60 protein-coding genes (1 of these 60 running past the window's edge) are annotated in these 54479 nt (G+C 63.8%); 34 read left to right on the top strand and 26 right to left on the bottom strand.

The window, feature by feature from the left end; translation table 11 throughout:
* A protein-coding gene (locus AC2FMM_RS07040; RefSeq protein ID WP_496796166.1) for a flagellar hook-length control protein FliK crosses the window boundary here: on the bottom strand, positions 1–529 show its 5' portion. 590 nt of this gene lie to the left of the window's left edge; only the first 529 of its 1119 coding nucleotides appear in the window; its start codon is at positions 527–529; its stop codon lies off the left edge, out of view.
* Positions 530–744: 215 nt separating this feature from the next.
* On the opposite strand from AC2FMM_RS07040, the gene AC2FMM_RS07035 reads away from it, so the two are divergent.
* The 6 genes from AC2FMM_RS07035 to AC2FMM_RS07010 all read left to right on the top strand — a co-directional run bounded on the left by AC2FMM_RS07035 (position 745) and on the right by AC2FMM_RS07010 (position 4470).
* Positions 745–1017, top strand: a complete 273-nt coding sequence (locus AC2FMM_RS07035; RefSeq protein WP_496680761.1) for a rod-binding protein — start codon at positions 745–747, stop codon at positions 1015–1017.
* Positions 1007–1366: a flagellar biosynthesis protein FlgN gene (locus AC2FMM_RS07030; RefSeq protein WP_496688624.1), complete on the top strand. Its 360-nt coding sequence runs from the start codon at positions 1007–1009 to the stop codon at positions 1364–1366. Before AC2FMM_RS07035 ends, AC2FMM_RS07030 begins: the two co-directional genes overlap by 11 nt.
* Positions 1367–1572: 206 nt before the next feature.
* Positions 1573–2820, top strand: coding sequence for a flagellin N-terminal helical domain-containing protein (locus tag AC2FMM_RS07025; RefSeq protein WP_496680766.1), 1248 nt, complete (start codon positions 1573–1575; stop codon positions 2818–2820).
* 80 nt (positions 2821–2900) lie between these two features.
* Positions 2901–3275, top strand: a complete 375-nt coding sequence (gene flaF / locus AC2FMM_RS07020; protein WP_496680768.1) for a flagellar biosynthesis regulator FlaF — start codon at positions 2901–2903, stop codon at positions 3273–3275.
* Positions 3275–3676 carry a flagellar biosynthesis repressor FlbT gene (flbT, locus tag AC2FMM_RS07015; RefSeq protein WP_496680771.1) on the top strand — a complete coding sequence of 134 codons (402 nt, stop codon included), beginning with the start codon at positions 3275–3277 and terminating at the stop codon, positions 3674–3676. Before flaF ends, flbT begins: the two co-directional genes overlap by 1 nt.
* Positions 3673–4470: a DUF1217 domain-containing protein gene (locus AC2FMM_RS07010; RefSeq protein ID WP_496710774.1), complete on the top strand. Its 798-nt coding sequence runs from the start codon at positions 3673–3675 to the stop codon at positions 4468–4470. Before flbT ends, AC2FMM_RS07010 begins: the two co-directional genes overlap by 4 nt.
* An 88-nt stretch (positions 4471–4558) precedes the next feature.
* Here the strand turns inward: AC2FMM_RS07010 and AC2FMM_RS07005 are convergent, their stop codons facing one another.
* The 3 genes from AC2FMM_RS07005 to AC2FMM_RS06995 form a co-directional block, all read right to left on the bottom strand.
* A complete protein-coding gene (locus AC2FMM_RS07005; RefSeq protein ID WP_496796165.1) occupies positions 4559–6130 on the bottom strand; it encodes a DUF427 domain-containing protein in 1572 nt (523 codons plus the stop codon).
* 96 nt (positions 6131–6226) lie between these two features.
* Positions 6227–6928 carry a winged helix-turn-helix domain-containing protein gene (locus AC2FMM_RS07000; protein ID WP_496683970.1) on the bottom strand — a complete coding sequence of 234 codons (702 nt, stop codon included), beginning with the start codon at positions 6926–6928 and terminating at the stop codon, positions 6227–6229.
* A complete protein-coding gene (locus AC2FMM_RS06995) occupies positions 6900–7187 on the bottom strand; it encodes a hypothetical protein (RefSeq protein WP_496683969.1) in 288 nt (95 codons plus the stop codon). The genes AC2FMM_RS07000 and AC2FMM_RS06995 overlap by 29 nt, the downstream gene beginning before the upstream one ends.
* Positions 7188–7364: 177 nt before the next feature.
* Between AC2FMM_RS06995 and AC2FMM_RS06990 the strand changes: the two genes are divergently transcribed.
* The 4 genes from AC2FMM_RS06990 to AC2FMM_RS06975 all read left to right on the top strand — a co-directional run bounded on the left by AC2FMM_RS06990 (position 7365) and on the right by AC2FMM_RS06975 (position 11313).
* Positions 7365–7841, top strand: a complete 477-nt coding sequence (locus AC2FMM_RS06990; protein WP_496710771.1) for a hypothetical protein — start codon at positions 7365–7367, stop codon at positions 7839–7841.
* A gap of 115 nt (positions 7842–7956) precedes the next feature.
* A complete protein-coding gene (gene rnhB, locus AC2FMM_RS06985; RefSeq protein WP_496796164.1) occupies positions 7957–8574 on the top strand; it encodes a ribonuclease HII in 618 nt (205 codons plus the stop codon).
* A gap of 106 nt (positions 8575–8680) precedes the next feature.
* Positions 8681–9784 carry a site-specific DNA-methyltransferase gene (locus AC2FMM_RS06980; protein WP_496796163.1) on the top strand — a complete coding sequence of 368 codons (1104 nt, stop codon included), beginning with the start codon at positions 8681–8683 and terminating at the stop codon, positions 9782–9784.
* A 146-nt stretch (positions 9785–9930) separates the two neighbouring features.
* Entirely contained in the window at positions 9931–11313 is a 1383-nt protein-coding gene (locus AC2FMM_RS06975) for an adenylate/guanylate cyclase domain-containing protein (RefSeq protein WP_496796162.1), read from the top strand.
* Here AC2FMM_RS06975 and AC2FMM_RS06970 read toward each other — a convergent pair.
* Both AC2FMM_RS06970 and mutY read right to left on the bottom strand, forming a co-directional pair.
* The gene (locus AC2FMM_RS06970; protein WP_496742434.1) at positions 11310–12446 is read right to left on the bottom strand and encodes an alkane 1-monooxygenase; all 1137 of its coding nucleotides are present in this window, start codon (positions 12444–12446) and stop codon (positions 11310–11312) included. The two genes, AC2FMM_RS06975 and AC2FMM_RS06970, sit on opposite strands and share 4 nt — an antisense overlap.
* 24 nt (positions 12447–12470) lie before the next feature.
* Entirely contained in the window at positions 12471–13562 is a 1092-nt protein-coding gene (gene mutY, locus AC2FMM_RS06965; RefSeq protein ID WP_496796161.1) for an A/G-specific adenine glycosylase, read from the bottom strand.
* An 81-nt stretch (positions 13563–13643) separates the two neighbouring features.
* On the opposite strand from mutY, the gene AC2FMM_RS06960 reads away from it, so the two are divergent.
* From AC2FMM_RS06960 to AC2FMM_RS06950, 3 genes are read left to right on the top strand one after another with little or no spacing between them, the layout of a single operon-like run.
* A complete protein-coding gene (locus AC2FMM_RS06960) occupies positions 13644–14162 on the top strand; it encodes a DUF721 domain-containing protein (RefSeq protein WP_496683957.1) in 519 nt (172 codons plus the stop codon).
* A gap of 2 nt (positions 14163–14164) precedes the next feature.
* Positions 14165–14830: a DsbA family protein gene (locus AC2FMM_RS06955; protein WP_496683955.1), complete on the top strand. Its 666-nt coding sequence runs from the start codon at positions 14165–14167 to the stop codon at positions 14828–14830.
* Complete coding sequence (locus AC2FMM_RS06950; RefSeq protein WP_496710765.1) at positions 14830–15942, top strand: CaiB/BaiF CoA transferase family protein; 1113 nt, start codon at positions 14830–14832, stop codon at positions 15940–15942. The genes AC2FMM_RS06955 and AC2FMM_RS06950 overlap by 1 nt, the downstream gene beginning before the upstream one ends.
* Here AC2FMM_RS06950 and lpxK read toward each other — a convergent pair.
* The 5 genes from lpxK to AC2FMM_RS06925 form a co-directional block, all read right to left on the bottom strand.
* A complete protein-coding gene (gene lpxK, locus AC2FMM_RS06945; RefSeq protein WP_496796160.1) occupies positions 15939–16937 on the bottom strand; it encodes a tetraacyldisaccharide 4'-kinase in 999 nt (332 codons plus the stop codon). The two genes, AC2FMM_RS06950 and lpxK, sit on opposite strands and share 4 nt — an antisense overlap.
* Positions 16924–18159 carry a 3-deoxy-D-manno-octulosonic acid transferase gene (locus tag AC2FMM_RS06940; RefSeq protein ID WP_496796159.1) on the bottom strand — a complete coding sequence of 412 codons (1236 nt, stop codon included), beginning with the start codon at positions 18157–18159 and terminating at the stop codon, positions 16924–16926. The genes lpxK and AC2FMM_RS06940 overlap by 14 nt, the downstream gene beginning before the upstream one ends.
* Entirely contained in the window at positions 18156–18959 is an 804-nt protein-coding gene (locus tag AC2FMM_RS06935; protein WP_496796158.1) for an inositol monophosphatase family protein, read from the bottom strand. The genes AC2FMM_RS06940 and AC2FMM_RS06935 overlap by 4 nt, the downstream gene beginning before the upstream one ends.
* Positions 18946–20292 carry a TldD/PmbA family protein gene (locus tag AC2FMM_RS06930; RefSeq protein ID WP_496742439.1) on the bottom strand — a complete coding sequence of 449 codons (1347 nt, stop codon included), beginning with the start codon at positions 20290–20292 and terminating at the stop codon, positions 18946–18948. The genes AC2FMM_RS06935 and AC2FMM_RS06930 overlap by 14 nt, the downstream gene beginning before the upstream one ends.
* A gap of 216 nt (positions 20293–20508) precedes the next feature.
* On the bottom strand, positions 20509–22032 hold the full coding sequence (locus tag AC2FMM_RS06925; RefSeq protein WP_496796157.1) for a DUF2125 domain-containing protein: 1524 nt from the start codon (positions 22030–22032) through the stop codon (positions 20509–20511).
* A 134-nt stretch (positions 22033–22166) separates the two neighbouring features.
* On the opposite strand from AC2FMM_RS06925, the gene AC2FMM_RS06920 reads away from it, so the two are divergent.
* Genes AC2FMM_RS06920 through AC2FMM_RS06910 form a run of 3 tightly spaced genes read left to right on the top strand, consistent with a single transcriptional unit; the run spans position 22167 to position 24252 of the window.
* Entirely contained in the window at positions 22167–22916 is a 750-nt protein-coding gene (locus tag AC2FMM_RS06920; RefSeq protein ID WP_496796156.1) for an SDR family oxidoreductase, read from the top strand.
* Positions 22913–23521, top strand: a complete 609-nt coding sequence (locus AC2FMM_RS06915) for an enoyl-CoA hydratase/isomerase family protein (protein ID WP_496680327.1) — start codon at positions 22913–22915, stop codon at positions 23519–23521. The genes AC2FMM_RS06920 and AC2FMM_RS06915 overlap by 4 nt, the downstream gene beginning before the upstream one ends.
* On the top strand, positions 23518–24252 hold the full coding sequence (locus AC2FMM_RS06910) for a VOC family protein (protein WP_496796155.1): 735 nt from the start codon (positions 23518–23520) through the stop codon (positions 24250–24252). Before AC2FMM_RS06915 ends, AC2FMM_RS06910 begins: the two co-directional genes overlap by 4 nt.
* Here AC2FMM_RS06910 and AC2FMM_RS06905 read toward each other — a convergent pair whose 3' ends face one another.
* Positions 24253–24549: an HNH endonuclease gene (locus tag AC2FMM_RS06905; RefSeq protein ID WP_496796154.1), complete on the bottom strand. Its 297-nt coding sequence runs from the start codon at positions 24547–24549 to the stop codon at positions 24253–24255. It lies immediately after the preceding gene.
* 48 nt (positions 24550–24597) lie between these two features.
* Between AC2FMM_RS06905 and AC2FMM_RS06900 the strand changes: the two genes are divergently transcribed.
* On the top strand, positions 24598–25806 hold the full coding sequence (locus AC2FMM_RS06900; protein ID WP_496796153.1) for a TIGR03862 family flavoprotein: 1209 nt from the start codon (positions 24598–24600) through the stop codon (positions 25804–25806).
* Here AC2FMM_RS06900 and AC2FMM_RS06895 read toward each other — a convergent pair.
* From AC2FMM_RS06895 to AC2FMM_RS06875, 5 genes are all read right to left on the bottom strand, one after another.
* Positions 25773–26369, bottom strand: a complete 597-nt coding sequence (locus AC2FMM_RS06895; RefSeq protein WP_496796152.1) for a glutathione S-transferase family protein — start codon at positions 26367–26369, stop codon at positions 25773–25775. The two genes, AC2FMM_RS06900 and AC2FMM_RS06895, sit on opposite strands and share 34 nt — an antisense overlap.
* Before the next feature lie 73 nt (positions 26370–26442).
* On the bottom strand, positions 26443–27471 hold the full coding sequence (gene holA / locus AC2FMM_RS06890) for a DNA polymerase III subunit delta (RefSeq protein ID WP_496680336.1): 1029 nt from the start codon (positions 27469–27471) through the stop codon (positions 26443–26445).
* On the bottom strand, positions 27468–27968 hold the full coding sequence (lptE, locus tag AC2FMM_RS06885) for an LPS assembly lipoprotein LptE (RefSeq protein ID WP_496796151.1): 501 nt from the start codon (positions 27966–27968) through the stop codon (positions 27468–27470). Before lptE ends, holA begins: the two co-directional genes overlap by 4 nt.
* Entirely contained in the window at positions 27955–30492 is a 2538-nt protein-coding gene (gene leuS / locus AC2FMM_RS06880; RefSeq protein ID WP_496796150.1) for a leucine--tRNA ligase, read from the bottom strand. The genes lptE and leuS overlap by 14 nt, the downstream gene beginning before the upstream one ends.
* 72 nt (positions 30493–30564) lie before the next feature.
* On the bottom strand, positions 30565–31053 hold the full coding sequence (locus AC2FMM_RS06875; RefSeq protein WP_496680340.1) for a DUF3576 domain-containing protein: 489 nt from the start codon (positions 31051–31053) through the stop codon (positions 30565–30567).
* A gap of 279 nt (positions 31054–31332) precedes the next feature.
* Between AC2FMM_RS06875 and AC2FMM_RS06870 the strand changes: the two genes are divergently transcribed.
* Both AC2FMM_RS06870 and AC2FMM_RS06865 read left to right on the top strand, forming a co-directional pair.
* A complete protein-coding gene (locus AC2FMM_RS06870) occupies positions 31333–32355 on the top strand; it encodes a porin (protein WP_496796149.1) in 1023 nt (340 codons plus the stop codon).
* Between the two features lie 102 nt (positions 32356–32457).
* Positions 32458–33117 carry a YggS family pyridoxal phosphate-dependent enzyme gene (locus AC2FMM_RS06865; protein ID WP_496796148.1) on the top strand — a complete coding sequence of 220 codons (660 nt, stop codon included), beginning with the start codon at positions 32458–32460 and terminating at the stop codon, positions 33115–33117.
* Here the strand turns inward: AC2FMM_RS06865 and AC2FMM_RS06860 are convergent.
* Both AC2FMM_RS06860 and ribA read right to left on the bottom strand, forming a co-directional pair.
* A complete protein-coding gene (locus tag AC2FMM_RS06860; protein ID WP_496710753.1) occupies positions 33101–33601 on the bottom strand; it encodes a L,D-transpeptidase family protein in 501 nt (166 codons plus the stop codon). The genes AC2FMM_RS06865 and AC2FMM_RS06860 overlap by 17 nt on opposite strands.
* Positions 33598–34692, bottom strand: coding sequence for a GTP cyclohydrolase II (ribA, locus tag AC2FMM_RS06855; protein WP_496680347.1), 1095 nt, complete (start codon positions 34690–34692; stop codon positions 33598–33600). Before ribA ends, AC2FMM_RS06860 begins: the two co-directional genes overlap by 4 nt.
* A gap of 160 nt (positions 34693–34852) precedes the next feature.
* Between ribA and AC2FMM_RS06850 the strand changes: the two genes are divergently transcribed.
* The 5 genes from AC2FMM_RS06850 to AC2FMM_RS06830 all read left to right on the top strand — a co-directional run bounded on the left by AC2FMM_RS06850 (position 34853) and on the right by AC2FMM_RS06830 (position 38377).
* Positions 34853–35539 carry a response regulator transcription factor gene (locus AC2FMM_RS06850; RefSeq protein ID WP_149775464.1) on the top strand — a complete coding sequence of 229 codons (687 nt, stop codon included), beginning with the start codon at positions 34853–34855 and terminating at the stop codon, positions 35537–35539.
* Between the two features lie 192 nt (positions 35540–35731).
* Complete coding sequence (locus AC2FMM_RS06845) at positions 35732–36520, top strand: exodeoxyribonuclease III (protein ID WP_496688667.1); 789 nt, start codon at positions 35732–35734, stop codon at positions 36518–36520.
* Between the two features lie 88 nt (positions 36521–36608).
* On the top strand, positions 36609–37526 hold the full coding sequence (gene trxA / locus AC2FMM_RS06840) for a thioredoxin (RefSeq protein ID WP_496796147.1): 918 nt from the start codon (positions 36609–36611) through the stop codon (positions 37524–37526).
* A gap of 27 nt (positions 37527–37553) precedes the next feature.
* A complete protein-coding gene (locus AC2FMM_RS06835) occupies positions 37554–38195 on the top strand; it encodes an LON peptidase substrate-binding domain-containing protein (protein ID WP_496680351.1) in 642 nt (213 codons plus the stop codon).
* Complete coding sequence (locus tag AC2FMM_RS06830) at positions 38192–38377, top strand: Trm112 family protein (protein WP_496680352.1); 186 nt, start codon at positions 38192–38194, stop codon at positions 38375–38377. The genes AC2FMM_RS06835 and AC2FMM_RS06830 overlap by 4 nt, the downstream gene beginning before the upstream one ends.
* On the opposite strand, the gene AC2FMM_RS06825 is transcribed toward AC2FMM_RS06830, so the two are convergent.
* The gene (locus AC2FMM_RS06825) at positions 38374–39600 is read right to left on the bottom strand and encodes an FAD-dependent monooxygenase (RefSeq protein WP_496796146.1); all 1227 of its coding nucleotides are present in this window, start codon (positions 39598–39600) and stop codon (positions 38374–38376) included. The two genes, AC2FMM_RS06830 and AC2FMM_RS06825, sit on opposite strands and share 4 nt — an antisense overlap.
* A gap of 93 nt (positions 39601–39693) precedes the next feature.
* Between AC2FMM_RS06825 and AC2FMM_RS06820 the strand changes: the two genes are divergently transcribed.
* The 4 genes from AC2FMM_RS06820 to AC2FMM_RS06805 all read left to right on the top strand — a co-directional run bounded on the left by AC2FMM_RS06820 (position 39694) and on the right by AC2FMM_RS06805 (position 45866).
* Entirely contained in the window at positions 39694–41022 is a 1329-nt protein-coding gene (locus AC2FMM_RS06820) for an amidase (protein WP_496796145.1), read from the top strand.
* Between the two features lie 109 nt (positions 41023–41131).
* Positions 41132–42313 carry an aminotransferase class I/II-fold pyridoxal phosphate-dependent enzyme gene (locus AC2FMM_RS06815; protein WP_496796144.1) on the top strand — a complete coding sequence of 394 codons (1182 nt, stop codon included), beginning with the start codon at positions 41132–41134 and terminating at the stop codon, positions 42311–42313.
* Between the two features lie 13 nt (positions 42314–42326).
* The gene (locus AC2FMM_RS06810; protein WP_496796143.1) at positions 42327–45230 is read left to right on the top strand and encodes a DNA translocase FtsK; all 2904 of its coding nucleotides are present in this window, start codon (positions 42327–42329) and stop codon (positions 45228–45230) included.
* Between the two features lie 39 nt (positions 45231–45269).
* Complete coding sequence (locus AC2FMM_RS06805; RefSeq protein WP_496796142.1) at positions 45270–45866, top strand: LolA family protein; 597 nt, start codon at positions 45270–45272, stop codon at positions 45864–45866.
* A gap of 13 nt (positions 45867–45879) precedes the next feature.
* On the opposite strand, the gene AC2FMM_RS06800 is transcribed toward AC2FMM_RS06805, so the two are convergent.
* Positions 45880–46458, bottom strand: coding sequence for a transglycosylase SLT domain-containing protein (locus AC2FMM_RS06800; RefSeq protein WP_496680359.1), 579 nt, complete (start codon positions 46456–46458; stop codon positions 45880–45882).
* A gap of 232 nt (positions 46459–46690) precedes the next feature.
* Here AC2FMM_RS06800 and hspQ point away from each other — a divergent pair, with 232 nt between their 5' ends.
* Positions 46691–47017 (top strand): heat shock protein HspQ, encoded by a 327-nt coding sequence (hspQ, locus tag AC2FMM_RS06795; protein WP_496796141.1) that lies wholly within the window; start codon positions 46691–46693, stop codon positions 47015–47017.
* A gap of 35 nt (positions 47018–47052) precedes the next feature.
* Here hspQ and AC2FMM_RS06790 read toward each other — a convergent pair whose 3' ends face one another.
* From AC2FMM_RS06790 to AC2FMM_RS06780, 3 genes are all read right to left on the bottom strand, one after another.
* The gene (locus AC2FMM_RS06790) at positions 47053–48630 is read right to left on the bottom strand and encodes a gamma-glutamyltransferase family protein (RefSeq protein WP_496796140.1); all 1578 of its coding nucleotides are present in this window, start codon (positions 48628–48630) and stop codon (positions 47053–47055) included.
* A 188-nt stretch (positions 48631–48818) separates the two neighbouring features.
* The gene (locus tag AC2FMM_RS06785; RefSeq protein WP_496796139.1) at positions 48819–49253 is read right to left on the bottom strand and encodes an ATP-binding protein; all 435 of its coding nucleotides are present in this window, start codon (positions 49251–49253) and stop codon (positions 48819–48821) included.
* A 50-nt stretch (positions 49254–49303) separates the two neighbouring features.
* The gene (locus AC2FMM_RS06780) at positions 49304–49642 is read right to left on the bottom strand and encodes an STAS domain-containing protein (RefSeq protein ID WP_496680363.1); all 339 of its coding nucleotides are present in this window, start codon (positions 49640–49642) and stop codon (positions 49304–49306) included.
* 96 nt (positions 49643–49738) lie between these two features.
* On the opposite strand from AC2FMM_RS06780, the gene AC2FMM_RS06775 reads away from it, so the two are divergent.
* Both AC2FMM_RS06775 and AC2FMM_RS06770 read left to right on the top strand, forming a co-directional pair.
* A complete protein-coding gene (locus tag AC2FMM_RS06775; RefSeq protein ID WP_496796138.1) occupies positions 49739–50911 on the top strand; it encodes a thiolase family protein in 1173 nt (390 codons plus the stop codon).
* 95 nt (positions 50912–51006) lie between these two features.
* Positions 51007–51462, top strand: coding sequence for a GAF domain-containing protein (locus tag AC2FMM_RS06770; RefSeq protein WP_496710743.1), 456 nt, complete (start codon positions 51007–51009; stop codon positions 51460–51462).
* Between the two features lie 3 nt (positions 51463–51465).
* On the opposite strand, the gene AC2FMM_RS06765 is transcribed toward AC2FMM_RS06770, so the two are convergent.
* Entirely contained in the window at positions 51466–52362 is an 897-nt protein-coding gene (locus AC2FMM_RS06765) for a cation diffusion facilitator family transporter (RefSeq protein WP_496688682.1), read from the bottom strand.
* A gap of 37 nt (positions 52363–52399) precedes the next feature.
* The gene (locus AC2FMM_RS06760) at positions 52400–52672 is read right to left on the bottom strand and encodes a DUF1294 domain-containing protein (RefSeq protein WP_496680369.1); all 273 of its coding nucleotides are present in this window, start codon (positions 52670–52672) and stop codon (positions 52400–52402) included.
* Between the two features lie 108 nt (positions 52673–52780).
* Here AC2FMM_RS06760 and AC2FMM_RS06755 point away from each other — a divergent pair, with 108 nt between their 5' ends.
* The 3 genes from AC2FMM_RS06755 to AC2FMM_RS06745 form a co-directional block, all read left to right on the top strand.
* Positions 52781–53350, top strand: coding sequence for a helix-turn-helix domain-containing protein (locus AC2FMM_RS06755; RefSeq protein ID WP_496710742.1), 570 nt, complete (start codon positions 52781–52783; stop codon positions 53348–53350).
* Positions 53350–53973: a LysE family translocator gene (locus AC2FMM_RS06750; RefSeq protein WP_496796137.1), complete on the top strand. Its 624-nt coding sequence runs from the start codon at positions 53350–53352 to the stop codon at positions 53971–53973. The genes AC2FMM_RS06755 and AC2FMM_RS06750 overlap by 1 nt, the downstream gene beginning before the upstream one ends.
* A gap of 36 nt (positions 53974–54009) precedes the next feature.
* On the top strand, positions 54010–54479 hold a 470-nt coding region (locus AC2FMM_RS06745; RefSeq protein WP_496796136.1), incomplete at its 3' end, for an NAD(P)/FAD-dependent oxidoreductase.

The raw sequence follows: 54479 nt of genomic DNA, 5'->3' as shown, positions 1-54479 counted from the left end.
CTACGATGGGGCGCTGATCGGAAACCGGCTTGGGTTGGGTCGAATCGGTCCAAGGCGTTTCCGAAGCGGCGCGCATGTCGTGTTGCCGATCAAGCGATTCGGGGCGAAGCAGCAAGGCTTGGACGGCCGTCTCGCCCCGCGTGGTCGAGGAAAGCGAACCGGCGGATTGTGATGACCGCTCGGCAGTTGTGGCGGACGAGTCTTCTTGCAGAGACCCCGTCCGAGGCGCCACCGCCGACACCCCTTGGCCGTCTGTCATGGTGGACTTGATAGTCTTGGACGCCGCGCCGATGGCCGGAGCGCCCGGTGCGGTGGCCGTATCGTGCGGAACCGGCTTCGACCCCTGTTGGCCCCGAGGTAAGGGCGGCGGCATCGCCGCCGCGTCGTCCGGAATCGCCGGAAGAACTTCCGAATTGACCGACTCGCCCTGGGCGATTTCCAGATCCCCGTCCTGCGCCGCCAAATCGTCAGGGACGACGATCGGGTCCGCCTCCGGTTTTTTCCGGTCTGATGGCTGCAATTCGGCCACGAAGTCCGCAAAAGCCTTCTCAGGCTCGGCCTTTCTTGTGTTGCACGCCGACAAAGCAGCGCTTTTCGCCGTTTGGTCGGGACTCACTGTCAGTGGGTTGGGCATTTTGCTCCGGCTCCGTCTGCATGATCCGAACCTGCCCGCAGGAAGTTACGTTTATTTTAACCGCTCTTCGCTTTCATCGGGAAAGTTTCTGACAATTTTCGGAGTTGCTCATGATGATTTCAGCACTCACCCAAACAGCCCGCCCGGACGTGGGGACCAAGCTCAAGGCCGCCGCGGTCGAGCTGGAGGCGACATTTCTTGCAGAGATGTTGAAGGCCGCCGGCATGGGGCAGGCGCGACAATCCTTTGGTGGCGGCGCGGGCGAAGACCAGTTCTCGTCCTTTCTGGTTCAGCAGCAAGCACTGCAGATGGCCCGGGCCGGCGGGATCGGGCTTTCGGAAATCCTGTGCACTGCAATGATGGAGAAAACCGATGCAAAGTGATAACCGGCGCGTTCAAGCCCAGGCGCTTGAGGAGATTCTGGATCAGGAACGGTCGGCCTTGCTCGAGGGTGACCTGGAGCGGCTGAGCCAGATGCTGCCGCGAAAGGAGCAGTTGATCGAGGACCTGAACGCGCTGGAGGTGTCGGACAGTGACGATCTGATCAGGCTTCAGGCGAAGGTCAATAGAAACCAGAGCCTGTTGAGCAGCGCGGCCGAAGGGATCCGGACCGTAGCCGACCGCATGGCGGAACTGCGGAAGGTGCGTCAGGAGTTCACCACATATGACGCCAACGGTCAGCGGACCGGTCACGCGGTGCGGCATGCGGCCAAGCTTGAAAAACGGGCGTGATGACATTTGATTCAAATGCGTTTTTTTCCACGGGCGCGCCTTAGCACTCCGTTAGGAGATCAAACCCGATAGTGGTCCGGCACCTGCAAGACGGGTGGCGCGAAGGCCGCAAGGTTCCTCGCACAGGTCAGAACGACATTTGGCCCGCCGATCCCGGCGGGGTGTCAATGGGCGAAGAAGGCCCGAACGAACAAAGGATGAAAAGCATGTCCAGCATTCTGACAAACAACGGCGCAATGGTTGCGCTGCAAACCCTGAAATCGGTCAACAAGAACCTGGCCGCTACCCAGAACGCGATCTCGACCGGCAAGGACGTGGCAACGGCCAAGGACAATTCGGCGGTTTGGGCAATCTCCAAGGTGATGGAGTCCGACGTCAACGGTTTCAATGCCATCAAGGACAGTCTGGCGCTGGGCGAATCGACCGTGGCCGTGGCCCGGAACGCGTCGGAAACCGTAACCGATCTGCTGACCCAGATGAAAAACAAGATCGTGGCGGCTCAGGAGGACAACGTCGATCGCAGCAAGATCAACGATGACGTAAGCGCCCTGCGCGATCAGATCGCATCGGTTGTCGGCGCGGCCCAGTTCAACGGGCTGAACCTGGTGGATGGATCGGCCGGCACGGCATCGATTCTAGCGTCGCTGGACCGCGACAGCACCGGGGCGGTGACTGCGTCGTCGATTACCGTGAACGGTCAGAACCTGTCGACCGGAGGCTATTCGAGCAAAGGCGTTCTGGCCGGGTCGGACAACGCCACGACCGACAACGATGCTGCGGGCTTTACCATGGACAAGGCTGGCGGCACCGGTGATATCGTGATCGACAGTTCGACCGACAACTTCGCCGCCGGCGACAAGGTGACGATCACCATCGGTGACAAGGTCGCGTCCTACACCGTCCAGGCCGGCGATCTCGATCCGTCGGGTACTTACGACTCGGCCTATACTGACGCGATTGTCGCAGTCGGCTTGAAGAACCAGATTGACGCGCTGGGCATCACCGGCGTGGCCATCGACTATGACTCCAGCGCGCCCGGCACCCTGACCTTCGTGACCGGCACCGCCGCGGCAGGGGCTGACGCAGATCGCGACGTCACCGTTTCGGCCCAGTTCACCAATGCCGGGTCCGGCGGGCTTGGCGCGCTGTCCTCGATCGATGTCTCGACGAGCGCGGGCGCCGCTGCGGCCCTGGGCACCATCGAGACCCTGATCGACACCGCGATCGACGCGTCGGCGGCATTCGGCTCGGCGCAGGGTCGGATCGAAACCCAGAAGGAGTTCATCTCGAACCTGACGGACTCGTTCAAATCGGGCATCGGCTCGCTGGTGGACGCCGACATGGAAGAAACTTCGGCCCGTCTGCAGGCCCTGCAGGTGCAGCAGCAGCTGGCGACGCAGTCGCTGTCGATTGCGAACCAGGCGCCGCAGTCGATCCTGTCATTGTTCCGCTGATCCCAAAGCAATCCCGGGGCGCGATCCACGCGCCCCGGTTCTGACCGCCAGACCCAGTCGGCCAATTGGAAGGATTTCAAGTGACACTGCAAACGCTTGCTCAACGCGCCTACGCGCAGTCTGCCGCTCCGACCCGCACCCCGCGTGATACCGAGTACGAGGCAATTTCGAAAATCACCCATCGTCTGAAAGCGGCCGCGGCGCGAAAGGCATCGGATTTTTCGGGTTTTGTTCAGGCCCTGCACGACAATCGCAGGCTTTGGTCGGTTCTGGCAAACGGTGTCGCGGACTCAGACAATGCCCTGCCGAATGACCTGCGGGCGCGTATATTCTATCTGGCCGAATTCACCGAACAGCACACCGGTCAGGTTCTTGCGAGGAAGGCCGGGATTGAGCCGCTGCTGGAGATCAATCTTGCGGTGCTGCGCGGCCTGCGTCAGATGGGTGCTTCGTAATGGCGGGCCTTGTTCTGAAGCTGGCGCCAAAAGAGCGCGTTCTGGTGAACGGCGTGGTGATCGAAAACGGAGACCGGCGCAGTCGGTTTTCCATCCTGACGCCGGATGCAAACGTTCTGCGACTGAGGGACGCCATCCATCCCAATGAGGCCACGACGCCCGTCCGCCGGGTGTGCTATGCGGCGCAACTGGTCCTATCGGGAGATCTGGATGCCGCTCAGGCACGCCAACAGCTCCTGCGACGCATCGAGGAACTGAGCCAGGTCTTCACCGACCCTGACAGCCGCCGCGTACTGGGGCAGGCAACCGAAGCCCTGGTGGCCGAGCAATATTACAAGTGCCTGAAGGCGTTGCGGTCGCTTTTGCCGCGTGAAGAACGCTTGTTGGCCTACCGCCAATGACCTTTCAGCCGGTCATACCAACTGGCGGGCTGGTCGGCTGGCGCTTTTTGCAACGCACCTATGATGCCCAGTTGCAGGCATTTTCGTCTTCGGCCGTGAACGAGCGGGACACGCAGTATTTTTTAGAGAATATCCGCAACGTGCAGTCCGCCGAAGACCTGGTTTCGGATCGTCGGCTTTTGAGCGTTGCTCTGGGTGCCTTCGGGTTGGAGGACGACCTGGACAACCGGTATTTCATCCAGAAGGTTCTGTCCGACGGAACCAGCGCCGATGACGCTCTTGCCAACCGCCTTGCCGACAGCCGGTACCGCGAGTTTTCAGAGGCGTTCGGACTGGGGCCAGGTGAGGTGAAAAAAACGGTCCTGATCACGGATATGGAGCAGATCGCCCAGAGAAGCATCGTGTCCCGGTTCGAAACCTCGGTGGGTGAAACGGACGATTCCATGCGGATCGCGCTTTTCGCACAGCATGCCTTGCAGGACCTCGCGTCGCAGTCGGGGAGCGAAACAAAGAAATGGTACGACTTGATGAGTTTGCCGCCGTTGCGCAGCATGATGGAAACCGCGCTGGGGTTGCCATCAAGTTTCGGGCAGCTGGATATCGACAAGCAAATGGAGATTTTCCGGGACAAACTGTCGGGTTTGACCGGGTCCGGTGACCTGTCGCAGTTCTCCTCGGACGCGGCGGTGGAAACCCTGACCGACACCTATCTGGCGCGCCGTCAGATCGCCGATCTGCAAAGCACGATTTCGCCGGCGCAAACGGCTTTGATCTTGCTGGGCGGATCGGCGTGACCCGGTTTCGGGGTCGCTGTTGGCCAGCCGGAGGCGGGTCAGTTGCGTCCCTTGCGGATGCTTCTGACGCCGCGCTGTACAAGCCGGCTCAACCGCCAAGGAGACCTTCGGCCGGAGTATGCAGGGCAAAGCAGGTGACGGGGCGCGAGACATTGTGGAGCTTGAGCGGCCCCAGCGGCACGACGTCGGCGCATTCGGGTGCGATGTCCTCTGACACGAGGATGCGGTGGCCATTGGTTTTGCCCAATTCTCCCAGCCGAGCGGCGATGTTCGCGGCCCGGCCGATCACGGTGAAATCCAGCCGCTCGCGCGAGCCGACATTGCCGTAGGTGACCCGACCATAGGCGATGCCAATCGAGCAGTCGCAATGATGGTCAGCATCGGATGCCTTCAGTTCGGCCAATTGCTCGACGATCTTGATGGCGCTGCGTTGTGCGTTTGACCGCGCCCGTGCGGGTTCGTCTCCGGCGGGAAAGACCGCAAGCACGGCGTCGCCGATGAATTTCAGAACCTCGCCGCCATTTGTATGCACGATCCCCGAGACGGTTTCGAAGAACGCGTTAAGCAAGGTGATGTAGGCCGACCGTCCCAGTTTTTCCTCGAGACTGGTTGAATTGCGCAGGTCGCAGAACATGATCGCGGCATCGATGTCATCGCCGTCACCGCGCCGGATGTCGCCGCCCAGAACACGGGCGCCCGTGCGCTTGCCCACATAGGTCTCGAGCAGGGCCTGCGCGTTTTCGCGCTGGGTGAAGACCTCGTAGAAACGGGCGATGACGGAGGCGCATTCAAAGACCAGTCCGAGGTTCTCGGTCGTGAACCCATCCGGGTGGTCGCAGGTCAGGGTCAGGACATTTATGCGACCATCCGAGAACGGCAGGGGCATGGCGACATAATCCGTGCCGCCCTTGGCGCGCAGGTCTTCCATGATCGGGAAGCTGTGGCGCGGGTTGGCATCGGTCAACCGCTGCCGGACGCCACCCAGGCCGTTTGACACATGCCGCAGCGGGCTGTTGATGAAGGCCGGGTGGTCATGGATTTCATAGGTGGGAACATTGGTCGAAATCTCTTCGGCGCCCTTCTCCCAGATATAGTGTTTGCCGGCGATCAGCGGGTGCAGCGACCAGACCAGGACGCTGAGCCTTTGGATTGCGATTCCATGCTGCTGCATGTTCTCGGCCAGCGCCTTGGTGAAGGCTTCGGGTGTTCGAATCGTGCCGGCGCCCCGCATCAGCCAATCGATCAGGGGGCCGCTGATGTTGCCGTCCTGTACGCTGCGCAGCTGGTTTTCGCCAAGGTCGATGTGGGTATAGGTCTCGGGCATGAAACCGATATGGCCTTGGATGGCCTCGCTTTCGGGCAGCGAATCCTCGTAGGCCCAGACCGAATTGGACAGCCGTTCGTCGCCCAGGATCACGTCATGATAGGTGGCGGTGCCTTTGAACGGGCAGAAGGTCTGCAGATCGGTCTCGGGGCCGAGGTCGACGCAAACGTCTTCGCGCGGCACATAGATGACCGGTGCCAGCCGCGTTTCATACATGATCTTTGCATTGGTGCTTTCGGCCAGAACAAGATCGTCGCGGTAGATCGCGACGCGGCCTGTCAGCCGCTCGATCGCGATTTCATAGCCTTTGGTTTCGGGCGGGGCGTGGACGTTCATCAGCAACCTCCCGTGCCGGGTGTCTAAAGGATGGGCCTTGCAAGGCGGTTTTCCAAGGGGGGCAACGCAGATTTTACCGGTCGGGACCCGAGCCCGTCAGACCATCTTGATGACGTCCTTGTCGATCGACAGCATATAGCCTTTTTTGGCGATGTTCTTCACCAGCAACTCGCTGACCATCTGGTTGCCCAGCGCGTCGCGCAGCCGCTTGATGCGGGTCGCACCAGCGGCTTCGTCACAATCGCTGGCGTCTCGGCCCGAGATCATCGCTTCGATCTGGGCACCTGACAGAACTTCGTCGTCCAGCCGCGATTCGGCCAGCACCGACAGGGTCTCCATGGCGGCGGGCGTGAGTTTGAAATCCATGTTGTTCAGGTACACCGTGTTTTCCTCGCGGCTGATGAGCAGCGAGGTCACCTGGATGCCGGTGCGCTCGATCTGGGCCATGCGGCGGTTCAGTGCGGTCAGCATCACAAGAAAGACCAGCGCGGCCACAAGCATGGCGGTTGCGAATACCAGCAGCACGAAGATCACCATCCGGTAGCTGGCCAGCGTGTCGGCAAAGGCGGTCCCCGATTGGGCGAGGATTTCCAGCAGGCGGATCTCGGCTTGGGTGGTCAGATCGCTTTCGACGAACAGCCGCTCGACCCGCGCGTTGAAGGCGTTGGCGTCCGGAAGCGTCCAGAACAGGAAGGCTGCCGCCGTGATCAGGATGAGGACGATCGCCGCGATGCCGAAGCCGACGAGCCGGGCCCCAGAACGCCGCGCCTCAGAAACGGAGAAAGAATTTTCCGGCATTTTCCTTCCTTTGATCCAGACCCTCGGGGCCAAAGACCGAGATGACGTTCAGCAGCGTCCAGCCCGACTTTTTCAGCCGCTTTGCAATCTCTTGCCTGGCTGGCCCCGGCTGGCAGACCGGGACCTCCATCACGCCATAGTGCAGGCGCAGCGGGTTGTCCTGTTTGGCCTTGTAGTCGGCATAGCACTCTGCCGCCGCAGTGGTGGCGAGAAGCGATAGCAGCGTGGAAACCGCCAGGAAAGAGAGGATCTGTCTCATGGGCCGTATCCTGCGCATGGCTTGGCGCGATATTCAATATCTCAGGGGGGTTACACCAATGATATCGGATATCACTGGGCCGATATTGCCTGTCTTGCAGGGCCGGCAGCAAGGATGGTGCATCACTTCTGACGGTCGCAGACGCGGCCACGCAGTTCATCCGAAAGGACGTGTCCGATGCACAAGAAATTCATCGCCCTGGTCGTGTCGACCGCCATTGCCATCACCGGGATTTCGGCCTCGAAGGCGCGGGCTGCCGATGCCCATGACATCCTGGGCGGTCTTGCCGCCATTGCCCTGCTTGGCGCGGCCATCAATCATTTCGACAAACAGACACGGCCCAAGACGGTCACCCGTACCTACAATCACATCTACACCCCGCCAAAAGTGCAACCACCTGTCCGGCGTCCACACCATGTGCGCCCTCTGCCGCCCCGGGTTGCGCGCTATGACTTGCCGCAGCAGTGCCTGCGGGTCTTCAAGCACTATTCCACAGAGCGTCCGCTCTTGGCGACGAAATGCCTGGATAAGCACTACGACTATTCGGCCAGCCTGCCGCAACAGTGCAAGGTCGGATTCTGGAACGGCAAGAAGGTCGAGCGTGCGTACGAGCCGGCCTGTCTGCGCCAGAAGGGATACCGCGTGGTTTACTAGTAATACGTTTCGAGCAGGAGCGGCGCCGTCAGACGCGCCGTGCGGGAAGGGGGCGGCGCCGATCGCCCCCTTCTTTTGTCTTGCAGACCGGGGCGAAACACGGTTTGCCAATGGCATGACGACTCCGAATTTCGAACTGGAACAGGCGCTGATCGCGCAAGGCTACCCCAGGATCGCCGGCGTGGACGAGGTGGGGCGCGGCCCGCTGGCCGGGCCTGTTGTGGCCGCGGCGGTCATTCTGAACCCGCAGGACGTCCCCGAGGGTCTGAACGATTCCAAGAAATTGACCGCCCGCCGGCGGCTTGCGCTGGATGCGGATCTGCGCGCCCGGTCCGAATACGCCATTGCCGAGGCCAGCGTGGCCGAGATTGACGACCTCAACATCTTGTATGCTTCGCACCTGGCGATGGAGCGCGCCGTGGCGGCGCTGAAGCCGGCGCCGGACTATGTGTTGATCGACGGCAATCTGATCCCCAAGGGTCTGACCGTGCCGGCGCAGGCTGTGGTCAAAGGCGATGCGAAGTCAGTCTCGATTGCGGCGGCGTCGATCCTTGCAAAGAAATGGCGCGATCAGGTGATGGTGGATTTGGCGCAACAGCACCCGGGCTATGGCTGGGAAACCAATGCGGGCTATCCGTCCAAACAGCACCGCGAGGCGCTGCAAAATCTTGGGGTAACCCCACATCATAGACGTTCGTTCAAGCCCGTCCACAATATCTTGTATCAAGAGTAAATCGTAACCCCATGATTCAAAAAAGAAATTGACGGCGAATCCGGTTTGACTCATCCTTGTCTCAACCAAATGAGCGCAAAAGCGCCGTGGATATTGAGGCAGAGAAATGACGAAAACCCAGACACAGGGCGCGGCCGCGCTCCCATTAAACACGATTCTTTCCGGCGACTGCATCGAGGTGATGAACAGTCTGCCCGAGGCGTCGGTGGATCTGATTTTTGCCGATCCGCCGTATAACCTGCAGCTGAAGGGTCAGTTACACCGCCCCGACAACAGCCAGGTCGATGCGGTGGATGACCACTGGGACCAGTTTTCCAGCTTTGCCGCCTATGACAAGTTCACCCGGGCCTGGCTGAAGGCCGCGCATCGGCTGCTCAAGCCCAACGGGGCGATCTGGGTGATCGGCTCGTATCATAACATCTTCCGTGTGGGCTCGGCCCTGCAGGATGCGGGCTATTGGATCCTGAATGACGTGATCTGGCGCAAGTCGAACCCGATGCCGAATTTCCGCGGCAAGCGGTTCACCAACGCGCATGAAACGATGATCTGGGCCAGCAAGCGGGAAGGGGCCAAATACACCTTCAACTACGAGGCGCTGAAGGCGTTGAACGAAGGCGTACAGATGCGCAGCGACTGGGTGCTGCCGATCTGCACGGGCCACGAACGTCTGAAGGATGACAACGGCGACAAGGCGCACCCGACGCAAAAGCCCGAGTCGCTGCTGCACCGGGTTCTGATCGGTTCGACCAACCCGGGCGACGTGGTGCTTGACCCGTTCTTCGGTACCGGAACCACCGGCGCAGTGGCCAAGATGCTGGGACGCGAGTTCATCGGGATCGAGCGCGAGGAAAGCTATCGCAAAGTGGCCGAAAAGCGCATCGCCAAGGTGCGAAAGTTCGACCGTGACGCGCTCGAGGTCAGCGCCAGCAAGCGCGCCGAGCCGCGCGTGCCCTTCGGTCAGTTGGTCGAACGCGGCATGCTGCGCCCGGGCGAGGAGCTGTATTCGATGAACCGGCGTCACAAGGCCAAGGTGCGGGCCGACGGCACGCTGGTGGGCGACAACATCAAGGGTTCGATCCATCAGGTGGGCGCGCATCTGGAAAACGCGCCGTCCTGCAATGGTTGGACGTACTGGTGCTTCAAACGCGACGGAAAAACGGTTCCGATCGACGTGCTGCGCCAGCAGATCCGGGCCGAACTGCACAACTGATCACACCCATACCGCCGGTGCCTGTGGCCTGACACATGGTACCACGCCTTGCCCCGCCGAACCCGGCGGGGTCTTTTGTTTTTGGCCCGGTGATGTTTGGATGGTCGGACCTCATATCCCGCTACAATGCGAGGGAGCATCAGCCAATGACCGACACCGCCGCCACCCCGTCCCGGTTCGGGCGGTTTTTCGTGACCACGCCGGACAGGTTCGATCTGGACAACAAATACACCGAGGCCGCGCTGGAACGGCACAAGCGCGAAGGGCTGGAACTGGCCGTCCGCGCCCGCTGGATCGCCATGGCGCTGACCGGTGTCCTGCTGGTGTTTCTGAACCCGAACTGGGATGTGATGTGGTACCATTTCATCCTGCTGCTGCTCTGCGGCAACGGCTGGTTGATCCGTCGCGCCGGCCGGGTGGGCCAATCCCGGATCGAGCTGTTGTTGATTTTCGCCGATCTGCTGATCATGACGCTGGGCATGATCGTCCCCAACCCGTTCAGCGACGATGTGCGCCCACTGGCGATGCAGTACCGGTTCGACAATTTTCAGTATTTCTTCGTCATCTTGGCCGCGGGTACGCTGGCCTATTCCTGGCGGACGGTGATCGCCATGGGCAGCTGGACGGCCCTGATGTGGACGGTGGGCTGGATCGTCGCCTGGTGGGTGGCCACGCCCATCCCCGGGCTCAGCGAGGCGGTCGCCGCCGCGTTGCAGGGCTATCCTGCCGTGGCTGAATTGTTGGACCCAAACAGCTTCATGGTTCCGATGCGCGTGCAAGAGGTGATCGTGTTCATGATGGTCGCGGTCACGCTGGGCGTGTCGATGCGGCGGCTCAATCGTCTGTTGATCTCAAACGCCGGGCTGGAACGAGAACGCGCCAACCTGTCGCGATACTTCTCGCCCAACGTGGTTGAGCAACTGAGCCAGAACGACGAGCCGCTCAAGCAGGTGCGCAAGGAAAACATCGCGGTTCTGTTCATCGACATCATCGGCTTCACCAAATTTTCGGCCGGGCGTGACCCCTATGAAGTGATCGAGGTGCTGCGGGGCTTTCACGCGCGAATGGAGGCCGAGGTGTTTCACCATCACGGCACGCTGGACAAATATCTGGGCGACGGTCTGATGGCCACGTTCGGCACTCCGGTTCCGACCCCGTTGGACGCGGTCAACGCCCTGTCCTGCGCGCGGTCGATGGTGGACATCATCGACCGGTGGAACCTCGAACGGCGCCGGGCCGGGGAAGAAGAGATCCAGGTGGGCATCGGAGTGCATTTCGGCCCGGTGGTTCTGGGCGATATAGGCGCCAATCGGCTGGAATTCGCGGTGATTGGAGACGCGGTGAACGTGGCCGCCAAGCTTGAGGCGATGACCCGCGAGATGGGGGCCCGTGTCGTGGTCTCGGACGAGCTGCATGAACAGGCGCTACGGCAAGCGGATTCTGCCGTCGACCTGATAGCTGGGTTCGTGCGGCATGACCGGCAGGTGATCCGCGGGGTCGACCAGCCGATGACCATCTGGACGCTCTAGGCGCGCGGCATCGGCAGCTCTGCTCTGTTGTAGGGCCGCCAGTTGGTGATCTCGGGATAGTACTGTTGCCGCCAGGCCCGCACCCGCGGGTTCATCATGCGCCGCCACAGCGGCGGGATCATTGCCGCGACCGTCATCACCGGATAGCCATAGGGCAGTTGCGGGGCCGCCTCGGCTGGGTGGTTCTGCAGCAGCGGAAACCGCCGGTTGGGCTTGTAATGATGGTCCGAGTGGCGTTGCAGATTGATCAGCAGCCAGTTCGAGGCCTTGTGCGCGGCGTTCCACGAATGGCGCGGCCGGACATGTTCGTATTTGCCGTCGCCCAGGTATTTGCGCGTCAGTCCATAATGCTCGACATAGTTGACCAGCTCCAGCTGCCAGATCGCGGTGCCCGCCTGAACCAGGAACAGCCCCAGCCCCGCCCATCCGCCGAGCAGCAGCGCCAGCGCCAGCATCAGCCCCTGCAGCCCCCAGTACCGCCAGAACGGGTTCGACCGGTTCGTCCAGCTCAGACCCTTGCGCGCCAGCTTGGCCTTCTCGGCCTGAAACGCGGACACCAGGCACTGGCGCAGGACGCGCGGATAAAAGCGGTGGAACCCTTCGTTGTAGCGCGCGGTCACCGGGTCGCGCGGCGTGCCCACATAGCGGTGATGCACCAGCAGGTGTTCGGACCGAAAATGCGAATACAGCACCATCGCCAGTAGGATGTCGCCCAGCCACCGTTCCAGCCGGCCCTTCTGGTGCATCAGCTCGTGGCTGTAGTTGATGCCGATCGTACCCGAGATCACGCCCATCCCGAAGAAAAGTCCGATCTTTTCCAGCGATGACAGGTGTTCGGCGCGGGTGGCGTACCAGATCAGGCCATAGAGCGTGAAAAACTGGACCGGCACCCAGGCCTTGGTCAGCAGGACGTACCAGCGCAGCGCGTCCTCGGGCGTTTCGGGGTCGGCGTTTTCAAGGTTCAGCCCGGTCAGGCCGTCCAGCGCCGCAAACAGCCACCAGGTAGACAGCGGCACCAGCAGCACCCACCAGCCGCCGGCAAAAGCGGTGAACCACAGAATCGGGATCAAAAGGAAGGAAACCCAGAAGGGCAGGGCCGATTGCCAGCGCGACAGGGTGTCAGTCGGGATCATGGTTCAGGCTCCGAAACTCTGCCGTCAGGGTAATCCCGCCCGCTGCGTTTTCCCAGAGGTCGAACTGCCGCGCCATAGATCATGCGCCTTGCGCATCACGGTCGGAAGGTCGCTGGGGCGAAAGGAATGTTTGGGCGTCACCAGCAACCCCTCGGGGTTCACCTCCGCGGGCACGGCGGCGGTCCAGACGCGCAGGATAAGGTGGAAATGGGTAAAGGTATGGCGCACCTCGGCGGGCAGCAGGGTCCAATCGGCCGGAAAGGGCGGCGCCTCGGCTGTGTCCTCGGCCCAGTCCGAGCCTGGAAAGCCCAGCATCCCGCCCAAAAGCCCGGTCTCGGGGCGGCGTTCCAGCAGGATTGCGCCATCGGCGCGCTGCGCGATGTAGACATGACCGATCCGGGTGGGTTTCGGCGCCTTGGGCGCCTTGCGCGGCAGGTCGGCCTGGGTTCCGGCAGCGCGGGCCTGGCACGGGTTTCGCAGGGGGCAGATGCCACAGGCCGGAGACTTCGGCGTACAGATCGTGGCACCCAGATCCATCACCGCCTGAGCATAGTCGCCGGGGCGTTCGTCCGGGGTCAGCTCGGCGGCCTTCGCCTTCAGCAGAGGCTTCGATTTCGGCAACGGGTCGTGGATGTCATGCAGCCGGGCCATGACCCGCTCGACATTTCCGTCGAGCACGGTTTCGGGGCGGTCAAAGGCGATGGCCGCGATGGCAGCGGCGGTGTAGGGGCCGATGCCAGGCAGCATCAGCAGCGCATCATGGCTGTCGGGAAAGCGCCCGTCATGCTGGTCCACCACCGTGCGGGCGCATTTCAGCAGGTTGCGGGCGCGGGCGTAATAGCCCAGCCCGGCCCATTCCGCCATCACCTCGTCGTCGGGTGCGGCGGCCAGCGCCCGGACATCCGGCCAGCGCGAGGTGAAGCGCAGGAAATAATCCCGCACGGCGGCCACGGTGGTCTGCTGCAACATCACCTCGGACAGCCACACGCGATAGGGGTCGGGCTGCACGCCCGAGGCCCTGTCGGCGGGGCTGACCCGCCACGGCAGGTCGCGGGCATGTCGGTCGTACCAGGCAAGCAGGCTGCGGCTCAGGTCGAAGGTGGCGGTGTCACGCAAGTTTTATCCATTTCTCTGTCGGGTTTCGCTGGCGCCCGGATGCACGCCCATTACAATAGCGGCGCAGGAGTTGGAAACCAGATGCAACCAAGACGGTCCACCACCCGCGGGTTCAAACGCACCGCGTCCTTGCTGAGCGATCGGATCCGGAAAGCCGGTGAAAGCCGCGGCTTTGCCGTGTCGCGGCTGTTGACCCATTGGGCCGATATCGTGGGCCCCGACATCGCCGCCATCGCACGGCCGGTCAAGGTGGGCTATGGCAAGGGTGGGCTCGGCGCCACGCTGACCGTGCTGACTACCGGACCGCAGGCTCCGATGCTGGAGATGCAGAAGGACCGTCTGCGCGACAAGGTGAATGCCGTCTATGGCTACAACGCCATCAGTCGCATCCGCATCACCCAGACGGCTCCCACAGGATTTGCCGAGGGGCAGGCCAGTTTCGAACACCGTCCGAAACAGGCGAAACCCACCATCGCACCGGAAGTCGTTGCCGAGGCAGACAAAGTCACGCGCGAAGTTCACGACCAAGACTTGCGCGCTGCCCTTGAACGACTGGGCCGGAACGTTCTATCCAAACAAAAATCGCTGAGAAAGGGCTGAGAATGAGCCGTATCGCAACCGCAATCTGTGCGGTCATCGCCGTGGCCGCTGGCGGCTATTGGCTGACCCAATCGCCAAGCACCGTGCCTGTGCCACAACTGGTCGGCAGCGCTGAAGCGCAAAGCGCCGATCTGGACACCTCGAGCATCGTCGAGATGGTTCAGGGGGCCGAGGATGCACCGGTCGAGATCATCGAATATGCGTCCTATACCTGTCCGCATTGCGCGAATTTCCATCAAGGGCCGTACAAGCAGCTCAAGAAGGAGTACATCGACACCGGAAAGGTCAAGTTCATCTACCGCGAGGTCTATTTCGACCGCTACGGCATCTGGGCGTCGATGGTGGCGCGCTGCGGTGGCCCCGAGAAGTTCTTTGGCATCACCGACCTGATCTATCAGGGCCAGTCCGATTGGACTCGCGCCGGCGGCCCGGCCGAGATCGTGGAAGAACTGCGCAAGATCGGCCGTCTGGCCGGGCTGAGCAACGATCAGCTTGAAGCCTGCCTGCAGGACGGCACCAAGGCGCAAACCCTCGTCGCCTGGTACCAGAAAAACGCCGAGAAAGACGGTATCCAGTCCACCCCGTCCTTCGTCGTCAACGGAAAGAAGGTCGACAACCAGTCCTATGACGAGTTTAAGGCTCTGATCGAAAAGGAACTGGGCAACTGATGACCGGGCCACTGGCCGGTCTCAAGGTTGTCGAGCTGGCGCGCATTCTGGCTGGCCCCTGGGCCGGCCAGACTTTTGCCGATCTGGGCGCCGAGGTCATCAAGGTGGAATCCCCGGCCGGTGACGACACCCGCGCCTGGGGTCCGCCCTTCGTGACCCGCGATCAGGATGTCTCGGCGGCTTATTACCACTCGACCAATCGCGGCAAGGCGTCGGTGATCGCCGATTTCTCGACCCCCGAAGGGCAGGAGAAGGTGCGCGCGCTGGTCGCTGACGCCGATGTGGTGATCGAGAATTTCAAGGTCGGTGGGCTGCAGAAATACGGGCTCGACTATGACAGCCTCAGCCAGTTGAACCCGCGCCTCGTCTATTGCTCGATCACCGGGTTCGGGCAGACCGGACCTTATGCGCATCGGGCTGGCTATGATTTCATCATCCAGGGCATGTCGGGGCTGATGTCCGTGACCGGAGAACCCGATGGCCAGCCGCAGAAGGCAGGTGTGGCGATCACCGATGTGTTCACCGGCATCTATGCGGTGGCCGGGGTTCTGGCGGCGCTGCACCAACGCCAGCGTACCGGGCGCGGGCAGCATGTGGACATGGCCCTGCTGGACGTGGCCGTGGCAGTCACGGCAAACCAGGCGCTGAACTATCTGACCACGGGCCAGGTGCCGCAGCGCATGGGCAATGCACATGTGAACTTGGCGCCTTATCAGGTGTTCGACTGTGCCGACGGACACATCATTATCGCCACCGGCAATGACCGGCAGTACCGGCGCCTGTGTCAGGTGTTGAACCTGCCCGACATGGCCGAGGCGCCCGAATATCTGCACAACAAGGACCGGCTGGCCAATCGCCGCACCCTGATCGCACGGCTGAACGGCGCCACGGCGACCTGGGCCAAGGCCGACCTGCTGGCCGCCTGCGAGGCGCAAGGCATCCCCGCCGGGCCGATCAACACGCTGGACGAAGTCATGGCCGATCCGCAGGTGATCGCGCGCGGCATGCAGATCGAACTGGACGGGGTGCCTGGAATCCGCGCGCCGTTCGTCTTTTCGGATGCCGATCTGAACCTGTCGCGCCCCGCCCCGAAACTGGGCGAAGACGACTAGGGCGGCGGCGCGGCCGTCAGCAACCGCTGACGCACGTCGTCGGCCTGATCCACCTGCAGGCGCACCGGCAGGGTGATGACCTTGCTGCGGAAGGCGGGCGGCAGGCGAACGGCGTCTTTTTCGGTGGTGACCATCTGCGCACCCAGCAACCGCGCCTCGTTTTCCAGCCGGGTCATCAGGGCCGGCGTCAGCGGCTGGTGATCGTCCAGCGCCTCGGCCCGCAGCAGCCGCGCGCCCTGTTGGCGCAATGTCTGAAAGAACTTCTCGGGGTGGCCGATACCGGCAAAGGCCAGAACCGGAGTTTCGCTCCAGTCCATCCCGGTTTGCAGCGCCGTGACCTGACCGGTTGCGTGCGGAACGCCCAGCTTGTTGCCCCATAGCTGCGCGAACCGCTCCTGCGCGGCCGGATCGCCCAGCGACAGCACCAGATCGGCCCGTTGCAGCCCGACATCGACCGGCTCGCGCAGCGGTCCGGCGGGCAGGCACAGGCCGTTGCCAAAGCCGCGGGCCGCATCCACCACGACGATCGAGAATGTCTTGGCCACCGAAGGGTTCTGGAACCCGTCGTCCAGCACGATCGCGCTGGCGCCGGTCTCGGCTGCGGCGCGGGCGCCGGCGGCACGGTCCTTGGCGACCCAGACCTCGGCGAAGGCCGCCAGCAGCAGGGGCTCGTCCCCGACCTGGGCGGCCGTGTGCCGCAATGGGTCCACCCGAACCGGACCTTCGAGCGATCCGCCATGGCCGCGGGTGACTACATGCGGGGTGTGATACGCATCGCGCAATTGCTCCAGAACCCAGATTGCCGTCGGTGTCTTGCCGGTGCCGCCGGCATTCAGGTTGCCGACGCAAATCACCGGCACACCCGGATCGATCCCGGGCCCAGCCGCCACCCGCCGGGCCGTGGCCCGCGCGTATATCCGCCCCAGCGGCGCCAGAAGGCGCGCGCGCAGACCGGGCCGGTCCGGAGGGGTATCCCAGAATTCAGGTGCTCGCATCGTCCATCCGGCCTTTGTCCAACTGGTCCTGAACCATGTCGATCAGCGTGTCCACCTGCGGGGCCCCCTCGGTCACCAGATCCCAACCGGCCAAGGCCATGTCGGCCGCCCGGTCGGGGGCCAGCAGATCGACCAACGTATCGCCCAGCTCGGTTGCGCTTCTGATCACGCAGGCTGCCGAGGCGTTGTCCAGTTGGTCGTAGATGTCCTGATGATGGCCCACGAAAGGGCCGTGAATGACGGCCGACCCCAGCGCGGTCGCGATGATCGGGTCGCAACCGACGCTGCCCTGCTCGAGCGATCGCCCTAGGAAGGTGACCGGGCACAACCGGTACCACAAGCCCAGCGTTTCGGGGTCGTCGCACAGGATCACCTGGGTCACGTCCTCGATCGGGTCGCCGTTTTCCCAGTTGGCGCATCTGAGATCCATGTCTTCGAGCCGGCGCCGAAGCGGGGCGACCTCGCCCCGGTCGGAGACATGCAGGACCATCGCCAGCCGCGGAAGCATCCGCATGGCTTGCCGATGCGCGCTCAGCACCGAGATGACCTCGCGCGGTTCCACCCAGGCTGCCAGCCAGACCGGGCGCCCCGACACCGCATGTGTTGTTTCGATCAATTCGTCCTCGGGCCAAGATTGCAGCGTCGGATTGATGCGCAGAGGCGGGGAAACCGACACTTTGTTCGTCGCCACGCCGAGTCTGCGGATCTGTCGTGCGGTTTCCTCGGACGTTACGTGGATGGCCTGAAAACAGTCGAAGGTGTGGCGGGCGATGTCGGGTACCCATTTCGCCGCCGGCGCTGCGCGGATATCCGGTTCGGCCTCGAGCAGGATCAGAGGTATTCCGGCGTCATGTGCGCGGATGACGAGGTTGGGCATGAGCCCACCGCCAACCCACAACCCGAGATCGGGTTGCCAGTGGTCCAGAAAGCTGCGTGCCGCGCCGGTCCTCTCGGCCGGAAGGCAGACGACAGGGGCGTCGTCCGAGGTCCAGCCGGTCAGGTCTGTCTCGGGCGGAGCGGTTCTGAGGATCGATAGTCCGGGCCGGGTCTGCTGCAACCGACGGCAAAAGTCGTTCGCCGCGCGCAGGCGGTGCCGGTCGGCGATATGAAACCACAACAGTTCGCCCGCGGGGCGCGGGGGGGTGCCGTGATCCTGCGGTCTGGGTACACCCCAGGACAGCACCCGGTAGGCCGCGAGGCTGAGAGAGCGCTGTCTGCTCATGCCGGCAGGCCTTGGTCTGCAGGCGGTGCCAGCCGTCGGATCAGCAGCTCGTGCAGCCGGGGGCCGGCGGCCACGACGCCGTTCAGTCGCGGGTTCGGATTGTTGAACCGCAACCGGTCGCCGGCACGGTCCGAGCACTGCCCGCCGGCTTCGTGCAGAATCAGTTCGCCGGCGGCGATGTCCCATTCCCAGCTTGGGCGCAGGGTCAGCATCCCATCAAACCGCCCCTGCGCGACCAGGGCCATGCGGTAGGCCAGCGAAGGCCGGTAGGCCCAACGAAACGAGGGCGGTCTGGCGTCTTTCCAATGTCGCGGGTCGAGGCTGGGTTTGGCGGCCAGCACTTCGGCCTCGGATTCCGACCGGACCTGGGTCGCCTGAATCGGCTGGCCGTTCAACGTGGCGCCCCCGCCACGCTCCGCTGCGAACAGCAGGTCGCGCAGGGGCAGATAAATGACAGCCGCGATCACCTGCCCGTGCTCGGCCACCGCCAGCGAATGCGCCCAGGTGCTCGAACCTTCGGCAAAGCTGCGGGTGCCGTCGATCGGGTCGATGATGAAGACACGGTCGCGGGTCAGCCGGTCGGGGTTGTCTTCGGTTTCTTCGCTTAGCCAGCCATAGCCGGGCCGGGCGGCGGGCAGGCGCTGTTCCAGCATCGCGTTCACGGCCAGATCGGCCTCGGTGACGGGGCCCGCGCCTTGCGGTTTGTCCCAGCGCCGGGCGTCGCGACCCGAATACCGCGTGGCGATCTTGCCGGCCTCGCGCGCCGCGTCGATCAGCAGGAGCAGGTCAGTTTCCGGCAAGCGTCATCCCTTCGATCAGCAGCGAGGGCACTACCCGCGAAAGATAGGGGCGCGCGTCGTTGGCCGGAATGATCCGCATCAGCATCTCGCGCAGGTTTCCGGCGATGGTGCATTCGTTCACCGGATAGGCGATTTCGCCGTTCTCAACCCAGAACCCCGCCGCCCCGCGCGAATAGTCACCGGTGTTGGGGTTGATCGTCGATCCGATCATCGAGGTCACCAGCAGCCCGGTGCCCATGTCGCGCAACAGATCCTCGCGCGTCGCTGTGCCTTGGGTCAGACTCAGGTTCCAGTTGCTGGGCGAGGGCGGGCCGGACACGCCACGGGCGGCGTTGCCGGTGGGCGCCATGCCCAGCTTGCGCGCGCTGGACAGGTCCAGCGTCCAGCCGGTCAGAACGCCGTCTTCGACGATCGCCCGATGGGCGGTCGGCAGCCCCTCGGCGTCAAAGGGTCGCGATCCCGAAATGCGCGGGCGGTGCGGATCCTCGACCAGAGACAGGTGTGCGGGCAGAACCTGCTGGCCCAGGCTGTCCTTCAGCCACGATGCGCCGCGCGCAACCGCCGCGCCATTGCTGGCCGCCAGAAGATGCCCGATCAGCGAGGATGAAATCCGTTCATCGAACAGTACCGGGAACTGGCCGGTCTGCGGCTTGCGCGCACCGACCCGCTGCACCGCGCGTTCACCGGCGGTCCGGCCGATCTCGTCCGGGCTGCGCAGGTCGGTCTGAAAGGTGCGGCTGTCCCCGTCATAGTCGCGCTCCATCCCGGTGCCTTCGCCCGAGATCGCCACGCAGGACACCGACCGGGTGCTACGGGCATAGCCGCCCGAGAATCCGTTGGTGGCCGACAGATGCACCCGATGCGTCCCATAGGCGGCAGCTGCATCCGACACCTGCGTCACGCCCGGAACGGCCAGGGCGGCGGCCTCAGCGGCCAGCGCGTCCTGCATCAGCGCGTCGGCGGAAGGTGCGGGCGACGGATCAAACAGTTCCAGCGCGTCGCCGTCCCAGTTCCGCGCCAGTTGGTCGGGATCGGCCAGCCCAGAAAAAGGGTCTGCGGGGGCCTCGCGGGCCATGGCCACGGCGCGCTCGGCCATGGCTTGCAGTGCTTCGGGGCGGCTGTCCGACCCGGACACGATGGCCTGACGCTGGCCCAGAAAGACCCGCAACCCGACATCGATGCTTTCGGCGCGCTCGGCATGCTCCAGCTTGCCGCCGCGCACCTCGACCGAAACCGAGGCCCCGTCGATCACGATCGTGTCCGCCGCCTCGGCCCCGGCTTTGGCGGCCAGTTCGATCATCCGGGCGCTGATTGCTTCGAGTGTGTTGGTCATGTGGCCTCCGACTGCTTGCATTGGACCTAGCCTTCGACAGGCGGCCCCGCAAGCCCCAAGGCGGGCCGGGTCCGGGCGCGGCGGGTGCCAGAAAAACGCATCTGTCGGTGCAGGCCGCGCTGCACGAACCGGGCCTGTTCGACTGATCGCGAGGAGCGGTGCCAAAAAAAGGGCGCGGGTTCCCGCGCCCCTGTCTTTTGCTCTTTCAGGCCGGATTCACTTGATCCGCTGGCCATTGGCCAGGATCTGCCCGTCTTCCTTGAATTCGATGGTCGAATTCAGCGTGTCCGGCGCCTCGCCCGGAACCGCCATCATGCCCATCATCATGCGGGCGCCCATGGCATCGTTGTCCGACACCAGCCCCATTTCGATCAACTTGTCGATCAGGGCGTTTGCGCCCACCAGTTGCAGGTTGACCACCCCGGTCGGGATCGGCATGCCGCCGGTCTGTTCGGCGTTGGAATTGTCGAAGGTGAAATCGCCGTTGCCAGTCAGCTTGGCGCCCACCAGCGAAACCAGCAGCTCGTTGATCTTCAACGAGTGCAACTCGGCCGGAACGGCGTCGGCCTTCTCCATCGCTTCGGCGGCGGCCGGATCGAAGATGTTCAGCAGGACCTTGGCCGTACCGGTGGTGTCCAGCGCGATGGTCGCCGGATCTCGTGGCAGGGCGCCGGCCGGGTCGAACATGCTCCACAGAATGTCCGACATGGTGAAATCGGTCAGGTTCAGGGCCAGGGCAAACGGTTCGACCTCGCCGCTGTCCTGAATTGGAGCCTCAAGTTTCAGGCCCGCCTTGGCCATCGCAAGTTCGATGGGAAACGGTACATCGGCAGAGGTGACCGACAGCTTGGCGTTCTTCTGTTCGACGTCATAGGCCAGACGCTGCGCATCGATGCTGGCCGCGAAACGGCCGCCGTCCGAGCTGCTGGCCATCGAAAACGCTTCGCCTTCGCTGGTGCCCTCGATGCTGGTCTGGCCCGCCACATAGGTGAAGGCGCCGTCAAAGGCGAATCCGGCCTCATAGGCGGCCTGGACATCCGCCAGGCTGAACCCGGCCGGGATCACGTTCCGGCCCTCGAAGGCCAGTTGCTCGAGCTTGCCGTTGATCCGGCCTTGTTCGCCGGTTTCCGGTTCGTTGAAATCCACCTCATAGGTCAGATCGGCGGCGGTGAAGGTCTGATCGACCGTTCGCCCCTCGCCGATCACCATGCGCGACGTGCCGGCCAGATCCGCCAGGCGCAGGCTCAGATCAAGGCTGTCTTCGGGCATGGTCTCGCCGTCGACGGTGACGTCGCCCAGCGCCAGGCCCAGGCTCTGGGCCGCGTAGTCATAGGTCATGTCCTCGGGGGCGCCGGACACGACCATGTTCAGAGCGTCATGAGTGTACAGAAGTGCGGCAGAAAATGCCTCGCCCTCGGCCTGACCCGAGATGGTCATGGGAAAGCTCTCCGGCAAGCCGATGGTGACGGTGCCGTCGCCATTCTCGGTCAGGGTCATTTCCGGGATGACCATGTCGAACGCGCCATCCTCGTCCGGCAGCTCCATCTTCAGCGTCATGTTCCTGATGCTGGTGACGTTGCCCGAGGTACTCTGATCGCCGGTGACGGCATAGCCCATGCTGCCCATGTAGGACTGCCAGTCGGACCAGACATCGTTGGCGGTCAGGTCTGCCAGCGCGCCTTGCGTCGCGATAACATAGGCCAGGACGGCGCCGCCCGTGCGGCGAAGGAAAACGGACATAAGGGAACCCTTCGTGTTGAAATTCGCGCGCATCGTCGGGCCTGTGGCGCACGCCGTCAAGGGGGCAAGGGGTGGACGCTTTCCCCGTTTGCGCGATAGGACTTGAAAGGATTGCAAGCCGAAAGGATTACGGGATGTCCATGCAAGGAAAAACAGTGCTGATCACCGGGGCCAGCCGCGGCATCGGGGCCGAGGCGGGGCGCGTTTTTGCCGCAGCCGGGGCCAATGTCGCGCTGGTGGCCCGCAGCCGCGCGCAGATCGACGCGCTGGCCGCCGAGTTGGGGGGGCAGGCACTCGCGATTGCCTGCGATGTCAGCGACTTCGCGCAGGTCGATCAGGCGGTGGCCGCCTGCGTCGATCGCTTTGGCGGGGTGGACGTGCTGATCGGCAATGCCGGGGTGATCGACCCGATTTCGCATCTGGCCAAGGCTGATCCGGCGGATTGGGGTCTGGCCATCGACATCAATCTCAAGGGCGTGTTCCACGGCATGCGCGCGGTGCTGCCGGTGATGCGGGCCGCAGGCGGCGGAACTGTGCTGACGGTCTCGTCGGGCGCTGCGTCCAACCCGGTGGAGGCTTGGAGCCATTATTGCGCCTCGAAGGCGGGTGCGAAGATGCTGACCGAGTGTCTGCATCTGGAAGAGTCCCATCACGGCATCCGCGCGATGGGCCTGTCGCCGGGCACGGTGGCCACCGACATGCAGCGGACGATCAAGGCCAGCGGCATCAACCCGGTCAGCCAGCTTGAATGGGAAGATCATATCCCCGCCGATTGGCCGGCCCGCGCGCTGTTGTGGATGTGCTCGGCCGACGCCGACGAATTTCTGGGCACCGAGATTTCTCTGCGCCGCGACGACATCCGCAAGAGGGTCGGCCTGACGTGATCGAACTGACTAAGGAAAACGGCCTGTGGACCGTGGTGCTGAACAATCCCGGCAAGGCCAATGCGCTGACCGGGGCGATGCTGGCCGAACTGGTCGATATCGCCCAGGCGGCGACCGAGGCGCGGGCCTTGATCCTGACGGGTGCCGGCAAGGTCTTCAGCGCCGGTGCCGATCTGGACGAGGCGCGGGCGGGTCTGGCCACCTCGGACCTATGGGAACGTCTGTCGGGCGCCATCGCAGCGCTGCCCTGCCTGACCGTTGCCGCGCTGAACGGCACGATGGCGGGCGGGGCCAACGGCATGGCGTTGGCCTGCGACCTGCGCATCGCGGTGCCGGAGGCCAAGATCTTCTATCCGGTGATGCGGCTGGGGTTTCTGCCGCAGCCGTCGGACGTGCTGCGCATGAAGGCGCTGATCGGGCCGGCACGGACCAAGCTGATCCTGATGGCGGGGCAGAAGATCACGGCCGACGAGGCCCTGGCCTTTGGTCTGGTCGACCGGGTGGTGGCCCGCGACATGCTGTTGCAGACCGCGCGTGAGCTGGTTTCCGACAGCCTGGCGGCAGATCCTGATGTCGCCTGCGGAATCGCCGGGATGTGCGCATGAGGCTGGCTGCCCTGCATCTGCGCGTGGCGGACCCGGCCGGGCTGGCGGAGTTCTACCGCCACGCGCTGGGCATGGTGTCGCGCCGTGACGGGGCGGACTGGCGGGTCGGCTACCCTGGCCGGGGTGCGGAAATCGTGTTGCAGCCCGGCGGGGGCGGGTATGTCGCGGATCGTGGGCAGCGGTACTGGAAGATCGGCATCACCTTGCCTGACGTGGACCGGGCGGCGGACTGGCTGCGGCGAAGGGGGGTCAAGGTCAGCCTACCGGCGCAGTTTCTGGACATCGGCTATTTGAACCATCTCACCGATCCCGAGGGGTTTGCGATCGAACTGCTGCAACATGATTTCGAATGCAACCGCCCGAAGGCCGACCCCGTGCAGGCGCCGTTCGACCAGGCCTGCGTGGGCCAGATCACCCTACGCACCGGCGACATCCAGGCCGAGGATGCGATCTGTCGCAGCCTTGGGATGCGGCTTCTGGCGATACAGGATGTAACCCCGCACGGGTTCGACCTGCACTTCTATGCCTTCACACAGGAGCGACCGCCCAGCCCTGACCTCTGGGCCGTCGGCAATCGCGAATGGCTGTGGCGACGGCCCTATACCACGCTGGAGTTTCAGCACATTCCCGGTGCCGTCATCGTACCCACGCCCGACCTGCGCGGGATCGGCATCGAAGGGCTGACCGAACCCGTCCGTGCCGCGCATGGCACGGTGTTCGTGCCCGCCTGATCAGCGGCTGCGGCGCTTTCCGGACACTTTCGACTGGAACCCGGGCGGGCGTTTGCGCACCCAGTCCAGAAACCGCGACAGCCGGGGGTGGCCGCGCAACGCCGCGACCGAGTTGTAGCTGCGGGCCAGCTCGGCTTCGGTCAGGGTGGCGTGAATTTCCTTGTGGCAGATTCCGTGCAGCAGAACCGTGGGACCGCCCTTGCCCCCTTTGAGTTTTGGGATCAGATGGTGCAGGCTGCCGGTCCCGTCGGGGATCGGGCGGTCGCAGAGCGGGCAGATGGGGCAGTCCTCGGTCATGGCGAGGCTAGATTTATCCCGGGCCCGGCCCGGGACAAGAGGAAAGATATGGCGCAGGCATTGGTGATCGGGGCGGGTCCGGCCGGATTGATGGCAGCCGAGGAACTGGCGCGGGCCGGGCATGCTGTTCTGGTGGCCGAGGCCAAGCCATCGGTCGCGCGCAAGTTCCTGATGGCGGGCAAATCGGGCCTGAACCTGACGAAGGATGAACCGTTCGAGACTCTGCTGCCGGCCTATGGACAGGCGGCGGACTGGCTGCGTCCGATGCTTGCCGATTTCGATGCCGGAATAGTGCAGGACTGGGCGCGCGGTCTGGGGCAAGAGCTGTTTACTGGCTCGACCGGGCGGGTGTTTCCCCGCGCCAAGAAGGCCTCGCCGCTGTTGCGGGCCTGGCTGGAGCGGCTGGACGGGATGGGGGTTGTGATCCGCACCCGCTGGCGCTGGCTTGGCTGGGACGGCGCGACGGCGGTGTTCGACACGCCCGACGGCGGGCAACGGGTCGCGGCCGGGGCGACGGTGCTGGCGCTTGGCGGCGCTAGTTGGGCGCGGCTGGGCTCGGACGGGGCTTGGGCGCCGGTTCTGGCGGAAAAGGGGGTGCCGTTGGCGCCTTTCGCGCCGTCGAATGCCGCGCTGGCGATGGGTTGGAGCCCGCACATGACGCCGCATTTCGGCCGGGCACTCAAATCGGTGCGGTGGATGGCGGGCGATCGCATCAGCCGGGGCGAGGCGGTGATCTCGGAGAAAGGGCTTGAAGGGGGTGGGCTGTACCCGCTGACCCCGGCCCTGCGCGCGGGCTTGCCGTTACGTGTGGATCTGGTGCCGGACCTGCCGCAGGAAGAACTGCGCCGCCGCCTCGCTGCGACCAGCGCGAAAACCACGCTCAGCCGGTGGCTAAAAAACGGCTTGCGCCTGCCAGCGCAGAAAGTGGCGCTGTTTCACGAAATGACCAAAGGCGAGGTCGTGACCCGGGCCGACTGGGTCGGGCTGCTGAAAGCGCTTCCCGTGCGCCACGCGGGACTGCGCCCGATGGACGAGGCGATCTCGACCGCGGGCGGCGTCATGCGCAGCGGGCTGACCGATGGCCTGATGCTGAAGGCGCTGCCGGGCGTGTTCTGTGCCGGCGAGATGCTGGATTGGGAAGCACCGACCGGCGGCTACCTTCTGACCGGTTGTTTCGCCACCGGGCGATGGGCCGGGCGATCGGCCGCCGACTGGCTGAGCGCTCAGGCGGTTTTGGCCAGCTCGCCCAGTTTCTGATAGGCCGGCCGCGCGCGGAGGTCCTTGCCATAGGCTTTCAGCACATCCGAATTCATCGGAAAATCGGCGGTTTTGGCCCAGCTCATGCAATGGACGCACAGGATGTCGGCAATCGTCATCTTGTCACCTTGCAGGTACGGTCCCTTGAAGCGGCGGCCCATGCGCTGGAAGCTGCGGTCAAATTCCCATTTCGCGACCTCGACCACCTGCGGAACACGTTTGTCCTGCGGCAGGATGAATGCGTGCCGGGTGGCCAGCCACAGCGGCGCATCGAATTCCTCGAGCATGGCGTTGACCAGCGAATCCTGCTCGGCCCGGTCCAGGGTTCCGGCCGGATAGGTGAAGGCCCCGTGCTTGTCGGCCAGATAGGTCATGATCGCCACGCTGTCCGAGAGCACGGCATCGCCGACCTGAAGAACCGGCACCTTGCCGGATTCATGCAGGGCCAGAACCTGCGGATCATGCGGCCCTGCCGGGATCAAATCATAGGGCTGGCCCAATTCCTCGAGCAGCCAGATCACCCGCGAAGCGCGGCTGTGGACGCGTCCATAAAGTTTGTACATGCCGTGCTCCTGTCTTGGCTGACCTACAGGTTGGTGGCGCAGGGCGGTGCGTCAAGCCCGACGCCCCGTCACGTCAGCGTGACCGAGCCAGCATGGCGATGCGGATCATCGCCCGTTCGACCAGCGCCATGGCCGGCGCGGTCTGCCCGGCCGACCGCAGGGACAGGTCGGTATCGGTCAGCACGGTCAGGGCGGTCTGCAGTTTCTGCGCCCCCCAGGCCTGCGCCTGCCGCAGGATGCGGTCGCGCCGCTTGCCATAGATCGGCGGACGCAGCTTGCCGATGCCCTGGGCCGCGCCACCCGGGTCCGAAGCGCAGGCATAGAGAGTACGGAAATGCCGCGTGGCGCCGATGCACAGCGTCACCGGGTTGGTGCCCTGCGCCTGCAGGCGTCGGATCAGCGGGCCGATCTCGGGCGCGCGGCCTTCGGCCACCACGTTCAGAACATCGTCCAGCGCGGCCTCGTTGGATTGCGGGGCGCAGGCCTCGATGTCCTCGACCGTCAGCGCGGTGCCGTCCCCGCGTTTGTACAGGGCCAGCTTTTCCAGCGTCTGCGCGAAATCGCCGGGGCTGAGCTCGGCTGCCAGATCCCCTAGCATCGCCATCGAATCGCGCGGGATATCGGTCAGGCCAGCCTGTGCCAATGACCGCTCGATCTCGGCGCGGCTGGGCGGGTCGTCATAGATGCCCACCGCATAGGCGTTGCGATGGGCCTCGAAGGCCTTGCGCAGCTTGGAACTGGCCTTGAGCTGGCCCGCGGTCACGATGATCTGCGCGTCGCCCGGGGCCCAGTCCTCGAGCGCGGTCAGAATCGCAGGGGCGGCGGAGTCGGTTGCCTCCTCGACAAACACGGCACGCGGGCCGGGAAAAAACCCGACCGCCTTGACCGCGTCCAGCAGCATGGCCGGGTCGCCGCGCAGATCGGCGCCGGGCATCCGGGTCAGGCGCATCTCTTCCTCGGCGGTAGGGCCAAGCAGCGCGGCCAGAACCTGCTGGCGTTTCAGCGCCACGCGCATCGCGTCGGCGCCGTAGATCAGCAAGCCCGTCTTGTCGGGGTCCGGTTTGGAAAAATACCCGTCAGCCTCGCGTGGCGAAAGCTTCATGAAGCCAGTTCCGGTGTGGAATACAAGCGCGTCACGATCTGATCGGCCAGGATGACCATCAGGCGATCCTTTGCGTCGCGCTCGTCGGCCAGGGTCGAGACCGTCGAACCCGATGCTGAGTAACCCACGAAATCGGTCACGGTGCCCGACGCGACGACCTGCCCGGTTTCAGCCGAGGTCAGGGTGAAATTCGCGCGCCCATCTATTGTGTAGCGGTTGGTCTCGTTGGTCGTGGTGATCGCTGCCCCGCGGGTTGCGGTGGTGACCTTCACGTTCAACCTATAATCCTTGGCCGAACCGGCGCCGCGCCCCAGCCGCTGTTCCAGATTCTGCACCAGCAGATAGCTTTCGACCGTGTCCGGGGCTGAAACCGCGACTCTGCCATAGAGAGCGGACCCCGCCGCCCCCGGCGCGTAGACGGGTTGAAACCCGCAGGCTGCCGCCAACGCACAGGCGGCCAGCGGCAGCATCAGTTTTCTGCGGTCAAACAACGACATTCACGATCCGGCCCGGAACAACGATCACCTTCTTCGGAGCAGCGCCATTCAGCGCCTTCTGCACAGCTTCGGTGCTGAGCGCGATTTTTTCAACCTGCGTCTTGTCCAGATCTTTGGCCACGCTGATTTCGGCGCGGCGTTTGCCGTTGATCTGGATAGGCAGGGTGACGGTGTCATCGACCAGCATCGACTCGTCCGCCACCGGCCAGGGCGCCAGCGCCACCAGCCCTTCGCCGCCCAGCATCTGCCACAGCTCTTCGGACAGGTGCGGGGTCATCGGCGACATCAGCTGCGCCAGCGTCTTGGCCGCCTGCCGCTTGGCCTGCGCGCCCGCCTTGGATTTGGCCAGCGTGTTGGTAAAGGCATAGAGCTTGGCGATCGAGGCGTTGAAGCCGAAGGATTCGACCCCGCCGGTCACGTCATGGATGGTCTTGTGCATCTCGCGCAGCAGCGCTTCGTCCTCGGCATTGGCCGGGGCGTCGGATGCGGCGATCTCGGACACGATGCGATGCACGCGGCTGAGGTGCTTGTGCGCGGCCTCGGCGCCGGCGGCGGTCCATTCCACGTCACGCTCGGGCGGCGAATCGGACAGCACGAACCAGCGCGCCGTATCCGCCCCAAAGGCTGAGATGATGCTGACCGGGTCCACCACGTTCTTCTTCGATTTCGACATCTTGGCCGAGGGGATGATCTCGACCGGCTCGCCCGTCGCCTTCAGCTTGCCGTCCTCGACTTCCTCGGGAAGGTGATAGACCGGGCGGCCCTTGTCGTCGCGGGTCTGATAGATTTCATGGGTGACCATGCCCTGGGTGAACAGCGCGTCGAACGGCTCGATCGCCTTTTTCGGCAGATGCCCCGTCAGATGCATGGCCCGGGCGAAGAACCGCGAATACAGCAGGTGCAGGATCGCGTGTTCGATGCCGCCGATATACTGGTCCACGTTCATCCAGTATTCGGCTTCGGCCAGATCGGTGGGCGTTTCCGCGCGTGGGGCGGTGAAACGGGCGAAATACCACGACGAATCGACGAACGTGTCCATCGTGTCGGTTTCGCGCTTGGCCGGCTTGCCGCAAGACGGGCAGGCACAGTCGCGCCAGGTCGGGTGACGGTCCAGCGGGTTGCCCGGTTTGTCGAAAGTGACATCGTCGGGCAGGCGAATCGGCAGGTTTTCCTTCTTTTCGGGCACCACGCCGCAATCGTCGCAATGCACCACCGGGATCGGACAGCCCCAGTAGCGCTGGCGCGACAGGCCCCAATCGCGCAGGCGGTACTTGGTCACGCCCTTGCCCCAGCCGGCTTTCTCGGCAAACTCGATGGTCGCGTCGATGGCTTCCTGTCCGGTGGCCTCGGTCAGACCGGCGAAATGGTTGACCCAGCGCACTTTCTGCTCTTTCGGCGGGACGAAAGCGATCTTGTCCACCGGCGTGTCGTCATCCAGAGCAAAGAAGGTGTCGATCACCGGCAGGTCATATTTGCGGCAGAAATCCAGGTCGCGCTGGTCATGCGCGGGGCAGGCGAAGATCGCGCCGGTGCCGTAATCCATCAGGATGAAATTCGCGATCCAGACCGGCAGTTCCCAGTTCGGGTCCAGCGGGTGCTTGACGCGGATGCCGGTGTCGAAACCCAGCTTCTCGCCGGTTTCGATGGCCTCTTCCGTGGTGCCGCCCTTGCGGCATTCCGCAACGAATTCAGCGACTTCGGAGTTCTCGGCCTCAAGCTGCTTGGCGATCGTGTGATCGGGCGAGATGCCCACGAACGAGGCCCCCAGCAGCGTGTCGGGCCGCGTGGTATAGACGGTGATGGGCGCGCCGCCGTCGGTGCGCTCGAATGCAAATTCCAGCCCGCGCGACTTGCCGATCCAGTTCTCCTGCATCAGGCGCACCTTGGCGGGCCAGTTCTCGAGCGTATCCAGCGCCTCAAGCAGCTCTTCGGCGAATGCCGAGATCTTGAAGAACCACTGGGTCAGCTCGCGTCGCTCCACCAACGCGCCCGAGCGCCAGCCGCGCCCGTTTTCAACCTGTTCGTTGGCCAGCACGGTCATGTCCACCGGGTCCCAGTTGACCACGGCGTTCTTGCGATAGACCAGCCCCGCATCCAGCATATCCAGGAACAGCGCCTGCTGCTGGCCGTAATATTCCGGGTCGCAGGTTGCGAACTCGCGCGACCAGTCGATCGACAGGCCCAGCGGCTTCATCTGCGCGCGCATGTCGGCGATGTTGCCATAGGTCCAGTCCTTGGGGTGGCCACCGATGGCCATGGCCGCATTCTCCGCAGGCATTCCAAAGGCATCCCAGCCCATCGGGTGCAGCACGTTGTGCCCGGTGCTAAGCTTGTAGCGGGCGATCACGTCACCCATGGTATAGTTGCGCACATGCCCCATGTGGATGCGCCCCGACGGATAGGGGAACATTTCCAGCACATAGTATTTCGGCTTGTCCGCCGTGCGTTTGGCGGTGAAGATCCCGGCCGTGTCCCAGGCTTCTTGCCATTTGGCTTCGATTTCGTTGGCGGAGTAGCGCGACATCATGCGGTCCTTCGTGAATGAAAACGCCGGGCAGGGGCCCGGCGTGGTAATATTGTGATTTTCTGCGGGTTGCTAGAGCTTGTTGTCCGCGATCCGCAGCTGGCGCGCCCGCGACAGGATCGCATCTTCGACCGCACGCGTGGTGGCGGCGCTGACCGGCGCGCCTCCGCTGGTCTGCAGCGCCACCGAAAGGGACCGCGCCGCCAGGGCCGGATCCTTGATGTGCACCGTTGCCCGATAGGACCGCCCGCCGCCCGGCGGTCTGCCGTAACCCGTTACGATCACGCCGGTAAACGGATCCACCTCTTCGATCGGCAGGAAATTCAGCACATCCAGCGAGGCCGCCCACAGGTACCGATTGACCTGTGTCACTTGTTCCGAGTTGTTGGGGCCGAACACATCCCAGATGGTCGAACGATTCGGATCGTTGAGTTCACGAGCCTCTGACGAACTGCCGTCGGTGGTTAGATAGTTCGGATTGGGCTGTGCCGAGCGATTCTGCCCGCAGGCCGCAACCGAGACGGTCAAAATCAACAAACCCGAAATCGTCTGCAGGCGCATCGTCGGCATGTCCTGTTCTGCTGGTTAGACTGTTGGGTGATACTCCTAGACAAGCTGTTGTGTTGCAACAAGCCCATTCTTTCCAAAGGCGCCATGGCGGTGCCGAAAACACGCCCTCAAACCAACTGTGGCATCCTTGCACCAATTCCGGGGCAATGACTGCAAAAGAATTAAGGCAAGCTTGCGCTGAGGGGGCAAAAAGAGCGAAACGGTCTGCGTGCTGAGACATGTGCAACAGGCATGTGTCGAGTAGAAATTACTGAAACCGAGGGAAACAAGATGAAAAAAGTTCTCTTCGCATCGACCGCACTGATCGCAACCGCATCGGTTGCCGCGGCCGAAGTTAGATTCAGCGGCTATGGCCGCTTTGGTATCGGCTACCAAGAAGACCGTACTGGCGTTGTGACCAACTTCACCACCACTGCCAGCGGCACCACCACCGGCACCGCTGCTGTCGCGACCGACGAAACCATCCTGGTTTCGCGCTTCCGTCTGAACATCGACGGCATCGCGGAAACCGACGGTGGCGTCCGCTTTGAAGCACGCGTCCGCCTGCAGGCCGACGAGAACGCCGGCACCGGTGAAGCCAACTCGGCTGGCCTGAACGGCGCACGTTTCTCGGTCATCTACGGTGGTCTGCGTGTTGACGCGGGCAACGTTGCCGGCTCCTTCGACAACCTGGCCAACTACTACGGCAACGAGCCGGGCCTGGAAAACTTCATCGGCCAGTACTCGGGCGTCGACTACAGCTTCCTGGGCTATTCGTCGACCGGTTCGGGTTCGAACGCTGTGTTCTTCCAGTACGCAGTCGGCGACTTCGCTTTCGGCGCGTCGTATGACCAAGCCACCTTCGGTGTGAATGGCGTTGCAACCGATGCCGACCGTTGGGACATCAGCGCAACCTACACCTTCGGCAACATCACTGCCGCTCTGGCCTACGGTGAGACCGACGATCTGGCAGGCACAACAGGCAAAAATCCGAGCCTGACCGTCTTCACCCTGGGTGGCGAATTCGGTGACTTCTCGGGCACCCTGTTCGTTGCTGACGACGCAACCCAAGTTGCAGCAACCGACGGCACCGCCTACGGTCTGTCGCTGGCCTACAACGTTGGCTCCGCTCTGACCCTGACCGCCGCTTACGGTGACGGTTCGGCTGACGCCGACACCCAGCAGTACGGCATCGGCGCCATCTACGACCTGGGCGGCGGCGCATCGCTGCGCGGTGGTATCGGTGTGTCGGACTGCGACGTCTGCGCAGACTCGACCATGCGTGCCGACTTCGGTGCTCAGTTCAACTTCTAAGTTGATCTGAACCGCAAGGTTTGGGGCGGGTCTTCGGACCCGCCCTTTTCTTTTGCGCCGACATGGTGTTTTTCTGGCGCGAAACCGGAACAGGGGAAATCCATGTCGTTGCAGGAAATCAAAGATCGCATCGCAAAGGCCGAAGCCGCCGCCGGGCGGCAAGCCGGGTCCGTGACCCTGATTGCCGTATCCAAAGTTCAACCAAATGACAGGGTTCAGGCCGTGCTCGAGCAGGGCCACCGCTGTTTCGGCGAAAACCGGGTGCAGGAGGCTGCCGCGAAATGGCCCGCCTTCCGCGAGCGGTTTCCCGGCATCGACCTGCATCTGATCGGCCCGTTGCAGACCAACAAGGCGCGGCAGGCGATGGATCTTTGCAATGCCATCCATTCAGTGGATCGGCCCAAATTGGCAAAGACCCTGGCGCGGTTGGCGCAAGAGACGGGCGCCTGCCCTGATCTGTTCATCCAGGTGAACACCGGAAAGGAACCGCAGAAAGCCGGCGTTTTGCCCGCCGATGCGGATGCCTTCATCGCCGAATGCCAGGGGCTGGACCTTCCCGTGCGCGGCCTGATGTGCATCCCGCCGGTGCACGAGGAACCGGCGCTGCATTTCGCCCTTCTGGCCAAGATCGCCGCGCGCAACGGGCTGCAAGGTCTCTCGATGGGCATGAGCGGCGATTTCGAAACCGCGATCGCGTTGGGGGCCACCCATGTCCGGGTGGGGTCGGCGATCTTTGGCGAACGGGTCAAAGCGGGGGAATGATCACTCGGGTGCCCAGGGTGACCCTTTGCGCGATCCAGTGCAGGTGGTCACGGCGGAAGGCCAGGCAGCCCTCGGTCGGATAGCCCGTCCGGCGCCATTGGTGGATGAAGATGGCTGATCCGCGTCCAGGCACTGCATCGGGCCAGTTCCAGTCGGTGATCAGAACCAAATCGTACAGCGGATCGGCCCGCCGAAGGCGTTCATGGCTGAACCCGTGCGGCGCCCGCACATGCCGGTTGTAATCCGGGTCAGCACCATCATCCGACCACAGGTCGCGCGGCCCGATCGGCAGCGCCCAGGGGGCGGGTGGCGCGATCCGGTCGGGCCGGTACAGCATGCCCACGATCCGCAGAACGCCGGTCGGGGTGGCGCCGTCGCCTTCGCGTTTGGCGTTGGTCAGGCCGCCTTTGCCGATCGTGCAGGGGAACGTCCTGCCGTGAAACCGCACGCCGCGCCAAGACAGGACCAGATCGTGCGGGCTCACAACAGATGGCCCGACTTGGCCGCCTTGGTCGCCAGATAGCCGCGATTGTGCGCTGTTTCCCCGACCTTGAGCGGCACACGTTCGGTGACGGCGATCCCGGTGCGTTCCATCATCGCGATCTTGGCGGGGTTGTTGGTCAGCAACCGCACTGAACTGAAGCCCATTGACTTCAGGATGTCGGACCCGAGGCGGAAGTCGCGCTCGTCATCCTCAAACCCAAGCCGGTGGTTCGCTTCGACCGTGTCGAACCCCTGATCCTGAAGGAAATAGGCGCGCATCTTGTTGGCCAGGCCGATCCCGCGGCCCTCCTGGTTGAGATACAGCAGAACGCCGTGGCCCTCGGCTCCCATCTGCGCCAGGGCGCCGCGCAGCTGCGGACCGCAATCGCATTTCAGGCTGCCCATCAGGTCGCCGGTGAAGCAGGCCGAATGCAGCCGCGCCAAAACCGGTTTCGAACGGTCGGGCCGGCCGATTTCGATGGCATAGTGTTCTTCACCGCCGTCCTCGGGGCGAAATACATGCAGCCGCCCGGCCTCGGAGACCTCCATCGGCAGGCGGGCGGCGACCACCTCGTGCAGGGGGCTGCGATCGGCCAGATGTGGGGCGGTGCGGGTATGGTCAATGCAGGTCAGCCCATGGGAGGCGGCAAAGGCGCGCCCGTCCTCGACGGGTACGACCACTGCCGCCGGCAGCAGGCGCGCGGTCTTGGCCAAGGCGATGGCGATGCGGTGCAGGTTGGTATTGCCGCTCCGCTGGGTCATCAGCGGACCCTTCATCGGGGAATCGAGGTCATCGGACGGGTCTGCCACGGCCTGCACCCAGGCAAGGTCGGCATCGGCGGGGATTACGACACGAGCCAGATCGCCGTCATAGGCGCGCGCCTTCAGGGTCTCGGCCCGGCGGTTGGTGATGGCAACCACGGGCTGATCGCCCAGACCGCGGAGATCGGACAGACGTTGCGGCCCCAAGGTCTCGGCCGCTGCGGCCACTACGCCACGGCCGCCGTCATCGACCAGCACCACGGGAACGCCCATGCGCAGATCCGCCCGCGCGCGCGCCAGCAATTCGGTGATGTCGGGAATCAGACTCATCGATGTTATCCTGTAACGTTTGTCTCGTCCTAGCCCGTTCGCCGCCGAATGTGAAACATTTCCCGTCCATCAGACACGAGGGCGTGAGAGCGTTGCAGCAAAACTTGTGGATTGCATATTCCAAGCTCAAGTGATGCAAAAGCAAAAGGAGGACCGGGACATGGCGCAACTCAAGAAAATCCTGCTGGTCGATGACGACGAGGACCTGCGCGAAGCGCTGAGCGAACAGCTGGTGATGACCGAGGATTTCGACGTGTTCGAGGCCTCGGACGGTCAGTCTGCTTTGGAGCGCGCGCGCGAGGCGATCTATGACCTGGTGATTCTGGATGTGGGCCTGCCCGACACCGATGGGCGCGAGCTGTGCCGGCTGATGCGCAAGCAGGGGGTCAAGAGCCCGATCCTGATGCTGACCGGCCATGACAGCGACGCCGACACGATCCTGGGGTTGGATGCCGGGGCCAATGACTACGTGTCGAAACCCTTCAAGTTTCCAGTGCTTCTGGCCCGCATCCGCGCGCAGCTGCGCCAGCATGAACAATCCGAGGATGCGGTTTTTGTTCTTGGGCCCTACACCTTCAAGCCGGCGATGAAGATGTTGATCACCGAGGATGACCGCAAGATCCGCCTGACCGAGAAGGAAACCAACATTCTCAAGTTCCTGTACCGGTCCACCGACGGTGTCGTGCCGCGCGATGTTCTGCTGCACGAGGTCTGGGGCTATAACGCAGGTGTCACCACGCACACGCTGGAAACCCACATCTACCGTCTGCGCCAGAAGATCGAGCCCGATCCCTCGAATGCGCGCCTTTTGGTCACAGAATCCGGCGGATATCGCCTGGTTTCCTAACGATTGGTGGATTGATGTGGATCAAAGTGATACTCTATAGACATCTTTAGGTTACTCGCAACCCGCGCATGTCCGGGTCATGACATGTACCTCCCTGTTGGACTGCCGGGCCTTTGGCCCGGCTTTTTTTCGGATGGCACCCCGGCAATTGCCGCGTTAGGTTGCCCCGGTCGCGACAAGGGAACCCCGATCATGCCTTTCACTCTGGCCACCTGGAACATCAATTCCGTTCGCCTGCGCGAGCCGATCGTGCAGAAACTGCTGCAGGAGGAGGCACCGGACGTGCTGTGCTTGCAGGAATGCAAATCGCCGGTCGACAAGATCCCGACCGAAGGTTTCGCGGAACTGGGTTACACCCACATGATTGCCCGCGGGCAAAAGGGCTACAACGGTGTGGCCATCCTGTCGCGCCTGCCGATCACCGACCTGGGTGACCGGGATTTTGCCGGGCTCGGCCATGCCCGCCATGTCGCAGGGCAACTGGAAAACGGTGTGATCATTCACAATTTCTACGTCCCTGCAGGCGGCGACGTTCCCGACCGGGAGGTGAACGAAAAATTCGGCCAGAAACTGGACTACCTGACCGACATGCGCGACTGGTTCCACGCCGAAAAGCCACAGAAATCCATTCTGGTTGGTGACCTGAACATCGCCCCGCGCGAGGATGACGTATGGTCGCACAAGCAACTGCTCAAGGTCGTGTCGCACACGCCGATCGAGGTCGAGCAGCTGGCCGAAACGCAGGACGCGGGCGGCTGGGTCGACATCACCCGGCAGGACATCCCCGAGGGGCAGCTGTACAGCTGGTGGTCCTATCGCGCCCGCGATTGGGATGCGGCTGACAAGGGGCGGCGCCTCGATCACGTCTGGGCGACGCCCGACATCTCTAACGCGGGTCATTCCAGCCGCATCCTGCGCGAAGCGCGCGGCTGGGAGAAGCCCAGCGACCACGCGCCGGTTTTTGCGACCTTTGATCTCTGATCCGCCCTGAACCGGTGCGACGGCTCTTGGTTTCCGCCGCGCCCGGTTGCATATAAGGGCCAAGACTGAATTCCGGAGAGTGAATGCCATGGAACTTCTGAACGGCGCAGGCAACCCCGCCGCCACCGATCTAATCAAGGACGGAACCGAGGCCACGTTCATGGCCGATGTCGTCGAAGCGTCGCAGGAAACCCCGGTGATCGTGGATTTCTGGGCGCCGTGGTGCGGCCCGTGCAAAACGCTGGGTCCGGCCCTTGAAGAGGCCGTGACCGCCGCCAAAGGCGCGGTGAAAATGGTCAAGATCAACGTGGACGAGGCGCAGATGATCGCTTCGCAGATGCGAATCCAGTCGATCCCGACCGTCTATGCCTTTTTCAAGGGTCAGCCGATCGACGGGTTCCAGGGCGCGCTGCCTGGCTCCGAGATCAAGGCGTTCATAGACCGCGTGATCGGGGCTGCTGGCGGCCAGAGCCCCGGCGGACAGCTGGACGAGGCAGTGGAGGCCGCTGAAGAGATGCTGGCCGAGGGCGCGGCAGTAGATGCGGCCCAGACCTTTGCCGCCATTCTGGGCGAAGACCCGAACCATGCGGCGGCCTATGGCGGACTGGTGCGCGCCCATATCGCAATGGGTGATCTGGAGCAGGCCGAGGCCATCCTGAACGGCGCTCCGGCCGAAATCTCAACGACGGCCGAGTTGGAGGCTGCCCATGCGCAGTTGGAGCTTGCCAAGCAGGCCGCAAATGCCGGCCCGGTGGCCGAGCTGACCGCTGCTGTCGAGACCGACCCCGACAACCATCAGGCCCGGTTTGACTTGGCGCAGGCGCTCTATGCCAACAGCAAGGCCGCCGAGGCGGTCGATCAGCTGCTGGAGCTGTTCCGTCGCGACCGCGAATGGAACGATGGTGCAGCCAAGACCCAGCTGCTGACGATCTTCGACGCGCTTAAGCCGAATGATCCGATCGTGCTGAACGGACGGCGCAGGCTGACTTCGATGATATTTGCCTGATCGCATATCAGAGCTAGAACACATTACATGATGCATCCCGCCGATCTGCCGGACACGGTGTCCGTGTTCCCGTTGCCCGGGGCCCTTTTGCTGCCCCGGTCCCGGCTGCCGCTGCATATATTCGAGCCGCGCTATCTGCAGATGCTGGACGATGCCCTGAAAACCAAGGAACGGCTGATCGGCATGGTCCAGCCGAATCCGGGCCCAGGCCATGGGGCTCGATTGCACCGCATCGGCTGCGCCGGGCGCGTCACCCAGTTTTCCGAGACTGAAGACGGGCGCTATCTGATCACCTTGACCGGCGTGTCGCGGTTCCGCATTCAGTCCGAGGTCGAGGGCTTCACGCCCTATCGCCGCTGTGCCGTCACCTGGGAGGGGTTCGACCGCGACCTGGGTCAAGGCGAGCGGGATGCCGGGTTCGACCGGGCCGCTTTCCTGCGGTTGCTCGAAAGGTATTTCTCGGCCCGAGCGCTCTCGACGGATTGGGAGACGCTGAACGAGGCGGATGACGAATTGCTGGTCAATTCCCTGTCGATGCTTCTGGATTTCGATCCCGAGGACAAGCAGGCCCTGCTTGAGGCGCCCTGCCTGCGCACCCGGCGCGAAACGCTGGTCACACTGATCGAATTCTCGCTGCGCGGGGGGTCAAACGAGGAACAACTGCAATGACTGAGACGGAACCGGGTTTCGACCGCCATATGCTCGAGGCGCTGATCTGCCCCCAGACTCATACCACGCTGGAATATGACGCCGAGCGGCAGGAACTGGTCTCGAAAGCCGCTGGTCTGGCCTTTCCGATCCGCGACGGGATTCCGGTGATGCTGGTGGATGAGGCGCGCAAACTCGACTAGATCGGGCGGCCCTGCAACAGCCTGGGCAGGTCGCCTGTCAAACCGGCGGCCTCGCGCACGAAGCCGCGGCGCAGACCGGGCAGGGACCCGACAATGCCCATGCCGATGTCGCGCCCGAGGCGCAGGATCGGATTGTCGTTCGAAAACAGCTTGTTGAACACATCCGTCGCCATTGCCAAGGCCGCCGTGTCAAAGCGGCGCCATTCCTGATAGCGCTCCAGAACCAGAGTCGAGCCGATGTCCTCGCCGCGTCGACCGGCCAGCGTCAGCACCTCGGCCAGAGCGCCTACGTCGCGCAGCCCGGCGTTCAGCCCCTGACCGGCGATCGGGTGCATGCCATGGGCCGCATCACCCACCAGAGCCAGCCGGTCCGCGATGAAGGAATTGGCGATGGTCAGGTTCAGCGGATAGGTGAACCGGTCGCCCTGTAGGCGGATGTCACCCAGAAAATCGCCGAACCGGGGCCGCAGGACCTGAAGGTAATCGGCCTCGTCCAGCGCGTTGATGCGCTGTGCGGTCTCGGTGCGTTCGCTCCAGACGATCGAGCTGCGGTTACCGGTCAACGGCAGGATCGCCAGCGGGCCGGGGGGCATGAAGAACTGATGTGCAATGCCGTGATGGGGCAGGTCGTGCTCGATCGCGCAGACCAGCGCAGTCTGGCCGTAGTCCCATCCGGTCCGCTTGATCCCGGCGCGGGAGGCGGTGCCGCTGCGGCGGCCGTCGCACCCCACCAGAAGCCGACCGGACAGCGCCGATCCATCATCCAGCGTCACGGTCACGCCGTCTGGCCCGGTTTCCTGCGCAACCACGGTTTTGCCATCCACCCGGGTGATCGCCGGTTCCGCCTGCATCGCCGCAAGAAATGCGCGCCGCAGGTGACGGTCCTCGACCATATAGCCCATCGGGCCTTCCTCGATCTCGGCATGGTCGAAATGCATGAAAAACGGCGACGGACCTGTGCCTGCGTGGCCATCGGTGACCTTGATCTCCAACATCGGCTGGGCGTGGTCCGCAACCCGTTCCCAGACGCCGATCGCGGCCAGCAACCGTTGCGAGGCCAGCGCCAGTGCATAGGCACGCCCGTCGAACGCCGCGTTCTTGCGCAGCTTCTCGGCCAGCGCGTCTATCACGGTGACGCTGTGTCCGGTCTGCGCCAGCGCCAGCGCCAGGGCGGGGCCGTTCAGCCCGCCGCCCACGATCAAGATATCGGAAACCTGTGTCATGCGGTGCAATATGCGCGCCCTTTCGGGATTGTCCATGTGCAGTCCTGTCGCTACCGTCGCCGAAATACGAATTTTTCCGACAAGGGGGCAAAGATGCAGGACTGGCTGACCATGACGGCATGTGACCTGGGCCGCGGGATCGGCATGGGTCAGATCGATCCCGAGGAGCTGACCGAGGTCTATCTGGCGGCCATCGATGCCCATCCGCATCGGGACGGCATCTATGCCCGCGTCACGCATGACCGCGCCCGCGCCGAAGCCCGCGCGGCCAAGGAGCGGGCGGCCCAAGGTCTGCGCCGGTCACTGCTGGATGGGGTGCCGATCAGCTGGAAGGATCTGTTCGACACCGCCGGGATCGGAACCGAGGCCGGATCGGCCCTACTGCGCGGCCGGGTGCCCGAGCATGACGCAACCGTTCTGCGCAACGCGACGGCCATGGGCGCGGTCTGTCTGGGCAAGACGCACATGAGCGAATTGGCCTTTTCGGGCCTTGGCTTGAACCCCGTGACCGCGACGCCGCCCTGCGTGAATGACGAAAAGGCGGTTCCGGGCGGGTCGTCCTCGGGCGCGGCGGCGTCGGTGGCCTTTGGTCTGGCGGCCTGCGGAATCGGCTCGGACACGGGCGGATCGGTGCGCATTCCGGCCGCATGGAACGATCTGGTAGGGCTGAAAACCACCCCGGGGCGGCTGAGCCTTGAAGGCGTGGTGCCCCTGTGCCTGCGGTTCGATACGGTCGGCCCGCTGACTCGGTCGGTCGAGGATGCGGCGCAGATGCTGGCGCTGTTGGAGGGCGGAACGCCGGCCGATCTGCGGGGCGCCAGCCTGAATGGGCGGCGGCTTGCGGATCTGCAGACCATAGCGCAGGACGATCTGCGCGACGCGCCACGCCAGGCCTATGCCGACGCGCTGGACCGCTTGCGTGATGCAGGGGCCGAGATCGTGCCGTTGGAGGTGCCGGAACTGGCCGAGGCGATGGGCCTGTCCGGTGTCCTTTATACCACGGAAGCCTATGGCCTGTGGCGCGACGTGATAGAGGCCAACCCCGAGGCGATGTATCCCGAGATCCTTGAGCGGTTCCGCGCGGGCAAGGCGCATTCCGGACCGGATTACGTGGCGGCGTGGTCGCGGTTGAAGGCCTGCCGATTGGCCTGGGACTCGGCCACCGCCGGGTTCGACGCGGTTCTGGCGCCGACGGCCCCGATCCTGCCGCCGGATCTGGACCGACTAATGAACAACCATGACTATTACGTCACCGAGAACCTTCTGGCCCTGCGCAACACCCGGATCGGCAACCTGATGGGGCTGGCGGCGCTGTCGCTGCCCACTTCGACACCGTCCTGCGGGCTGATGATGTTGGGCTATCCGGGCTCGGAAGAGGCGCTTTTGCGGCTGGGTGCGGCGGCCGAGGCGGTTCTGACCTGAATGCCACAATCCCCTGATTCGGAACCTCTTTGTCTGGACGCGCGGGGGTTCGGCCTGTAATCTGCTGGAAAACCGGGGCGCCAATGATCCCGGTATCGAGGCAGCAGTCATGAATTTCCCCGAGCGGTTTTCGAACCTACCGGCCTATGCTTTTCCGCGTCTACGCGCCCTGCTCGACCATCACGCGCCGGGCGGCGATGTCGTGCATATGACGATTGGCGAGCCCAAGCATGACTTTCCGGCCTGGGTGACCGATGTCATCGTGGAAAACGCAGCAGGGTTTCAAAAATACCCGCCGAACGAGGGGTCCGACGCGCTGCGCGGGGCCATCGCCGACTGGATCGACCGCCGCTATGGCGTGCGGATGGACCCCGAAACCAACATCATGGCGCTGAACGGCACGCGCGAGGGGTTGTACAACGCCGCCATGGCCCTGTGCCCCGAGCAGAAGAACGGTCAGCAGCCGATCGTTTTGTGCCCCAACCCGTTCTACCAAGTCTACATGGTGGCCTCGATCTCGGTCGGGGCGCAGCCGTATTTCGTGCCGGCCACCGCGGCCACGGGGCATCTGCCGGACTATGCCGGCCTGCCAGAGGATGTGCTGAACCGCACCGCTGTGGCCTATATCTGTTCGCCCGCCAACCCGCAGGGTGCCGTCGCCTCGCGCGGCTACTGGGCCGAGTTGATCCGGCTGGCCGAGAAGTATGACTTCCGCATCTTCGCCGACGAGTGCTATTCCGAGATCTACCGAGACGCGCCGCCCACCGGCATCCTGACCGTCGCGCAGGAGCTGGGCGCCGACCCCGAGCGGATCACGCTGTTCAACTCGCTGTCGAAACGCTCGAACCTGGCGGGGCTGAGGTCGGGGCTGATCGCGGGCGGGTCGGAAAGCATCAAGCGGGTCAAGCAGTTGCGCGCCTATGCCGGGGCGCCCTTGCCATCGCCGTTGCAGGCCGCCGCGGCCAAGGTCTGGGCCGATGAGGCGCATGTTCAGGAAAACCGCGCGCTGTATCAGGAAAAATACGCCATCGCGGATGAGGTGTTTGCGGGCGTTCAGGGCTATATGCCGCCCGAGGCGGGGTTCTTTCTTTGGCTGCCCGTCGAAGATGGCGAGCAGGCCGCATTGAAGCTGTGGCAGGAAACCGGGGTTCGGGTCCTGCCGGGCGCTTATCTTTCGCAAGGGGAGCCGGGGCAGAACCCGGGCAAGGGCTTTATCAGGGTCGCTTTGGTGGCCCCAAAAACAGAGATGCAGCGCGGGCTGGTCACGCTCCGCGACTGCATCTATTCGTGAGGTACGAGGGCACATGGCATCTTACAACGCGCGTAACCGCGACCCATTGTTGGACAGCACCACCCAGGCCGCGATCGAGCGGCGCAGCAAGGAACTGATCGGGATCGCCCTGATCTTGGCCGGCCTGGCGGCTGCTGCGATGATCTGGTCCTACACCCCGGATGATCCGAACTGGATGGTCTCGACCGACGCGCCGGTGCAGAACTGGCTGGGCCGGTTCGGCGCCTCGATCGCCGCGCCATTGTTCATGATCGTAGGCTGGGGCAGCCTTGGCATCGCGCTGGTGCTGGTCGGCTGGGGCGTGCGGTTTGCCGGCCATTTCGGCGAGGATCGCGCCGTGGCCCGCCTGATTTTCGCGCCGATCTGGATCGCCGTCCTTTCGGTCTATGCCGCAACGCTGGTGCCCGGCGCAGAATGGCGCGCGACGCACAGCTTTGGCTTGGGCGGTCTGTTTGGCGATACGGTGATGGGCGCTCTGCTGACGCTGTTGCCGATTTCGTCGCATTTCATGGTCAAGTTGATGTCGCTGGCCATGGCGGCCGGCATGCTGGCGCTGGGCGTCTTCGTGCTGGGCTTCACCAAGTCGGACGTCCGGCGCGGGGTCCGGGCTTTCCTGCTGGGTCTCGTGATGGCCTATGACATGCTGATGACCGCGCTGGGGCAGGGGGCCTCGGCCACCGCCCGTGCCGCGCAGGCGCGCCGGGAAAAGTGGCAGGACCGCAAGACAACCCGGGCCGCCGGTGCCGAATTTGAGGATGAGCTGGCCTATGCCGATCCGGTCTTTGAAGAGCCCGAGATCGCAGCCCCCGAACCGGTCAAGACAGGCCTGCTTGCACGTATGCCCGGCTTGATCCGCCGCCCCGAGCCGATGCCCGAACCCGAGCTGGTCGACCCCGAACCCGTCACCGGATATGACGAGATGCCGGGCGAAGACCGGATCCGCTCGAAGATTTCTGCGGTGATCCGGAACCGCAAGGTCGCCACCGGTGAAATCGCGCCCGAGCCCGATCCGAACCGCCCGCTGACCAAAGGGCGCGGCCGTGGCCCCGACCCGCTGATCCTGAACGCGCCGCGTGCGGGAACCCTCCCGCCCGAGCCTCCGCTGACTGCAGGCGGGCTTCCGCCCGAGCCGCCGTTGGCAGGTCACCCGGCGCAGTCGTCTGCGGAAATGGAGACGTTAACGGAAGACCCGCTCTCGGCGTATGCGCCTGAAGATTTCGACGAAGATCAGGTGTTCGAGGATGTCCCGGAACCGATCGCCCCGCCGCGCCCGGCAATGAAGATCCCGGTTGCCGAACCGCGCAAGCCGGTTGTGGCGCAACCCGTCCGGCGCAACGTCCTGCCGTCGCGCCGCGCCCAGGCCGAGGCCCAGCCCAGCCTGTCCTTCGAAGAGAGGCATTCGGATTTCGAACTGCCGCCGCTCAGCCTGCTGACCAACCCGGCCGGCATCCCGCGTCATCACCTGAGCGACGAGGCGTTGGAGGAAAACGCGCGGATGCTGGAAAACGTGCTGGATGACTATGGCGTCAAGGGCGAGATCGTCAGCGTCCGCCCCGGCCCCGTCGTCACCATGTACGAACTGGAACCCGCGCCGGGCCTGAAGGCCAGCCGCGTCATCGGCCTGGCCGATGACATCGCCCGGTCGATGTCGGCGCTGTCGGCGCGGGTGTCGACGGTCCCCGGACGCTCGGTCATCGGCATCGAATTGCCCAACGAGAACCGCGAGATGGTGGTTCTGCGCGAAATCCTCGCCAGCCGCGATTTCGGCGATGGCAACCACGCGCTGCCGCTGGCGCTGGGCAAGGATATCGGCGGTGAATCCGTGGTCGCGAACCTGGCCAAGATGCCCCACTTGCTGATCGCGGGGACGACCGGCTCGGGCAAGTCGGTGGCGATCAACACGATGATCCTGTCGCTGCTCTACAAGCTGACGCCGGACGAATGCCGCCTGATCATGATCGACCCAAAGATGTTGGAACTCAGCGTCTATGATGGCATCCCGCATCTGCTGTCGCCGGTCGTGACCGACCCGAAAAAGGCGGTGGTCGCCCTGAAATGGGTCGTCGGCGAGATGGAGGACCGCTATCGCAAGATGTCCAAGATGGGCGTGCGCAACATCGCCGGCTACAACGGTCGAGTGAAGGACGCGCTGGCCAAGGGCGAGATGTTCAGCCGCACGGTCCAGACCGGGTTCGACGACGAAACCGGAGAGCCGATCTTCGAGACTGAGGAATTCGAACCCAAGGCCATGCCGTATATCGTCGTCATCGTCGACGAGATGGCCGACCTGATGATGGTGGCCGGCAAAGAGATCGAGGCCTGCATCCAGCGTCTGGCGCAGATGGCGCGGGCCTCGGGCATTCACCTGATCATGGCCACGCAGCGGCCCTCGGTGGACGTCATCACCGGCACGATCAAGGCCAACTTCCCCACCCGGATCTCGTTCCAGGTGACGTCCAAGGTCGACAGCCGCACCATCCTGGGCGAGATGGGGGCCGAGCAGCTGCTGGGGCAGGGCGACATGCTGTACATGGCCGGTGGCGCCAAGATCACCCGCTGCCACGGGCCGTTCGTGTCGGATGAAGAGGTCGAGGAGGTCGTGAACCACCTCAAGCAGTTCGGCCCGCCCGATTATGTCGGCAGCGTGCTGGATGGTCCATCCGAGGACAAGGCCGACAATATCGACGCGGTTCTGGGTCTGAATACCGGCGGCAACACCAATGGCGAGGATGCGCTGTACGATCAGGCGGTCGCCATCGTGATAAAGGATCGCAAGTGTTCGACCTCGTACATCCAGCGGAAACTTGCCATCGGCTACAACAAGGCCGCGCGGCTGGTCGAGCAGATGGAGGAGGAAGGTGTTGTTTCGGCGGCAAATCACGTGGGCAAACGCGAAATCCTCGTCCCGGAGCAGTAGGATATTTAATAACAAGGGCAAAGCGCATATCTGAGTGTCATGAAACAGATTGCCTTTGCCCTTGCCCTTGCTTTGACCGCCCCGGCAGCCTGGGCCGCCGACAAGCTGCCTTTGTCAAAGATCTCGAACTACCTGAACGGTCTGAAAACCGTTCAGACGACGTTTACCCAAGTCAACGATGACGGATCGCTGAGTACCGGCAAGCTGTGGTTGCAGCGCCCCGGCAAGATGCGGTTCGAATACGACCCGCCCAACAGCGCGGTGGTGCTGGCGAATGCCGGCACCGTGATGGTGTTCGACCCCAAGTCGAACCAGCCGCCCGAGCAGTATCCGCTGAAGCGCACGCCGCTGTCGCTGGTTCTGGCGCGCAACGTGAATCTGTCGCAGGCCGATATGGTGGTGGGGCATACGTTCGACGGCACTGCCACGGTCGTAACCGCTCAGGATCCCAAGAACCCCGAGGCCGGGCGGATCGAACTGATGTTCACCAGCGATCCGATCGAACTGCGGAAATGGGTCATTCACGACAACGCAGGCAGCCAGACCACCGTACTGCTGGGGCCTTTGGACGACAATGTGCGTGTCGACAGTGATCTGTTCTCGAACAGGGCGCGGCGCGGGTCAGACAACCGCTGACCCTCGGCGAGGTTCAATACCGGCAGCTCGACAACTGAGCCTGGTACATCTGCGCGCGTGCATCCACGTCATTGGCGACGTTCAACAGCCAAGTCTTGCCATAATGGCTGCCGCGGGAGTATCCGGTGTGCCCTTCGTGATAGGCGAGGTACTGGTTGCGCGCGTCGGCGGGCGAGATCCCGTTCCGCTCGCGGCTTTTGTTCATGTACCAGCCCACGAAATCCGACGCGTCGCGGATGCGGTCCCGCTTGGCGCGGCGCTTGCCGGTTTCACGTTGGTATTGCTCCCACGTGCCATCCAGCGCCTGGCTATAGCCGTATGCGCTGCTTTGACGACCCATCGGGATCACGCCCAGCACGTATTTGTGCGGGGTCCGCGCGTCATGGCGATAGCGGCTTTCCTGATAGATGGTGGCCATCTGGACATGAACGGGCACGCCCCATTTACGCTCGGTGCTTTTGAACGCCTTGATCATGTCGGGCCGCTCGCGCGCGATGGCGCAGGCGTCGTTGAGATTTGTCGGCGGACGCTGCCCGCCGCCACAGGATGCCAAAAGCAGCACCCCGAAGAGTACGAGAAGTTTTCTGCTCATGTGCCTCGTGCCTTTTTTGCGTATTCTAGCGCAGATTGAAGGCCGAGGAAATGACAATCGTTGCGGAATCTCCGCTGGAAATGGGCGCTGGTCGACGCGCGAGGTGGGTGTTCAGCCACTTTGTGGGGAGGGACTGTCACTATTGCCGCCACAAACTGTTTCTTGCAAATTTGGATCAATTATTGGCATTTCGGCCCCGAACCGGGTAAAAAGGTTTGTGGGGGCAAAAGAAATGTTGAAGACGCGAGCCAAGTACAGTCTGGGCCAGGTGGTGCGCCACCGGAAACATCCCTTTCGAGGGGTGATTTTCGACGTGGACCCCGAGTTTTCGAACACCGAGGAGTGGTATCAGGCCATTCCCGAGGAAAGCCGCCCGGTCAAGGATCAGCCATTCTATCACCTGCTGGCCGAGAACGACCAATCCTTTTATGTTGCTTACGTTTCTGAGCAAAATCTGGTGGAGGACCAGTCGGGAGAACCGGTGGACCACCCCGATATCCCCAATATGTTCGGGCCATTCCAGGATGGCGCCTACCCGCTGCATTTCCAGCTGAACTAGGTTGCGTCGGCGGTTGCGCCAAGGGGCTTCAAACGTCAGAATCCCAGGGCGCACCCATCTTTTCGCGGGTCGCTTGCGCCTTCCAGAATGCCGTCGCTTCGGATCCTGATCGCTTGGGCGCCTCCCAATGGCGTTTCTGTCAGCACTACATTGTGCCCAAGCTCTGCCAATTGTTTCCTTGCGCTGTCTTTATATCCCGGCTCCACTTTCAGAACGCCGCCGTCTGCAAAGGCTCTGGGTGCGTCGATGGCGGCTTGAAGATCCAGCCCGAAATCGGTCAGGTTGGACACAAGCCTAGCGTGCCCGGTCGGTTGATAGGCGCCGCCCATCACGCCGAAGGGCATGGCGGGCTCACCGTCGATGCGCAGCATGCCGGGGATGATCGTGTGCATGGGGCGTTTCCCGCCGCCCAGTTCGTTGGGGTGACCGGACTGCAGGGTGAAGCCAGCTCCTCGGTTTTGCAGCAGGATGCCGAACTTTTCCGAAGCGATCCCCGAGCCGAAACCGTGGAAGATGGAATAGATCAGCGAAACGGCCATCCGGTCGCGATCCACGACCGTGACATAGACCGTGTCCTTGTGAACGGCCTCGACGATCGGGGCGGCTGACGGCATGGCCCGCTTCGGGTCGATCCGGGCGGCCAGGTCTTCGGCGGTCTTCGGGTTCAGCATCCAGTCCAGTTGCTGGGATCGCTCGGGGTCCGCGATGAAGCGGTTGCGCGCCTCGTAGGCCAGTTTGGCTGCCTCGGCCTCGATGTGAACGCGCGCGGCCCCCCACGGGTCCATTTTGGCGATATCGAAATGCCGAAGGATGTTCAGCAGCAGAATGGCCGTCGCGCCCTGCCCGTTGGGCGGATGCTCCAAAAGTTCGACCTCCTTGTAGGTGCCGCCGATAGGCAGGGTCGGAACGCAGGCCGTCCGTTCGAAGTCTTCACCCGTGTGGACGCCGCCGAGGTCTTGCAGCGTGGCCAGCATGTCGTCGGCGATTTCGCCGGTATAGAAGGCATCTCTTCCGTCGCGGGCGATCCGGCGCAGAACTTCGGCCTGGCCTGGGGCACGGAACATTTGCCCCACCTGCGGGGCCTTGCCGTCGATCAGAAAATGGCTCCGGGCGGCTCCTTGAAGGGTCCCGGCGTCGCGTGCCCAATCGTGGGCGACGCGCGGCGCAACCGGTACGCCGGCCTCGGCATAGTGTATGGCGGGCTCCAGAACCGCACCGAGACCCAATCGGCCCTCTGTGCGGGAGAGATAACAGAATGCATCCACGGCCCCGGGTATCGTAACCGCATGCGGGCTGGTCAGCGGAACGGCGTCAAACCCCTGTTGCCGCAGGTGCTCGGCCGAAGCGGCCGCCGGCGCGCGGCCCGACCCGTTCAATGCGCGGACTTCGCTCTCGCCGGCACGGTTGTACAGAACAAAGCAGTCGCCGCCCAAACCCGTCATCTGAGGCTCGCAGATGCCCAGAAGCACGGCGGCGGCAATGGCCGCATCCATGGCGTTTCCGCCCTGGCCCAGTATGTCCAGGGCGACCTTGGCGGCCAAGGGATGCGAGGTCGCGCACATTACGTCGGTTGACAGAACCTCGGACCGGCCGGGAAAATGAAAGTCGCGCATGATACCCCCTGCGGTTGTCACGACGACACTAGATGGCTGTGCGTCTTTGTCCATAGGGGGGGGAGCGGAGGAAGTCCTCGGCGCCATACACTGGGTGGGGGCTGTGACAGTGGCGCCGAGGGAAGCTATCTGAGCTACCCTTTCTGTATGATCCCGCTTTTGGGCGCAACAATGGTTCGATCTGGGCTTTATTGTGGCCGCTTTTCAGTGGAGGAGAAGGCGAAGGACAGCCTCAGGCGGTTTTCTCCGTCGGTCCGATCGTACCGAACATTGTCGCAAAGCTGGCGGATCAAGAACCAGCCGAATCCGCCTTCGGGCAGATCCTCGCGTGCTGTCTCGACGCTGGCCGGGATGCCGTCAGGGACGCTCAGTCCGGGCAGAGGCCGGCCACGATCGGTGATCAGGATGCTCAGGCCGTTCCGATCCATCGTGGCCTGCACCTGTACGCGGCCTTCGGGATTGTCCGAATAAGCGTGTTCGACGACGTTGTTGATGGCCTCGGCCAGGGCGATCTTCACGTCGCAGTTGCGTTGATGCGGCACCCCAAGCGCATCGATGCTGCCATGCAGACAGGCGATTGCGGTGCTTGCATCGGCCTCGTTGGCGGCGAAGCTCAGGCCCATTCCGCCGTTATTGCAGTTGACAGTCACGCAATCTCACCCAATGTGCCGTTTCACTCCGCTTGTGCGGCCAGCGCGTCGTCCAGGTCGGGAAACAGCCGAAAGACGGTATCCATTCGGGTCAGCCGAAAGACCTTCTCGACCACGGGCTGAAGCCCGGCCAGATCCAGCCTTCGGTCGCCGCCCAGTTGCTTCATGGATGCGACGATCGCGCCCAGCCCGCTCGAGTCGATGAACTCCACCGCCGACAGGTCCAGGATCACACGCCGCGCGCCGGAGTCGGTTTCAAGGCGCATGTTCTCCTTGAACTGAATCGCCATGGCAGCATCGATTCGGTCTGCATCGACCCGGATCACCTGAGTTTCGCCGGTCGTATTGCTGCTCAATGCCAAAAGGCCACCCTCCACAATTGAAAGTCGATCGTAGAAATACGCTAGACGGCAATTCTTACGATTTTGTATCCAAGGCCCGAACACAGGAGGAGTCGCATGAAAGAGGTCGTGATTGCCGGGGCCGCCCGGACCCCGATGGGGGGTTTCCAGGGAATGTTTGACGGGGTGCCCGCGGCCGAGTTGGGCGGTGTTGCCATCCGTGCCGCGTTGGACAATGCCAACACGCAGACCGTGGACGAGGTCCTGATGGGCTGCGTCCTGCCCGCCGGGCAGGGCCAAGCGCCGGCGCGTCAGGCCGGGTTCGCGGCGGGGCTGGGCGAAGACGTTCCGGCCACGACGCTGAACAAGATGTGCGGGTCGGGCATGAAGGCCGCCATGATGGCGTTTGACCAGATCGCGCTGGGTCATGCCGACCTCATGGTCGCCGGCGGCATGGAGAGCATGACCAACGCGCCTTACCTGCTGCCCAAGATGCGCGGCGGCGCGCGGATCGGACATTCCCAGGTGATCGACCACATGTTCCTGGACGGGCTCGAGGACGCTTATGACAAGGGCCGCCTGATGGGCACCTTTGCCGAGGATTGTGCCGAAGCCTATCAGTTCACCCGCGAGGCGCAGGACGAATACGCGCTGAAATCACTGTCGAACGCGCTTGAGGCGCAGGCCAGCGGTGCGTTTGACGGTGAAATCGCGGCGGTGACGGTCAAGACCCGCAGGGGCGAAGTCACTCAGGACGCGGATGAACAACCCAAATCGGCCCGCCCCGAGAAAATCCCGACGCTCAAGCCCGCCTTCCGCAAGGACGGCACCGTGACGGCGGCCAATTCTTCGTCGATCTCGGACGGCGCCGCGGCGCTGGTTCTGGCGTCGGCGGATGTGGCCGAGGCTCGCGGCCTGAACGTGCGCGCGCGCATTCTGGGCCATGCCAGCCACGCCCAGGCTCCGGGCCTGTTCACTACCGCCCCGGTTCCGGCCGCGCAGAAGCTGCTGGAGCGGATCGGCTGGAGCAAGGATGACGTGGACCTGTGGGAGGTGAACGAGGCCTTTGCCGTTGTTCCCATGGCCTTCATGCACGAAATGGGGCTGCCACGCGACAAGGTGAACGTGAATGGCGGGGCCTGTGCGCTGGGTCACCCCATCGGAGCCTCGGGTGCGCGGATCATGGTCACGCTGCTCAACGCATTGGAAAAACGCGGCCTGCGGCGCGGTGTGGCGGCCATCTGCATCGGCGGGGGCGAAGGCACCGCGATTGCCATCGAACGGGTTTGACCCTTCTCCCGTTTGCAAATAGTGCGTAGGTGATTTGAGCCGCAGGCTCGGCAGGGGGCGGCGCCCCCTGCAGTTCGTTTACGACAGGCCCGACCATGACCGCAGATTATGACACTCTTGCCAAGACCATCGCCGCGCTGACCGAAGGCGAGACCGATCCGATCGCGCTGATGGCCACGGTCGCCTGCGAGGTTCATCATGCCGACGACCGCTTTGATTGGACCGGTTTCTACCGCGTCACCGAACCCGGAGTGCTGAAGATCGGGCCTTATCAGGGCGGCCACGGATGCCTGGTGATCCCGTTCTCGCGCGGGGTCTGCGGGGCCGCGGCGCGCACCGGCGAGGTGCAGCTGGTTCCGGATGTGGACGCGTTCGACGGGCATATCGCCTGTGCGTCCTCGACCCGGTCGGAACTGGTTCTACCGGTGCGGGACGGCGCGGGCCGGATCATCGCGGTGTTCGATATCGACAGCGACCAGCCCGATGCGTTCACCCAGGCCGATGCGGATGCGCTGTCGCAAATCCTCGCGCAGGTCTTCGGGCGGATCTGAGGCTTACTCCGGCTCGATGCCCGTCGCTTCCAGTTTGGTGTCCGGCTCCACGTGGATGATAGTGCGGGCCTCGGGCAGCTTCTCGGCGATGGCGTCCTCGATCGCGTCGCAGATGTCATGCGCCTCGCCCACGGACATGTTGCGGTCCACCACCAGGTGGAATTCGATGAACACCGCCTTGCCGGCCCGGCGCGTGCGCAGGTCGTGGATCTGCAACGCGCCTTGGGACGAGTTGCGCACGGCCTCTTTGATGATGTCCGTGTCGTCGCTGTGCGCGGCCGAATCCATCAGGTCGCCGGCTGAATGAAAGATGACCTTCCAGCCCTCGCGCAGGATGTTGGCGGCGACCAGAATGGCCAACAGCGGATCGAGAACGACCCAGCCGGTCAGCAGCACCAGCACAAGCCCCAGCAAGACCCCGGCCGAGGTCCAGACATCGGTCATCAGGTGGCGTCCGTTCGCCGTCATGGCCGGTGACCGCCGCTGCTCGCCCGCTGCGATCAGCACCCGCGCCCAGATCAGGTTCAACACCATGGCCGCGGCGTTGACCGCCAGCCCGACCGGCCCAAGCTGATCGAGATGTGGGGCGAACAGCGCGCCCCATGCCTCTTGCAGGATCAGGATCGCGGCCAGCACGATCAGGGTGCCCTCGGCGATGGCCGAGAAATTCTCGGCCTTGTGGTGCCCGAACGGGTGGTTGGTGTCGGCCGGGCGCTCGGCCATGCGGATGGCAAACCAGGCCAGCAGTGCGGCCACGACATTGACCAGCGACTCCATCGCGTCGGAATACAACGCGACCGAACCGGTCAGTCGCCAGGCCCAGATCTTGAGCGCCAGCACCAGCAATGCAACGGCCACCGACCCGATGGCCAGCGACTGGGAGGATGTTCTGTCGATCATGCCGCAGCTTTGCCCGATCCGGCCCGCGATTGCCAGTTCAAGCCGCGCCCTGCGTCATATACAGCCACGCCGCGGCGACCTGCAGCAGCACGATGGCATACAGGCTGACCCTGATCCGCGATTTGCGGGTCTTGTGGTTGAACACCCAACTGCCCAGCAGCGCACCCGGACCGCCGCCCAGCAGGGCCAGCCGCAGCAACCACCGTTCGGGCACACGCCGCCTGCGCCGGCGCGCCTGCAGCTTGTCCCAGCCGAAAACCACCAAGGTCAGCCCGTTGATGGCCCAGAGATATGCGATAGCGATCCACATGTCCGCGCTTTACCCGAGTGGCCACATGTTCGGAAGTGAAAAACCGCTTGGTTTTTTCATCGATTCGGGTCATCGTGAAAATATGCGCAAAAATTTCACGAGGGTGACGTGGACGATCAGGGTCAGACCGGGGCGACATTGGGGGCTGACATCCGGGCCTTGCGCAAATCGCGCGGGCTGACGCTGACGGATGTGGCCAAGCGGCTGGATCGGTCGGTCGGCTGGCTCAGCCAGGTCGAGCGCGATCTGTCCGAGCCGTCGATTTCCGCCCTGCGCCAGATCGCCGAGTGCCTCGGCGTGCCGATGTCGATGCTGTTCGCGCACACCGGCGTAACGCCGGACGAACTGGGCTATGTCGTACGCGCCGGATCGCGCCGCCCGATGGGCTCGGGCGAGGAGGGGCTGATCGAGGAACTGCTCTCGCCCGATCTCACCGACGATTTCGAGATGGTGCATTCCACCTTTCAGCCTCGCTCGCGGATGCAGACCCCGGCCGACCGACCCACGCAAGAGGTGGGCTACATGATCTCGGGCTGCCTCGACCTGACGATTGGCGGGCGCAGCTTCACCGTCGGGCCGGGCGACAGTTTCCGCATCAAGCACGAACCCTATCACTGGTCGAACCCGTATGATGAGCCAGCGGTGGCCATCTGGGTCATCGCCCCGCCGGTCTACTGATGAGCTTCGAGGCCTGGACCATATTCGCGCTGTTCTGGGTGGTGTTCGTCACCACGCCGGGGCCGAACGCGGTCAACTGCATCTCGAACGGGATGAGCCTGCCCTTGCCCAAGGCGATGCTGGGGGTGCTGGCGATCCTGACACAGGCCAGCGCCTTTCTGATCCTCTCGGCGCTGGGGGTGACGGCGCTGATCGCGGCCTCGCCCACCGGGTTCTTCATTGCCAAGCTGATCGGCGCGGGGTTCCTGATCTATGTCGGTGTGCGCGGCTGGATCAACGCCGGGCAGCCCGCGCCCGCAGCCGAACGTCCTGCGCGGCATGTCTATCTGCACGCGCTGGCGGTGGCGACGATCAACCCCAAAAGCGTCGCGGGCTATCTGGCTGCGTTTTCGCAATTCGTGCAGCCGCACGTGCCGATCTGGCAGCAGATGGCCGTGATCGTGCCGACCGCGCTGACCATCACCACGCTCAGTTACACGGGCTTTACCCTGCTGGGCGCACTGATGGGCAAGGCGGCGCTGGGGGCCGTGTTCAACACATGGGTGCGCCGGGTCATGGCCACCTGTTTCATCATCTACGGGGTCTTGCTGGGCACCAGCGCGACCCCGGCAGGAAAAACGTGATGCCGCTCGCGGCAGTCTGACAGGGAGCAAAAACCTATGAGTGATTTTCCGACAAAGGCCCGCGTGGTCATCATCGGCGGCGGCGTGGTGGGGACCTCCTCGCTGTATCATCTGGCCAAGAAGGGCTGGACCGACTGCGTTCTGCTGGAAAAGAACGAGCTGACCGCCGGATCGACCTGGCACGCGGCGGGCAACGTGCCGACCTTCTCGACCTCGTGGGCGATCATGAACATGCAGCGCTATTCGACCCAGCTGTATTCGCGGCTGGCAGACGAGGTCGACTACCCGATGAACTACCACGTCACCGGCTCGATCCGGCTGGCCCACAGCAAGGAGCGGATGCAGGAATTCGAGCGCGCCGCCGCCATGGGCCGCTATCAGGGCATCCCGATGGAGATCTGGACGCCGGAACAAGCCAAGGAGCGGTATCCGTTTCTGGAACTGCACGATCTGGTCGGGGTTCTGTATGACCCGACCGACGGCGATATCGACCCGGCGCAGCTGAC

It is taken from the genome of Ruegeria sp. BHSC043 (assembly GCF_059612985.1).
This window is presented reverse-complemented; position numbering and strand designations above follow the sequence as displayed.

Coding starts and splice junctions, on each gene's coding strand:
- AC2FMM_RS07035 (WP_496680761.1), top strand. CDS start 745: ATGATGATTTCAGCACTCACCCAAACAGCCCGCCCGGACGTGGGGACC.
- AC2FMM_RS07030 (WP_496688624.1), top strand. CDS start 1,007: ATGCAAAGTGATAACCGGCGCGTTCAAGCCCAGGCGCTTGAGGAGATT.
- AC2FMM_RS07025 (WP_496680766.1), top strand. CDS start 1,573: ATGTCCAGCATTCTGACAAACAACGGCGCAATGGTTGCGCTGCAAACC.
- flbT (WP_496680771.1), top strand. CDS start 3,275: ATGGCGGGCCTTGTTCTGAAGCTGGCGCCAAAAGAGCGCGTTCTGGTG.
- AC2FMM_RS07010 (WP_496710774.1), top strand. CDS start 3,673: ATGACCTTTCAGCCGGTCATACCAACTGGCGGGCTGGTCGGCTGGCGC.
- AC2FMM_RS07005 (WP_496796165.1), bottom strand. CDS start 6,130: ATGAACGTCCACGCCCCGCCCGAAACCAAAGGCTATGAAATCGCGATC.
- AC2FMM_RS07000 (WP_496683970.1), bottom strand. CDS start 6,928: ATGCCGGAAAATTCTTTCTCCGTTTCTGAGGCGCGGCGTTCTGGGGCC.
- AC2FMM_RS06995 (WP_496683969.1), bottom strand. CDS start 7,187: ATGAGACAGATCCTCTCTTTCCTGGCGGTTTCCACGCTGCTATCGCTT.
- AC2FMM_RS06990 (WP_496710771.1), top strand. CDS start 7,365: ATGCACAAGAAATTCATCGCCCTGGTCGTGTCGACCGCCATTGCCATC.
- rnhB (WP_496796164.1), top strand. CDS start 7,957: ATGACGACTCCGAATTTCGAACTGGAACAGGCGCTGATCGCGCAAGGC.
- AC2FMM_RS06980 (WP_496796163.1), top strand. CDS start 8,681: ATGACGAAAACCCAGACACAGGGCGCGGCCGCGCTCCCATTAAACACG.
- AC2FMM_RS06975 (WP_496796162.1), top strand. CDS start 9,931: ATGACCGACACCGCCGCCACCCCGTCCCGGTTCGGGCGGTTTTTCGTG.
- AC2FMM_RS06970 (WP_496742434.1), bottom strand. CDS start 12,446: ATGATCCCGACTGACACCCTGTCGCGCTGGCAATCGGCCCTGCCCTTC.
- AC2FMM_RS06960 (WP_496683957.1), top strand. CDS start 13,644: ATGCAACCAAGACGGTCCACCACCCGCGGGTTCAAACGCACCGCGTCC.
- AC2FMM_RS06955 (WP_496683955.1), top strand. CDS start 14,165: ATGAGCCGTATCGCAACCGCAATCTGTGCGGTCATCGCCGTGGCCGCT.
- AC2FMM_RS06950 (WP_496710765.1), top strand. CDS start 14,830: ATGACCGGGCCACTGGCCGGTCTCAAGGTTGTCGAGCTGGCGCGCATT.
- lpxK (WP_496796160.1), bottom strand. CDS start 16,937: ATGCGAGCACCTGAATTCTGGGATACCCCTCCGGACCGGCCCGGTCTG.
- AC2FMM_RS06940 (WP_496796159.1), bottom strand. CDS start 18,159: ATGAGCAGACAGCGCTCTCTCAGCCTCGCGGCCTACCGGGTGCTGTCC.
- AC2FMM_RS06930 (WP_496742439.1), bottom strand. CDS start 20,292: ATGACCAACACACTCGAAGCAATCAGCGCCCGGATGATCGAACTGGCC.
- AC2FMM_RS06925 (WP_496796157.1), bottom strand. CDS start 22,032: ATGTCCGTTTTCCTTCGCCGCACGGGCGGCGCCGTCCTGGCCTATGTT.
- AC2FMM_RS06920 (WP_496796156.1), top strand. CDS start 22,167: ATGTCCATGCAAGGAAAAACAGTGCTGATCACCGGGGCCAGCCGCGGC.
- AC2FMM_RS06910 (WP_496796155.1), top strand. CDS start 23,518: ATGAGGCTGGCTGCCCTGCATCTGCGCGTGGCGGACCCGGCCGGGCTG.
- AC2FMM_RS06905 (WP_496796154.1), bottom strand. CDS start 24,549: ATGACCGAGGACTGCCCCATCTGCCCGCTCTGCGACCGCCCGATCCCC.
- AC2FMM_RS06900 (WP_496796153.1), top strand. CDS start 24,598: ATGGCGCAGGCATTGGTGATCGGGGCGGGTCCGGCCGGATTGATGGCA.
- AC2FMM_RS06895 (WP_496796152.1), bottom strand. CDS start 26,369: ATGTACAAACTTTATGGACGCGTCCACAGCCGCGCTTCGCGGGTGATC.
- holA (WP_496680336.1), bottom strand. CDS start 27,471: ATGAAGCTTTCGCCACGCGAGGCTGACGGGTATTTTTCCAAACCGGAC.
- lptE (WP_496796151.1), bottom strand. CDS start 27,968: ATGTCGTTGTTTGACCGCAGAAAACTGATGCTGCCGCTGGCCGCCTGT.
- leuS (WP_496796150.1), bottom strand. CDS start 30,492: ATGTCGCGCTACTCCGCCAACGAAATCGAAGCCAAATGGCAAGAAGCC.
- AC2FMM_RS06875 (WP_496680340.1), bottom strand. CDS start 31,053: ATGCGCCTGCAGACGATTTCGGGTTTGTTGATTTTGACCGTCTCGGTT.
- AC2FMM_RS06870 (WP_496796149.1), top strand. CDS start 31,333: ATGAAAAAAGTTCTCTTCGCATCGACCGCACTGATCGCAACCGCATCG.
- AC2FMM_RS06865 (WP_496796148.1), top strand. CDS start 32,458: ATGTCGTTGCAGGAAATCAAAGATCGCATCGCAAAGGCCGAAGCCGCC.
- ribA (WP_496680347.1), bottom strand. CDS start 34,692: ATGAGTCTGATTCCCGACATCACCGAATTGCTGGCGCGCGCGCGGGCG.
- AC2FMM_RS06850 (WP_149775464.1), top strand. CDS start 34,853: ATGGCGCAACTCAAGAAAATCCTGCTGGTCGATGACGACGAGGACCTG.
- AC2FMM_RS06845 (WP_496688667.1), top strand. CDS start 35,732: ATGCCTTTCACTCTGGCCACCTGGAACATCAATTCCGTTCGCCTGCGC.
- trxA (WP_496796147.1), top strand. CDS start 36,609: ATGGAACTTCTGAACGGCGCAGGCAACCCCGCCGCCACCGATCTAATC.
- AC2FMM_RS06835 (WP_496680351.1), top strand. CDS start 37,554: ATGATGCATCCCGCCGATCTGCCGGACACGGTGTCCGTGTTCCCGTTG.
- AC2FMM_RS06830 (WP_496680352.1), top strand. CDS start 38,192: ATGACTGAGACGGAACCGGGTTTCGACCGCCATATGCTCGAGGCGCTG.
- AC2FMM_RS06825 (WP_496796146.1), bottom strand. CDS start 39,600: ATGACACAGGTTTCCGATATCTTGATCGTGGGCGGCGGGCTGAACGGC.
- AC2FMM_RS06820 (WP_496796145.1), top strand. CDS start 39,694: ATGCAGGACTGGCTGACCATGACGGCATGTGACCTGGGCCGCGGGATC.
- AC2FMM_RS06815 (WP_496796144.1), top strand. CDS start 41,132: ATGAATTTCCCCGAGCGGTTTTCGAACCTACCGGCCTATGCTTTTCCG.
- AC2FMM_RS06810 (WP_496796143.1), top strand. CDS start 42,327: ATGGCATCTTACAACGCGCGTAACCGCGACCCATTGTTGGACAGCACC.
- AC2FMM_RS06805 (WP_496796142.1), top strand. CDS start 45,270: ATGAAACAGATTGCCTTTGCCCTTGCCCTTGCTTTGACCGCCCCGGCA.
- AC2FMM_RS06800 (WP_496680359.1), bottom strand. CDS start 46,458: ATGAGCAGAAAACTTCTCGTACTCTTCGGGGTGCTGCTTTTGGCATCC.
- hspQ (WP_496796141.1), top strand. CDS start 46,691: ATGTTGAAGACGCGAGCCAAGTACAGTCTGGGCCAGGTGGTGCGCCAC.
- AC2FMM_RS06790 (WP_496796140.1), bottom strand. CDS start 48,630: ATGCGCGACTTTCATTTTCCCGGCCGGTCCGAGGTTCTGTCAACCGAC.
- AC2FMM_RS06785 (WP_496796139.1), bottom strand. CDS start 49,253: ATGGGCCTGAGCTTCGCCGCCAACGAGGCCGATGCAAGCACCGCAATC.
- AC2FMM_RS06775 (WP_496796138.1), top strand. CDS start 49,739: ATGAAAGAGGTCGTGATTGCCGGGGCCGCCCGGACCCCGATGGGGGGT.
- AC2FMM_RS06770 (WP_496710743.1), top strand. CDS start 51,007: ATGACCGCAGATTATGACACTCTTGCCAAGACCATCGCCGCGCTGACC.
- AC2FMM_RS06765 (WP_496688682.1), bottom strand. CDS start 52,362: ATGATCGACAGAACATCCTCCCAGTCGCTGGCCATCGGGTCGGTGGCC.
- AC2FMM_RS06760 (WP_496680369.1), bottom strand. CDS start 52,672: ATGTGGATCGCTATCGCATATCTCTGGGCCATCAACGGGCTGACCTTG.
- AC2FMM_RS06750 (WP_496796137.1), top strand. CDS start 53,350: ATGAGCTTCGAGGCCTGGACCATATTCGCGCTGTTCTGGGTGGTGTTC.